The organism is Citrobacter sp. B72 (genome assembly GCF_016894305.1).
In the GTDB taxonomy this organism is placed as follows: Bacteria; Pseudomonadota; Gammaproteobacteria; order Enterobacterales; family Enterobacteriaceae; genus Citrobacter; species Citrobacter portucalensis.
The window spans coordinates 4,943,369-5,001,039 of record NZ_CP069801.1; the positions used below are offsets into that span (position 1 = coordinate 4,943,369).

The following is a 57,671-nucleotide window of genomic DNA, read 5'->3' on the forward strand; positions in this document are numbered from 1 at the left end:
GCCACTGTTGGCAGCGACGGGTAAAACCACCGTCGCCACACAGTTTGCCGCTGTTCATCGCAGACTGCATGTAATCGAGTTCAGTGCCCACCACCGGCGGTGCGTTAAATGGAATCATCGTGTCACCTGTATAACCAATACGCGGTGCTTTCCACATTCGCACCACTGTGTATATAACGTTTAAGCGCGGCGGTATTGCCCATTTGGGTCGCCACGCGCAATGTTGTTTTACCGCGAGCCTGCGCCCAGCAAAGGGCAGCCTGCATCAGTTCTGCTCCCGCCCCACGCCCGGCCAGCAGGCCAATTCGCGCATCGGTCGCATTCAGTTCACGCAGCGAGACATAGCCACGAATATCACCTGCCGGTGTACGAAAAACGAGGCATTGATGATCGAACGTCCCCAGCACCGCGTTTTCAATCCACTGCGCATAAAAACGCGTGCTGGCATCTGCGGCATACCACGGAGCGCGAAAACGACTTTGCGCGAACGCCTGTCCTGCCAGTTGGCGTAATGCAGGGATATCCGTAGTTTGTGCGACCTGCGCACCGGGGTCGCCATGCGCACACATCACCGGCAGCACAAAATCCACTTCACCTTCAACCAGTGAGAAGCCCAACTGTTGCAGGGCATCTAATTCATGGGTATTGGCGGCAGGAATTTTTGCCTGTACCCGCGACCAGGGCTGCAACACATCCGCAGTCAGAACCGGCGCGCGTTGGTCAAAACGCACAATGGCGCTATTCACGCCAAAGAACGTATTTTCCCAGCTAAGCGGCTCAATACTGGCGCGGACGAGCACGGAGCAGCTCCAGCAGGTATTGACCATAACCCGTTTTGGCCAGTGAACTGGCAGCACGCTTCACGCCTTCGTCATCCAGCCAACCGTTACGCCAGGCGATTTCTTCCAGACAGGCTATTTTAAAGCCCTGGCGTTTTTCCACCGTCTGCACAAAAGTACTCGCTTCGATAAGACTGTCGTGCGTACCGGTATCCAGCCAGGCAAAGCCACGCCCGAGCAATTCTACCGTCAGATGTCCGTCATCAAGATACATCTGGTTGATAGACGTAATCTCCAGCTCCCCACGCTCAGAAGGTTTTACGCGTTTTGCGTATTCCACCACCTTGCTGTCATAGAAATAGAGACCGGTCACCGCCCAGTTTGATTTTGGTGCTTTCGGCTTCTCTTCCAGAGAGATAGCGCGAAAATTGTCGTCAAACTCCACGACACCAAAACGTTCAGGATCCATCACCTGGTAACCAAACACCGTCGCGCCTTGTGTTCTGGCGGCTACATGACGCAGTTTTGGACTGAATCCCTGACCAAAGAAGATATTGTCTCCTAACACCAGACATGATGGTTCCCCGTTAAGGAACGTTTCACCAATGATAAACGCCTGTGCTAATCCATCCGGACTGGGTTGCTCAGCATAGTGCAATTCAATGCCGAACTCAGATCCATCGCCCAGTAAGCGCTGGAAATAGCCTTTATCTTCCGGTGTAGTGATAATCAGGATTTCGCGAATTCCCGCCAGCATCAATACTGATAACGGGTAGTAAATCATCGGCTTATCGTAAATAGGCAATAGCTGCTTCGATACGCCACGCGTAATGGGATACAGGCGAGTACCTGAGCCACCCGCCAGAATGATACCTTTCATGCGTTGTCTCCTCCGGGAGCCAAAACCAGGCTGTTAGCCCTTCAGACCTAAACGTTCGCCCTGGTAACTGCCGTCCTGCACGGGTTTCCACCATGCCTGATTAGCCAGATACCACTGCACGGTTTTGCGCATTCCGCTTTCAAACGTTTCTTGCGGCATCCAGCCTAGTTCACGCGCAATTTTCGACGCGTCAATGGCGTAACGCAAATCATGACCCGGGCGATCGTCCACAAAAGCGATCAAGTCGCGGTACTGCGCGATACCCTGCGGCTTTTGCGGTGCCAGCTCTTCCAACAGGCTGCAAACCGTTTCGACAACTTCCAGGTTTTTACGCTCGTTATGACCACCGATATTATAGGTTTCTCCCACCGCGCCCGTTGTCGCCACACAATAGAGCGCCCTGGCGTGATCTTCTACATACAACCAGTCACGGATCTGTTGCCCATTGCCGTAAACCGGCAACGGCTTCCCCGCCAATGCGTTGAGGATCATCAGCGGAATCAGTTTTTCCGGAAAATGGTACGGACCATAGTTGTTAGAACAGTTGGTTATCAGCGTTGGCAGACCGTAGGTACGCAGCCAAGCGCGAACCAGATGATCGCTGCTGGCTTTCGACGCGGAATAAGGGCTGCTCGGTGCATACGGTGTGGTTTCAGTGAAGAAATCATCCGTAGAATGCAGGTCGCCATACACCTCGTCAGTCGAGATATGGTGGAAACGAAACGCTGATTTTTTCTCGCTGGTTAAATCACCCCAGTAAGCGCGCGCCGCTTCCAACAGCGTGTAGGTTCCCACGATGTTAGTTTCGATGAAGGCGGCCGGACCATCAATTGAGCGATCGACGTGGCTTTCTGCCGCCAGATGCATCACGCAGTCCGGCTGATAGTGTTGAAACACCCTGTCGAGCGAAGCTCGATCGCAGATATCGACTTTCTCAAAGGTAAAACGAGGATTCTGTGCAACCGGCTCCAGCGACATCAGGTTTCCGGCATAGGTCAGCTTATCGACCACAATTGCCGCATCCTGAGTCTCCTGAATGATATGCCGTACAACCGCCGAGCCGATGAATCCCGCTCCACCGGTAACCAGAATTCGTTTCATTAGCGCCAGACCCCTTTGGTATCAACGATATATTGCTGGTGAACCGCATCGCCTTTAATGGCTTTAAATTCATTATGGTCGACCAGCAAGACCAGCACATCGGCGCTTGCCAGAGCATCATCCAGCGCTGCCAGTTGGCACAGACCGTCCAGTTTTTTCGGCAGTTGATGGATGTTCGGTTCCACCACCAATGTTTCGCCTTTGTGCCAATGCGCGATGCTTTGCGCAATTCCCATCGCCGGGCTTTCACGTAAGTCATCAATATTCGGTTTAAATGCCAGACCAAAACAGGCAATTTTCACTTCGCTGGCCCGTTTATTGGTATCCGCCAGACAGTCGGCCACGGCAGCTTTTACCTGATCAACCACCCAATGAGGCTTACCGTCGTTAACCTCACGCGCGGTGCGAATCAATTTCGCCTGCTGCGGGTTCTGCGCCACGATAAACCACGGATCAACCGCGATACAGTGCCCGCCAACCCCCGGACCCGGTTGCAAAATATTCACGCGCGGATGGCGATTTGCCAGTCGAATCAGTTCCCAGACGTTGATCCCCTGATCGGCGCAAATCAGCGACAGCTCATTGGCGAAGGCGATATTGACGTCGCGGAAGCTATTTTCAGTCAGTTTGCACATTTCCGCCGTACGGGCGTTGGTCACGACACATTCGCCCTCCAGGAAAATGTTGTACAGTTCGCTAGCACGCGCGGAACAGACGGAGGTCATTCCCCCAATCACGCGGTCGTTTTTAATCAGTTCAACCATCACCTGGCCCGGCAGCACGCGCTCTGGGCAATAAGCAATGTTAACGTCCGCGTGTTCACCGACTTGCTGCGGGAAAGTCAGGTCAGGCCGCATTTCTGCAAGCCATGTGGCCATCTGTTCAGTGGCCCCGACAGGCGACGTCGATTCAAGGATCACCAACGTGCCTTTTTTCAGCACCGGTGCAAGAGATTTAGCCGCGGCTTCCACATAAACCATATCGGGTTCGTGCTCCCCCTTAAACGGAGTAGGCACAGCAATCAGATAGGCATCCGCATCTACAGGGGTTGTGGTCGCACGCAGAAATCCATTTTCGACCGCCGTTTTCACCACGGCGCCCAAATCTGGCTCAACGATATGAATTTCACCGCGATTAATGGTATCCACCGCGTGTTGATTTACATCTACGCCAATCACATGCTTTTGACGGGAAGCAAAGGCAGCCGCCGTCGGCAGTCCGATATAACCCAGCCCAATGACAGAAATGGTCGTAAAACTCATAGCGATATCCGATTATTTTTTAACGCGTGTAAAATGCGGCCACATGCCTGCCCGTCACCATACGGATTATGGGCGCGGCTCATGGTCTGATATTCATTGTCGTCATGCAGCAAACGCGTGACTTCTTCGACAATACGCTGCGGGTCGGTCCCTACCAGACGTACTGTGCCTGCAGTAATCGCTTCCGGACGTTCCGTCGTTTCGCGCATCACCAGAACCGGTTTCCCCAGAGATGGGGCTTCTTCCTGAATCCCGCCAGAGTCGGTAAGGATCAGCCAGGCGTGATTCATCAGCCAGACAAACGGCATATAATCCTGCGGTTCAATCAGGATGACGTTTTCAACGTGCCCCAGAATGCGATTAACCGGTTCGCTGACGTTAGGATTCAGGTGCACCGGATAGACAATCTGTACGTTCTGATTGGCCGCGGCAATTTCCGCCAGCGCATGACAAATGTGTTCAAAACCACGACCGAAGCTTTCCCGACGATGACCGGTCACCAGTATCATCTTTTTATCCGAGCTCAGGAATGGGTAATGCTCTGCCAGTTCAGCTCGTAATGCATCACTCGCCAGTACGCGATCGCGTACCCAGATCAACGCATCAATAACCGTATTACCTGTAACGAAGATACGGCTATCAGAAATGTTTTCCCGTAACAGGTTTTGGCGCGAGTTTTCTGTTGGTGCAAAATGATACATCGCCAGATGCCCGGTCAGCGTACGGTTCGCCTCTTCCGGCCAGGGAGAGTAGAGATCGCCTGTACGTAAGCCTGCCTCCACATGCCCTACCGGGATGCGCTGATAGAACGCGGCCAGGCTAGTAGCAATGGTGGTTGTGGTATCGCCGTGAACTAACACAACGTCAGGTTTAAAATCAGCCAGAATTGGCTTTAATCCTTCCAGTATTCGGCAGGTAATTTCTGTTAGTCCCTGACCTGGCTGCATAATATTGAGATCGTAGTCAGGTACAATGGAAAAGAGGTTCAACACCTGATCGAGCATCTCCCGATGCTGCGCCGTGACGCAAACTTTTGCCTCAAAATCAGGATCTTTTGCCAGCGCATGAACCAGAGGTGCCATTTTTATGGCCTCCGGTCGCGTGCCAAATACAGTCAGTACTTTCACATCGATTCTCTTCGGATTGGCAGTGAGGGCCCAGCCCCTCACTGCAACGATATTGCTAAATCGTGCGGCGACGGGTTAACGCGACACCAGCACCGATCAGAGCCCCAACGATGCCCCACATAATCATCAGGAAGGCACGACGAGGGCTGTCACGTTTTACCGGTTCCTCCGGCGTACGCAAATAACGATAGGTCTGAAAACGCGGATCCAGAGTTGGCCCAACGTTCAGTGTGTTAAGCATGGCTCGGTTTTGGAAGTAGTCCAGATCGAAATCGGGACCAACAGATTGCAGGTTTTCGAGTCGCGCCTGCAGCATAGGACGTCCAAGCAAAAACAGTTCAGAATCGGGTAGCTCTTCAGCCGGAACGTCAGTGGAAGTACGCGAAATATTATGCTGTTCAGCAATTTTGAGAGCCTGCTCAATGTTGTGAACTCTGCGAGAGAAAATCGATTTCGCCACTTCTTCCTGGCGTTTAACCTGCGCCTTCATCTGCACAGTGCGCGCAGCCCAGGCTCCCTTTAACTCGTCGTTCAGATGACGCGCCGCACGCTGACTGGCAAACGCGACGTACTGACGCAACAGATTGTTGGCATCAGGTGCCGTTTCGGCAATCAGCTTCACGCTGTCATTGGTATTACGAACCGCATCGCCAGGCATAAACTGAATGTTATTAATCAGTTCATCCAGCATCGCCGCATCGGCTTTACTGTTCCCCACCATACGTTGCTTGTAGTAATCAGTCTGCTGCCAGAATTCACGGCGCGTATCCCATGAGGCAAGCTGCATGATAAATTCTTTATAGGCCTCATCCATCACTGACGGCTGATCCGCAGATGCAAGACTGGCCTTGATGTCCAGGTTACGTAAGAACTGCTGCTGAGAGTAATAGCCGCCCAACATATTAACCGTTGGCCTGTCTGAAATCGCCGTCGCGCTCCACTCCTGACGAGCAAAAAACGTATAGGCGAGAGCGACTAACGCGAAGGCGAGAGCCATACCGACGATCCACACCTTCCCTGTCCACAAAGTACGAAACAACCCACGGATGTCCAGTTCATTTTCAGCGCTCATGGCATGTTCCCCCGGTAATGGTTGTGTCATCGTACCCTCAATTTATTTGGTTAAGTTTGGTTTACTGTCACGGTTTCTACGCAACTTGCGCTTCCAGCGTTTGATAAATCTCGCTACCTTCCAGGCACGTTTAATACAATAGTCATACAAGACAAATGCCAGTAAAAAGAGCACCAGCATCACCCATTCCGGAACGACCCGAGAATATTCAGCCAACACGCCGATAGAAGCCAGGATCGCAGCAGCCAGCGTAATCAGGACAAAAGCCTGTCGGGAAGTAAACCCGGCGCGCATAATTAAATGGTGAATATGTTGGCGGTCCGGGGAGAAAGGGCTCATACCTTTACGTAAACGACGATACATGATCGCCACCATATCCATTAACGGAATGGCAATAATCCACAGTGCGGTGACCGGGCTAATAGGATGCGTTTTACCTTGAGTGGTCTCCAGCAGGATCCAGATGACCGTAAAGCCAATCAGCGTACTCCCCGCATCGCCCATAAAGACCTTATAGCGACGTCCGAGAATACCCAGGTTCAGCATGATGTAAGGCAGAATGGCGGCGATCATGGCAAAACACCAGATAGCCAGGCTTGTCTGGCCGTCAAACCACAAGATAAGCCCCATTGCGGCGAATGATACGCTGGATAGCCCGCCTAACAGACCATCAATCCCATCCACCATGTTAAAGGCGTTAATTGCAGCCCAAACGGCGAAAAGGGTAAGGAAATAGCCAAAAGGACCGAGCACCATCTCCCAAGGGCCAAAAATGAACCCAAGGCTCAACAGATAGAGCTTACCTACCGACATCATAATGATGCCGATGATAGCCTGGATGGTCGCACGGATTTTTACACTGATATCAAAGCGGTCGTCCAGTGCACCGATAAACACCAGTACACCGGCACAAGCCAGGTAGAGAGTTGCATGCGGGATATAATAATCGGCGATGAGGAACGTAAAGCAAATGCCTGCGTAAACCGAAATCCCCCCAACCAACGGAATCAGTCCCTGATGACGTTTGCGGAAGTTGGGTTTATCCACCAATCCTATCTTTTTCGCAACCTTGCGGGCAAAGAAAAGAAACAGCGTTGTGAATAAAAAAATACTGATGAGATCAGTACTTGCTGTCAGTAAATTCACTATACATACTCTCAAAGAATATCAATATATGAAGTATAACCATCCAGGCGATTATTCAGAAGAGAAACCCGATTCCATATCAGGTGGTTCTGTATGATTATTAACCACAAAATACGAATTACAACCCTTCATCGCCAGGCGGTATGTCATACCGGATTATTATTATTGTGTCGTTAAGATTACATCCACAAAAGCAAAACGCCACGTAAAAACGTGGCGTTTTCAGATGATGCCCGAATCAGGAACGCTTCATCATATCGAAGAAATCGTCGTTGGTCTTGGTCATCGCCAGTTTGTTAATGAGGAATTCCATTGCATCGATTTCACCCATCGGATGGATGATTTTGCGCAGGATCCACATTTTCTGCAGCTCTTCCTGGGTAGTGAGCAGCTCTTCTTTACGGGTACCGGAACGGTTGTAGTCGATAGCCGGGAAGACGCGTTTTTCAGCAATCTTACGAGAGAGATGCAGTTCCATGTTGCCGGTACCTTTAAACTCTTCGTAGATAACTTCATCCATTTTAGAGCCGGTATCAATCAGCGCAGTCGCGATAATGGTCAGGCTACCGCCCTCTTCCACGTTACGTGCAGCACCAAAGAAACGCTTAGGACGATGCAGGGCGTTGGCGTCCACACCACCGGTCAGTACTTTACCGGAAGCCGGAACCACGGTGTTATATGCACGCGCCAGACGGGTGATGGAGTCAAGCAGAATGATAACGTCTTTCTTGTGTTCAACCAGACGTTTCGCCTTCTCGATAACCATTTCCGCAACCTGAACGTGGCGGGAGGCTGGTTCGTCAAAGGTAGAGGCAACCACTTCACCTTTCACCAGACGCTGCATCTCGGTAACTTCTTCCGGACGTTCGTCAATCAGCAGCACCATCAGCACGCAGTCAGGATGATTGTATGCAATGCTCTGCGCGATATTCTGCAGCAGCATGGTTTTACCCGCTTTCGGCGGAGCAACAATCAGACCACGTTGGCCACGACCGATCGGCGATGCCAGATCCAGTACACGCGCCGTTAAGTCTTCAGTAGAACCGTTACCACGTTCCATACGCAGACGAGAGTTTGCGTGCAGCGGCGTTAAGTTCTCAAAGAGGATTTTGTTACGGGCGTTTTCTGGTTTGTCGTAGTTAACTTCGTTAACTTTCAACAGCGCAAAGTAGCGTTCACCTTCTTTCGGCGGGCGAATCTTACCAGAAATGGTATCACCAGTGCGGAGGTTGAAACGGCGGATTTGGCTGGGAGAAACGTAGATGTCATCAGGACCGGCGAGGTAGGAGCTGTCTGCAGAGCGGAGGAAACCAAATCCATCCTGCAATATCTCCAGCACACCGTCACCAAAGATATCTTCGCCACTCTTTGCGTGCTGCTTCAGGATGGCAAAAATAATGTCCTGCTTGCGCATACGAGCCAGGTTTTCAAGGCCCATATTTTCGCCGAGAGTGATCAGCTCAGAAACCGGCGTATTCTTTAATTCGGTAAGATTCATAATGGTGTGAGTTCTTAAACTTGGGGTAAATCTCGAACTTAATGTTGTGAATGGTATGGCAGGGTCATCCATGCCTGTTTACGGCCATCAACTCATGTCTGTTCGCTGTCTGGTCACAGGAAAGTACGCAGAACTGAAACGACAAGACGGATTGAGTGACAAGCCAGGAATCTGTCCACTCCTCGCGCGAGAAACAACGGGAAGTATTGGATATAACTAGATTCAAACTTAATAAGGTATGTTTAATACGAAGTCAACACTAACTTAGCACGACTCAAGTCGGGCGTCCAGTCATCCGAATCATTTCGAAGTAGGGTCGCCCGATCATGAGACTTCCTTACGCTAAATTAGCATCGAGGAATTCTTTCAACTGACCTTTGGACAGCGCGCCGACTTTCGTCGCCGCAACTTCGCCGTTTTTAAACAGCAGCAGGGTCGGGATGCCACGGATACCATACTTCGGCGCGGTGCCTGGGTTTTGGTCAATGTTCAGTTTAGCAACCGTCAGTTTGCCCTGATATTCGTCAGCGATTTCATCCAGAATCGGAGCGATCATTTTGCACGGACCGCACCACTCTGCCCAGAAATCAACGAGGATTGCTCCGTCCGCTTTGAGTACATCCGTGTCAAAACTGTCGTCAGTCAGGTGAATAATTTTATCGCTCATAATAACTCCACAGGAATAAGCCTGGTGCATTGGTGTAGCATTAATCAACGACGTGTTGATGTAGCATTAACCAACTAAAGGTTGACTTTATTTCACCGGATACGCTTTCGTAAAGCAATAGTAAGCTGATATTCTACCACACTATGAGCAAAACACATTTAACAGAACAGAAGTTTTCCGACTTCGCCCTGCACCCAAAGGTGATAGAAGCCCTTGAAAATAAAGGCTTTCATAACTGTACGCCCATTCAAGCCCTCGCGCTGCCGCTAACGCTGGCTGGTCGTGATGTTGCCGGGCAGGCGCAAACCGGTACCGGAAAAACGATGGCGTTCCTGACGTCAACGTTTCATTATCTTCTCTCTCATCCCGCGATTGCCGATCGCAAGGTGAACCAACCGCGTGCGTTAATTATGGCGCCAACGCGTGAATTAGCCGTGCAGATCCACGCCGATGCCGAGCCACTGGCACAGACCACTGGTCTGAAATTAGGCCTGGCGTATGGCGGCGACGGTTACGATAAACAGCTGAAAGTGCTGGAAAGCGGCGTCGATATTCTTATCGGCACGACCGGTCGTCTCATCGACTATGCAAAACAGAACCACATTAATCTGGGCGCGATTCAGGTCGTGGTGCTGGATGAAGCCGATCGTATGTACGATCTGGGCTTTATTAAAGATATCCGTTGGCTGTTCCGTCGTATGCCGCCAACCACCCAACGTCTGAACATGCTGTTTTCTGCAACCCTCTCATACCGCGTTCGCGAACTGGCGTTCGAACAGATGAATAACGCTGAGTACGTTGAAGTCGAACCGGAACAGAAAACTGGCCACCGCATTAAAGAAGAGCTCTTCTACCCTTCCAACGAAGAGAAAATGCGTTTGCTGCAAACGCTGATTGAAGAAGAGTGGCCAGATCGCGCCATTGTTTTTGCTAACACCAAGCATCGTTGTGAAGATATCTGGGGCAGCCTTGCTGCGGACGGTCATCGCGTCGGTCTGCTGACCGGTGACGTAGCACAGAAAAAACGTCTGCGTATTCTTGATGAGTTCACCCGTGGCGATCTCGACATTCTCGTTGCGACGGATGTCGCTGCGCGTGGCCTGCATATCCCAGCAGTAACGCACGTATTTAACTATGACCTGCCGGATGACTGTGAAGATTACGTTCACCGAATCGGTCGTACCGGACGTGCTGGCGCAAGCGGTCACTCTATCAGCCTGGCTTGTGAAGAGTACGCGCTGAATTTACCCGCAATCGAGACCTATATCGGCCACTCGATTCCGGTCAGCAAATATAACCCGGATGCGCTGATGACCGATCTGCCGAAGCCGTTGCGCTTAACGCGCCCGCGTACAGGCAATGGCCCACGCCGTACCGGTGGTGCTCCGCGTAATCGTCGTCGTTCAGGTTAAGAAAAGTTATGCCATACACAAAATCATTCAGCCTGTATCAAGGCGGCAAGAAAACGAATCCCGATGAGCTTATTTTAGTAAATGATTCGGGTGAGAGAACGCAGCCAACACAGATACAGGTTGAAGGATGAAGTGTATGAATTCTACTTCGCTGTATGCAGCAATCGATCTCGGCTCGAATAGTTTTCATATGCTGGTTGTACGCGAGGTGGCAGGAAGCATCCAGACGCTCACGCGTATCAAACGCAAAGTGCGTCTGGCCGCTGGACTCAACGGTGACAACGAGCTCTCTGTTGAAGCGATGGAGCGCGGCTGGCAATGCTTGCGCTTGTTTGCAGAACGTCTGCAGGATATTCCGCATCCTCAAATCCGCGTGGTCGCCACGGCAACATTACGCATCGCCGTAAATGCCGATGTGTTTATTGCTAAAGCGCAAGAGATCCTTGGCTGCCCTGTCCAGGTAATTAGCGGTGAAGAAGAAGCGCGACTGATTTATCAAGGTGTGGCCCACACAACCGGCGGTGCCGATCAGCGTCTGGTTGTGGATATTGGTGGCGCCAGCACTGAATTAGTCACCGGTTCCGGCGCACAAACCACCTCTCTGTTCAGCCTGTCGATGGGCTGCGTCACCTGGCTCGAACGTTATTTTACCGATCGTAATCTGGCACAGGATAACTTTGACGAGGCAGAGAAGGCCGCACGTGAAGTTCTGCGCCCGGTCGCCGACAAACTGCGTTTTCATGGCTGGAAAGTTTGCGTTGGTGCCTCTGGTACCGTCCAGGCGTTGCAGGAAATCATGATGGCGCAGGGTATGGATGAGCGCATTACGCTGGCCAAACTTCAGCAGCTTAAGCAGCGCGCCATTCACTGCGGTCGTCTGGAAGAGCTGGAAATCGAAGGGTTAACGCTGGAACGTGCGCTGGTTTTCCCCAGCGGGCTGGCCATTCTGATTGCTATTTTCACCGAACTGAACATTCAATGCATGACCCTGGCCGGCGGCGCATTACGTGAAGGTCTGGTCTACGGCATGCTGCATCTGGCGGTGGATCAGGATATTCGTAGCCGCACATTACGCAATATCCAGCGTCGCTTTATGGTCGATACAGAGCAAGCACATCGCGTTGCCAATTTAGCGACTAAATTTCTCGATCAGGTAGAAAAAAAGTGGCATCTTGAACCGATTAGCCGCGAACTACTGATTAGTGCCTGTCAGCTGCATGAAATTGGCCTGAGCGTTGATTTTAAACAGGCACCACAGCATGCCGCTTATCTGGTGCGCAATCTCGATCTCCCGGGTTTTACCCCTGCGCAAAAGAAACTGCTAGCAACGCTGTTACTCAACCAGACCAACCCCGTCGATCTCTCTTCGCTCCACCAGCAAAACGCAGTGCCACCGCGCATCGCGGAGCATCTTTGCCGTTTGCTACGTTTGGCGATCATCTTCGCCAGCCGTCGCCGTGACGATCTTGTGCCGGAAATTCAAATGGATGCAAGAAACGAGCACCTGACGGTCACGCTACCAGAAGGCTGGCTGGAACATCATCCGCTGGGTAAAGAGTTAATCGATCAGGAAAGTCAGTGGCAAAGCTATGTCCACTGGCCGCTGGACGTTCATTAGATGTTGGTTGCCGGATAGCGCGCGTTTACACGTATCCGGCCTACAAAATACCTACTTCGCTTTGGCTTTCGCCATCATTGCCCGAATATTAGCGATGCTTGCCTGCCCTTTTTGCATCCGCTCCTCAGCGCTCACCACTTTACGCTCTTGTTCCCAGATAACGTCATCCTGTGGCAGCTCCAGCAGGAAACGACTCGGTTCCGGACGCACCAGCTCACCATACTGACGACGCTCTTTACACAGAGTGAAGATGAGTTCTTTCTGTGCACGCGTAATCCCTACGTAAGCCAGACGACGTTCTTCGTCGATATTGTCTTCATCGATACTGCTCTGGTGCGGCAAAAATCCTTCTTCCATTCCCACCATAAACACGTAAGGGAACTCCAGCCCTTTTGAGGCATGCAGCGTCATCAACTGCACCTGATCCAGCTCTTCTTCGCTCTCTCCACGCTCCATCATGTCGCGCAGGGTAAAGCGGGTAACTACCTGGGTCAGGGTCATCGGCTCTTCCAGCTCACTGCCTTCCAGCATCTCCGTCATCCAGCTGAACAGCGTATTGACGTTTTTCATACGCATTTCAGCCGCTTTCGGGCTCGGCGAGGTTTCATACAGCCAGGATTCGTAATCAATACCGTGGATAAGATCGCGCACAGCGGCAACCGGTTCGCGCTCCGCCAGGCGCTGAATTTCACCCAGCCAGTGCGTAAAGCGGGTCAGAGAGTCATACCCGCGCCCGGTCAGAGTCTGGCTAAGCCCCATATCAAAGCTGGCGGTAAACAGGCTTTTATTACGCGTCATCGCCCATTCACCCAACTTTTGCAGCGTGGCTGGACCGATTTCACGCTTTGGCGTGTTTACGATGCGCAAAAATGCGCTGTCGTCATCCGGGTTGCTCAGCACACGCAGGTAGGCCAGCAGATCTTTAATCTCCGGACGCGAGAAGAACGACGTTCCGCCGGAAATTTTGTACGGGATACGGTTCTGCATCAGAAACTTTTCGAACACGCGCGACTGATGATTACCGCGATAAAGAATGGCGTAGTCTTTATATTGCGTCTTGTTCACAAAGTGGTGGGCAATTAATTCCCCGGTCACTCGTTCGGCTTCGTGCTCTTCATTATTGGCACTTAGTACCTTCAGCTCAGCACCGTAACCCAACTCGGAAAAGAGCCGCTTTTCAAAGACGTGTGGATTGTTCGCAATGAGGATGTTCGCCGCCTTAAGGATGCGACCTGATGAACGGTAGTTTTGCTCCAGCTTCACCACCTGTAAAGCCGGAAAATCTTTGCTCAACAGTACCAGGTTCTGCGGACGGGCGCCGCGCCAGGAGTAGATCGACTGATCGTCATCGCCCACGACGGTAAAGCGCGCACGTTTCCCTACCAGCAACTTCACCAGCTCATACTGGCTGGTGTTGGTATCCTGATATTCATCCACCAGCAGGTAGCGGATTCTGTTTTGCCAGCGCTCACGTACTTCTTCATTGCGCTGTAGCAGCAGCGTGGGAAGCAGGATCAGATCGTCAAAATCGAGGACGTTACACGCCTTCATATGCGCGTCATACAGACCATAGCAGTGGGCAAAAATACGATCGCGCTCGCCCTTTGCGCTGGCTGCCGCCTGCGCCGGAGTCATCAGATCGTTTTTCCAGTTGGAGATCGTCGAGATCAGCTGCTGGAGAATAAGCTTATCGTCTTCGATTAGCCCTTCGGTCAGTTCCTTAAGCAAGGCCACCTGGTCAGTATCGTCAAACAACGAGAAGTTAGACTTCATCCCCAGCGCCGCGTATTCACGCTTAATGATATCCAGTCCCAGGGTGTGGAAGGTGGAGATCATCAACCCACGCGCCTCTTTACGACCCAGCGTTTGCGCCACGCGCTCTTTCATCTCGCGCGCAGCCTTATTGGTAAAGGTCACTGCCGCAATATGTCGTGCCTGATAGCCACATTCACGGATAAGATGGGCTATTTTGTTGGTGATAACACGCGTCTTGCCGGAACCCGCTCCCGCCAGCACCAGGCAAGGTCCGGTGACGAATTCGACGGCTTGTTGTTGTCCGGGGTTCAAACGCATAAGGGATTGCTCAATCTGTAAACACGGGGGAGGTGGATTGTAGCAGAAAGAGGGAGAAAAAGAGTAACTGGCTACCCCTGTGAGTAGCCAGAAAATCGGGTCAATCAGGAAGCTGTCGCGGCTAGTGGTGTATAGCCGTTGCGCTGCGCGCTCTTGATCCAGCTGTAGGATCCCATCACCGCGATTGCCGTCAGCAGGACATACTCAAGCGACATGGCGTAAACGCCCTGCACCGCGTAAATAACCACGCTAATCACGTCGATGAGCACCCACAGCAGCCAGTTTTCGACATATTTACGCGTCATCAGAATCATGGCCGCAATCGACAACACCAGCATGGTGGAATCCCAGAACGGGAAGGCATCGGGCTGAAGGTCAGGCATCGCGACCGGTATACCTATCATTTGTAGCAGTGCAATCATAATGCGGGTAAGCGCTGCAAACACCGGATCGATAAACAGCGTCATCAAAACTATGGCCACCGCGCAAACGCCGCCCAATACCAGGGTTTGCTGACGGGAAAGCCAACGTACTTTGAGCGCTGCTTCCTGCGCCTCATTTTGCCGGCTCCACGCATACCAACCGTAAATGTTAGCGGCGAAGAAAAACACCTGTAGCAACAAGCTGGCATAGAGCTGAATCTGGAAAAAGATTGCTGCAAACAGCGTGACGTTAATCAGGCCAAACAGGTAATTGATGATTTTTTCCCGGCTGGCACACCAGATACATAACAGACCAAATACGGTACCAATGGCTTCAATCCAAGATAGTGCATAGCCGCCTTCGCCGAGAGGAATGTTGACCATTACATTGTTAATGCTAAAAAAGTCCATCACTGACCTCCTTGCTGACTATCGGAATGAATGGCGCGTAGCGCCAGGGTAATTTGCCGTTCTTCGCCCTGTTGGCACAACGTTTCCTGCTGGACATAATCATTGATACTGCTATCCAGACAACCGTTGTGGGCAACCACCACATTGAGTAATGACGCCGTATGTAACCCGCGCAGCGCACCGATGGTCATCAAAGCGGCACTTTCCATATCCGCACCCAGAACGCCGAGTGCCGACCACTGCGCATCCAGTTCCGCTTCCCGGTCGGTATAAAAACTATCGTGGCTGCGCACCAGGCCGCATGTGGCGGGAATATTCATCTGCCGCGCTTGCGCCATCAGTTCCCAGGTTAACTGCGGGTCGGCGCAGGCCGGATAGCCCGCAGGCGCATAGGTACGGCTGGTCCCGTCATCCGTTACCGCGGCATGGGCGATAATCACGTCACCAAGCGCAAGATTATCCTGCAATGCCCCGCAGCTACCGATACGAATCAGGGTCTTTACACCGATTTGACGCAGTTCTTCAATGGCAATAGCCGTAGACGGTCCACCGATTCCGGTAGAGAGCACTAAAATCTCGATCCCCTGATACCAACCTCGCGCGGCGCGAAACTCACGGTTTTGACCAAGCGATTCTGGGTTATCAAGAAAATTGGCGATGCGATCGACCCGCAACGGGTCTCCCGGCAGCAGCGCATAGCGTGCGCCTGTCATCTCCTTGCTTAACTGGATATGGGGTTGCAGCGACATTCTCGCGCCTCCTTCACTCTTGCGGTTATCCGATATCAGCCTCCCGCTTTAATTTTTCAGGGGCTGACAACACAATACTTTCACCATCGGTATCAATAATCTGTAACGCTTTCAGGTCATGTAAAATACGGTTAATACTGCGTGTCGTCGCCGCCAGTTCCTGACTGAGGTTTAGCTTATCCAGCAAAATTTCATTCGTTCCATCTTGTTGATAACGCAGCCATAACGCCTGGCACACTCGCTGATACAGCGAGTAAAGATTGTCGCTGCTTGCCTTTTTCGACAGCTGGTAATATTGCTGACTAAAGAAGCGAAGCATCCGCTGGTTAAAATGGTTATCTAACACCAGCCAGCGGCTGAAGTATTCCTGCGATAAGCTCAGAAGCTGCACATGTCCTACCGCCACTACCGAACAGATGTAATGGCGCGACTCAAAAATCTCGAGTTCGCCCAGCATATCGCCTTTCCGGTAGCGGGCTTGACGATAACGACGTCCATCTTCAGCCTCATAGAAAACATCGACTTCACCGGCAATAATCAGCGAAAAACGCTGACATATTTCCCCCTGCCGACAGATAAAGGCACCGCGTTGGATCTCTTCAAAACGCCAGCGCTGCATGATGTCCAGAGGGCAATATTTCAATAATTCATAGAGCTGTGGATCGCGAACAATATCACCCAGCCCGGTAAGCCATCCGACTGAAAATTCAGTTTTTTTCATTGTATCCATGATATCTCGCTCCATGGCTGTAGGGACAGGACGGAGGTCCCCGGCAAAAGGGAATGCGGCAGAGAAAATGTCGCTCATCTCCCGTTTCCATACATCAGGCGAGACATCTGTCCCGCGATGGCGAAGAGTATATGTCCACGACTAAGACGGGTGATAAAGTAATGGGACATCTTTGAGACATGAGAACAAAATAATGGCTAAGAGCGCGGCAGCCCTACATATCCTGGTAAAAGAAGAGAAATTAGCTCTGGAGATCCTGAGCAAGCTGGATCGCGGTATTAGCTTCGATCATTTGGCAAAACGCTATTCTCGCTGCCCCTCTGGGCGCAACGGAGGCGATCTGGGCGAGTTCAAACAGGGGATGATGGTGGGACCATTTGATGCCGCTGTGTTTAGCTGCCCACTGCTTAAACCTTACGGGCCTGTAAAAACCAAATTTGGCTACCACATCATCAAAGTGCTGTATCGACGGTAAGCCATGCTAAAATCGCGAGCCTTACAGACCCCCTTTTGAAGGCACGATCATGGCAAAAACAGCAGCAGCAGTGCATATCCTTGTTAAAGAAGAGAAACTGGCACTGGATCTTCTGGAACAGATTAAAAACGGCGCCGACTTCGGCAAACTGGCGAAGAAACACTCCATCTGCCCATCAGGCAAACGCGGCGGTGATTTAGGCGAATTCCGTCAGGGCCAGATGGTTCCGGCGTTCGATAAAGTGGTCTTTTCCTGCCCTGTGCTGGAGCCAACCGGCCCGCTGCACACTCAGTTCGGTTACCACATCATTAAAGTGCTGTACCGTAACTAAAAAAGCCGGGTGGCGGCTACGCCTTACCCGGCCTACATTTTACGATTTTGTAGGTCGGGTAAGCGAAGCGCCACCCGACAAGATTTATTATCCTGCGACCGCAATGCGCTTCATATCGGTCATGTAGCCACGCAGTTTCTGGCCCACTTTCTCGATAGCATGACCGCGAATCGCATCGTTCACGTCACGCAGCTGCGCGTTGTCTACCGCGCCTTCAGCAATCGCTTTGCCCAGGTCGCCGGTCTGCAGGGTGGTCATGAACTCTTTCAGCAGCGGTACGCAAGCGTAAGAGAACAGGTAGTTGCCGTATTCTGCGGTATCAGAGATAACCACGTTCATTTCGTACAGACGCTTACGGGCAATAGTGTTGGCGATCAGCGGCAGTTCGTGCAGTGATTCGTAGTAAGCAGATTCTTCGATGATGCCGGAATCCACCATGGTTTCGAACGCCAGCTCAACGCCCGCTTTCACCATCGCAATCATCAGAACGCCTTTATCAAAGTATTCCTGCTCGCCGATTTTACCGTCGAACTGGGCAGCGGTTTCGAACGCGGTTTTGCCGGTCTCTTCACGCCAGGTCAGCAGTTTCTTATCGTCGTTGGCCCAGTCAGCCATCATGCCGGAAGAGAATTCACCGGAGATGATGTCGTCCATGTGTTTCTGGAACAGCGGCGCCATGATCTCTTTCAGCTGTTCGGACAGCGCGTAAGCACGCAGTTTCGCCGGGTTAGACAGACGGTCCATCATCAGAGTGATGCCGCCCTGCTTCAGCGCTTCGGTGATGGTTTCCCAGCCGAACTGAATCAGTTTTTCAGCATATGCCGGGTCAGTACCTTCTTCTACCAGCTTATCGAAGCACAGCAGAGAACCGGCCTGCAGCATACCGCACAGGATAGTCTGCTCACCCATCAGGTCAGATTTCACTTCCGCAACGAAGGAGGACTCCAGCACACCCGCACGGTGACCGCCGGTGGCCGCAGCCCAGGCTTTAGCAATCGCCATGCCTTCGCCTTTCGGATCGTTTTCCGGGTGAACGGCGATCAGCGTAGGTACGCCGAAACCACGTTTGTACTCTTCACGAACTTCAGTACCCGGGCACTTCGGTGCCACCATCACGACGGTGATGTCTTTACGGATCTGCTCGCCCACTTCCACGATGTTGAAGCCGTGGGAGTAGCCCAGCGCTGCGCCGTCTTTCATCAGCGGCTGTACAGAACGCACAACGTCGGAGTGCTGCTTGTCCGGAGTCAGGTTAACCACCAGATCAGCCTGCGGGATAAGCTCTTCGTAGGTACCCACTTTGAAGCCGTTTTCGGTCGCTTTACGCCAGGAAGCACGCTTCTCAGCAATGGCTTCTTTACGCAGTGCGTAGGAGATATCCAGACCGGAGTCACGCATGTTCAGGCCCTGGTTCAGACCCTGGGCGCCACAGCCGACGATGACCACTTTTTTACCCTGAAGGTAGCTCGCACCATCGGCGAATTCGTCGCGACCCATAAAGCGACATTTACCCAGCTGTGCCAGCTGCTGGCGCAGGTTCAGTGTATTAAAGTAGTTAGCCATGATGGTGTACTCCGTGATGTTGTGTTGTGGTGCTTATTATTCGGTTCGCAGATTTGTATTTGCGAGATTGAATCCACATTACAACAGGAAATTTATTGCGGAAATTGATATATTCACAACGTCACATTGCAATTTATGCAACGTAGAAAATCGGAGGCTCGTCTGTGGATTTACGCGATCTGAAAATGTTCCTGCATTTGGCTGAAAGTCGTCACTTTGGCCGCAGCGCGCGGGCAATGCACGTCAGCCCATCCACGCTTTCCCGACAGATTCAGCGCCTCGAAGAAGACCTCGGCCAGCCGCTGTTTGTGCGCGATAACCGTACGGTTACGCTGACCGAAGCCGGTGAAGAGCTGCGCGTGTTTGCCCAACAGACGCTGTTGCAGTACCAGCAGTTACGCCACACTCTCGATCAACAAGGGCCGTCGCTGTCAGGCGAACTGCATATTTTCTGTTCGGTAACTGCCGCCTACAGCCATCTGCCGCCAATCCTTGACCGTTTCCGCGCCGAGCATCCGTCAGTGGAAATTAAGCTCACCACCGGCGACGCCGCCGATGCGATGGATAAAGTGGTCACTGGTGAAGCCGATCTGGCAATTGCCGGTAAGCCCGAAACGCTGCCTGGCGCGGTGGCGTTCTCGATGCTGGAGAATCTGACGGTTGTGTTGATCGCACCGGCGCTGCCCTGCCCGGTGCGAAATCAGGTATCGGTCGATAAGCCGGACTGGTCAACGGTGCCGTTTATCATGGCCGATCAGGGTCCGGTACGCCGCCGCATCGAGTTGTGGTTCCGTCGTCACAAAATCAGCAACCCATCGATTTACGCCACGGTGGGTGGCCACGAAGCGATGGTCTCAATGGTGGCGCTGGGCTGCGGCGTGGCGCTGCTGCCGGAAGTGGTGCTAGAAAACAGCCCGGAGCCGGTGCGTAATCGCGTGATGATTTTAGAGCGAAGTGACGAAAAAACACCGTTCGAGCTTGGCGTCTGCGCGCCGAAAAAGCGGCTGCATGAACCGCTGATCGACGCGTTTTGGAAGATTGTTCTGGAACGTAAATCCGCAGAGTAGCGCCAGCGTCAGGTCTAAAATCAGTGGTAGATTCAGTATTGGCGCTCCTTTTCTGTATAATGTCGTGATCCATTGTAGTGGGGGGCTTGTTAACCATCGCGTTAAGCAGGCCAGAACAGACGGTGTCATTGCGCACTTGACAGCGAAAATACAAACTTAATTAGCCATCATTATGATAATCAAACCAAAAATTCGTGGATTCATCTGTACAACGACCCATCCGACTGGCTGCAAAGTCAACGTGGAAAAGCAGATCGAGTATGTTAAGCAGAACGGGAAAATCGAGAACGGCCCGTCTCGCGTGCTGGTGATCGGTGCTTCCACCGGTTACGGTCTGGCTTCCAGAATTTCCGCCGCCTTTGGCAGCGGTGCCGCCACTATCGGCGTATTTTTCGAAAAACCGGGCACGGATACCAAACCAGGTTCCGCAGGCTGGTATAACTCTGCAGCTTTCGACGAAGCAGCCAAGCGTGAAGGTCTGTACTCCAAGAGCATCAACGGCGATGCGTTCTCTGACGAATGCCGTGATGAAGTGATCAAACTGATCAAAGAAGACCTGGGTCAGATTGACCTGGTGGTTTACTCACTGGCTTCCCCAGTGCGTAAAATGCCGAAAACCGGTGAAATCGTCCGTTCAGCGCTGAAGCCAATCGGTGAGGTTTACACCTCTAAAGCGATCGATACCAACAAAGATCAGATCATCACCGCCAGCATTGAGCCGGCAACCGAAGAAGAAGTTCAGAACACCGTCACCGTCATGGGCGGCGAAGACTGGGAACTGTGGATGGGCGCGCTGAGCGAAGCGGGCGTGCTGGCTGATGGCGTGAAAACCGTAGCCTACTCCTACATCGGTACCGACCTGACCTGGCCAATCTACTGGCACGGCGCGCTGGGCAAAGCGAAAGAAGACCTCGATCGCGCGGCGGGAGAACTGCGTAACCAGCTGGCACCGCTGAACGGTTCCGCTAACGTTGCCGTACTGAAGTCCGTCATCACCCAGGCATCTTCTGCGATTCCGGTAATGCCACTGTACATCTCCATGGTCTTCAAGCTGATGAAAGCGCAGGGGATTCACGAAGGTTGTATTGAGCAGATCAACCGTCTGATGACCACCAGCCTGTACGGCGATAAAGTGGCGCTTGATGACAACCAGCGTATCCGTATGGATGACTGGGAACTGCGTGACGACATTCAGCAGGCATGTCGCGATCTGTGGCCGCTGATCACTACCGAAAACCTGGCGCAAGAAACTGACTATGCAGGATACAAGCAGGAATTCCTGAATCTGTTCGGTTTTGCCCTCGACGGTGTGGATTACGATGCTGACGTGAATACCGAAGTCGAATTCGACGTTATCACGCTGTAATCTGCTGATACAGTAGCAAAAAGGGTTCATGTTTTTACATGAACCCTTTTTTAATGGCTGTCGTTAACCTGCCAGGAAGAACCTGAACGCCGGGTTATGTGTTTCATCATGACAGTCATAACCCAGTTCATTCAGCCGCGTTTCGAAATCAGGCTCGTGTTCACCCAACTCAAACGCCGCCAGCACACGACCATAGTCAGTGCCGTGACTGCGATAGTGGAACAATGAAATATTCCAGTGCGTCCCCAGGGTATGCAGGAATTTGAGCAACGCCCCCGGCGACTCCGGAAATTCGAAGCTATAAAGACGTTCCTGTAAGGGTTTCGACGGACGTCCACCGACCATATAGCGCACGTGTAGCTTCGCCATCTCGTCATCAGACAGATCCACCACGCTATAGCCGCCCTCATTGAGCAGTTGCAGGATTTCCTTACGCTCTTCCAGCCCACGGCTCAGACGTACGCCGACAAAAATGCAGGCGTCTTTCGCATCAGCAAAGCGGTAGTTAAACTCGGTCACCGAGCGCCCGCCCAGCAGTTGGCAAAACTTCAGGAAGCTGCCCTTTTCTTCCGGGATGGTCACGGCCAGCAAGGCTTCGCGCTGTTCCCCCAGCTCGCAACGTTCGGAAACGTAGCGCAGGCCGTGGAAGTTAACGTTAGCGCCGGAAAGAACATGCGCCAGACGCTCGCCGCGAATATTATGCTGGGCGATATATTTTTTCATCCCCGCCAGCGCCAACGCCCCGGAAGGCTCCGCCACCGCGCGTACATCTTCGAACAGGTCTTTCATTGCCGCGCAAATAGCATCGCTATCCACGGTAATAATATCGTCGAGGTATTCCTGGCACAGACGGAAGGTTTCATCGCCAATACGTTTCACCGCCACGCCTTCGGCAAAGAGACCCACTCGAGGCAGATCCACCGGATGACCGGCATCCAGCGCCGCTTTCAGACAGGCCGAATCTTCCGCTTCCACGGCAATCACTTTGATTTGCGGCATCAGCTGTTTAATCAGCACCGCAACACCTGCCGCTAATCCGCCACCACCAACTGGTACGAATACGCGATCGAGATGCGCGTCCTGCTGAAGTAACTCCAGCGCCAGCGTGCCCTGCCCGGCAATCACCATCGGATGATCGAACGGCGGCACCCAGGTAAAACCCTGCTGCTGCGACAATTCAATCGCTTTGGCTTTGGCTTCATCAAAGTTCGCGCCGTGCAGCAGCACTTCTCCGCCGAAGCCGCGAACGGCATCGACTTTGATATCGGCGGTAGCCGTTGGCATGACAATCAGCGCCTTCACGCCTAATCGCGCAGAAGAGAAAGCGACGCCCTGAGCATGATTACCAGCCGATGCGGTAATGACGCCATGCGCTTTTTGCCCTTCGGTCAAGCCCGCCATCATGGCATAGGCACCGCGTAGCTTGAAGCTGTGAACGGGTTGACGGTCTTCGCGCTTCACCAGAATGACGTTGTCGAGGCGCGAAGAGAGTTTTTCCATTTTCTGTAGCGGCGTTACCTGTGCCGCTTCGTATACCGGCGCACGCAGTACCGCTCTGAGATACTCGGCGCCCTCAGGAGCGCCGGATAGAGGTTGTGAATCCGCCATGGTCATTATCCCCCGAGCTTCGACTTATCGCGCACCGCACCTTTGTCGGCACTGGTTGCCAGGCTGGCGTAGGCGCGCAGTGCAAAGGAGACCTGACGCTGACGATCTTTTGGCGTCCAGGCTTTGTCACCGCGAGCTTCCTGCGCTTCACGGCGCGCAGCGATTTCCGCATCACTCAGTTGAAGTTGAATACCACGATTCGGGATATCGATGGCAATCATGTCACCATCTTCGATAATCGCGATATTACCGCCGCTGGCCGCTTCCGGAGAAACGTGACCAATGGAAAGCCCCGAAGTACCGCCGGAGAAACGACCGTCGGTAATCAGCGCGCAAGCCTTACCGAGGCCCATCGATTTCAGGAAGGTGGTGGGGTAGAGCATTTCCTGCATGCCAGGCCCGCCTTTCGGCCCTTCGTAGCGAATGACAACCACGTCGCCAGCCACCACTTTACCGCCGAGGATGGCTTCAACCGCATCGTCCTGGCTTTCATACACTTTTGCCGGGCCGGTGAATTTCAGGATGCTGTCATCCACGCCTGCGGTTTTTACAATACAGCCGTTTTCCGCGAAGTTACCGTACAGAACTGCCAGACCGCCGTCTTTGCTGTAAGCATGCTCCAGCGAGCGAATGCAGCCTTCAGCGCGGTCGTCATCCAGCGTATCCCAACGGCAGTCCTGTGAGAACGCCTGGGTAGTACGAATGCCGGCCGGGCCTGCACGGAACATTTTTTTCACCGCGTCGTCTTTGGTCAACATCACGTCATACCGATCGAGCGTTTGCGGCAGAGTCAGCCCCAGCACGTTTTTCACGTCGCGGTTCAGCAGTCCAGCACGATCCAGTTCGCCTAAAATACCCAGTACGCCGCCTGCGCGATGCACGTCTTCCATATGGTATTTCTGCGTACTCGGCGCCACTTTACACAGCTGCGGGACTTTGCGGGACAGCTTGTCGATATCACTCATGGTGAAGTCGATTTCCGCTTCCTGCGCGGCCGCCAGTAGGTGCAGAACGGTATTGGTGGAGCCGCCCATGGCGATATCCAGCGTCATGGCGTTCTCAAACGCTGCCTTGCTGGCAATGTTGCGCGGAAGCGCGGAAGCATCGTCCTGCTCATAATAACGTTTGGTCAGCTCGACGATGCGCTGGCCTGCGGTGAGGAACAGTTCTTTACGGTCGGCGTGAGTCGCCAACAGCGAACCGTTACCCGGCTGCGACAAGCCCAGCGCTTCGGTCAGGCAGTTCATCGAGTTAGCGGTGAACATACCGGAACAGGAGCCGCAGGTTGGGCAAGCGGAACGTTCAACCTGCTCGCTTTGTGAGTCGGAAACTTTCGGGTCAGCGCCCTGAATCATCGCATCAACCAGGTCGAGCTTGATGATTTGGTCAGAGAGCTTAGTTTTCCCGGCTTCCATCGGGCCGCCGGAAACGAAGATAACCGGGATGTTCAGGCGCAGAGAGGCCATTAACATCCCGGGGGTGATTTTATCGCAGTTGGAGATGCAGACCATCGCATCGGCGCAGTGGGCGTTAACCATGTACTCAACGGAGTCAGCGATCAGCTCACGCGACGGCAGTGAATACAGCATGCCGCCATGGCCCATGGCGATACCATCATCCACAGCAATGGTGTTGAACTCTTTCGCCACGCCGCCTGAGGCTTCGATTTGTTCGGCAACCAGCTTACCGAGATCGCGCAGGTGGACGTGACCCGGCACAAACTGGGTAAAGGAGTTCACCACAGCGATAATCGGTTTACCGAAGTCATCATCGGTCATCCCGGTGGCGCGCCACAATGCGCGGGCACCCGCCATATTGCGGCCGTGGGTGGTGGTAGCAGAACGATACTTAGGCATGCTTGATTAACTCCCGTCTGTCTTTCCCCTGAATACTTCACGCCGCAGGTGCGTTGGCCGTCTCGCTCACCCCAGTCACTTACTACAGTAAGCTCCTGGGACTTGCTGCGTTGCCGTCTTCCTGCAACGTGAATTATTTTGGGGAAATATTAATTTTGTTATTGGTTTACTGAATCCAACCAGCCGTATTTATCTTCCGTTTCACCGGTGAAGAGGCCAAAGAAGGCCTGCTGGATGCGTTTGGTGACCGGACCGCAGCGGCCTTCACCTACCTGGATACCATCGACACTGCGTACTGGGGTGATTTCGGCCGCGGTACCGGACATGAACACTTCATCGGCCAGGTACAGTGATTCACGAGACAGCACCTGCTCACGTACTTCGATATCGAGATCTTTCGCCAGCTTAATGATCGCATCACGAGTGATACCCGGCAGCGCGGAAGAGGTAAACGGCGGGGTAAACAGAATGCCGTCTTTTACTTCAAACAGGTTTTCGCCCGCACCTTCGGAGATGTAGCCATTCACATCCAGCGCAATGCCTTCCTGATAGCCATGACGACGCGCTTCGCTACCCACCAGTAGCGAAGACAGATAGTTACCACCCGCTTTAGCAGCAGTAGGGATGGTGTTCGGCGCCACGCGGTTCCAGGATGAAACCATCGCGTCGATCCCCTGCTCCAGCGCTTCTGCACCAAGGTAAGCACCCCACGGGAACGCGGCGATGATCACGTCGGTGGTGTATCCCGCTGGCGGGTTAACGCCCATCCCCACGTCGCCAACAAACACCAGCGGACGGATATAGGCGCTGGTCAGATTGTTTTTACGAATCACCTCGCGGCAAGCTTCCATCAGCTCATCAACGCTCTGAGAAACCGGAAAACGATAGATCTTGGCTGAATCACGCAGACGCTGCATATGTTCGCGATGACGGAACACCACCGGCCCTTTGTGAGAATCGTAGCAACGGATGCCTTCGAATACTGAAGTACCGTAGTGCAGCGCGTGGGACATCACGTGAACCTTCGCGTCTTCCCAACGAATCATCTCGCCATTAGACCACATGTAATCAGCTTTTTTCGTCGTCATTTTTCTTCCTTTTGCGCTCAGGCGCGGATTTGTTGTGATGTGGTTGTGCTCTGGCAGATAGCAACATGTGCAACGTCTACCAGTTTACTTAACTGACTAAACAGTAAGTCGACCGACCGGGGGCTGGCAACGGTCAATTCGATATTTATATTTTGCGCATCGCTGGCGGCTTCCATATTCATGGAGCACACCTGAAAACCGCGATGGCGTACCACGCGTAAAACACGTTCTAACGTTTCCGGATTGAAACGAGCCTCAACGGCGACCTGATGTTGCATCATGATAATTTCTCCAGCATTTCTGAGTTACTGGCACCTGGCGGTACCAGAGGCCAGACATTCTCAAGTTCGTCGATTGAGACATGAAGCAGGTATGGCCCCTCGCTGTTCAGCATGGTGTCGAGTGCCGCTTCAACCTGGTCTTTACGGGTGATGTGTTGACCTGGTATGCCGAAGGCGCTGGCCAACATGAGGAAATCGGGGTTATCAGTAAGGGTGGTTTCGCTATAACGTTCCTGGAAAAACAGCTGCTGCCATTGTCGCACCATGCCTAACCGCTGATTGTCGAGTAAAACTATTTTCAGCGGCAACTGCTTGCGTTTTACAGTGCCCAGCTCCTGTACATTCATCATGAAGGAGCCGTCACCGGAGATACAGATTACCGTATCGTTCGGGCGAGCAACCTGCGCACCAACCGCTGCTGGCAGGCCAAAGCCCATCGTACCCAGACCGCTCGAGGTGATGAAATTTTCCGGGCGGGTGTAGGTCATATGCTGCGCCGACCACATCTGATGCTGACCAACATCCGTTGTCACTACGCTGTCCGTGGGTTTGCGATCGGACAACTGCTTCAACAACAGTGGCGCGTAGATAGCCTCACCGGGATGATCATAGCGCCAGGTATGCTCTGTGCGCAGTTCAGCGCTATGCTGACGCCATGCGTCAATCTTCAGAGATTGCTGCAATGCCGGCAGCAGAGAATTTAAATCACCCTGCAATGCTACGTGCGCCTGACGCAGCTTGTTCATTTCCGCAGGGTCGATATCCATGTGGATCACGCTGGCGTTCGGTGCGAAGGTATTCAGCTTACCGGTCACCCGGTCATCAAAACGCGCGCCCACTGCAATCAGTAAATCACATTCTTGCACCGCGAAATTTGCCGCTTTAGTGCCATGCATTCCCAACATACCCAAATAGTATGGGTAGTCAGCTTCTACTGCGCCCAGACCTTTCAGCGTGCAGGCGACCGGCATTTGGGTTACCGCGATAAATTCACGCAGGGCCGGGACCGCCTGCGCCATACCAACGCCGCCACCGACGTACAGGATCGGTTTTTGCGCCTGCGCCAGCATTTTACGTGCCTGCTCAACGTCAGCGTGCGGGAAATCCTCTACGTTTTCGACGGTCGTAAAATACGGCTCCAGCGTACCGCTGGCCAGCTGGATATCTTTCGGGATATCAACCAGAACCGGACCCGGACGACCGGAGTTCGCCACAGCGAAAGCCTCTGCCATAATGCGCGGCAGCTCTTCCAGTGACTGCACCAGGAAACTGTGTTTGGTGCAGGACAAAGACATACCCAGAACGTCCACTTCCTGAAACGCATCCGTTCCGATGAAAGGTGAGGCCACCTGACCGGTGATCGCCACCACAGGAACAGAATCTAACAGCGCATCGGCAAGTCCGGTGATCAGGTTGGTAGCGCCAGGACCTGAAGTGGCGATACACACGCCGGTTTTACCGGTCGCACGGGCATAGCCAATTGCCGCCATTGCCGCGCCCTGCTCGTGTCGGCACAACAGGTGTTCTACGCCGCCGTCATACAACGCATCGTAAACCGGCATAATTGCGCCACCAGGATAACCAAAGACGGTTTGAACCCCTTGTGCACGCAACGCATGTACCACCCACTGTGCCCCATTCATAGTTACATCCCCGCCGTAAATCTTGAGAAACAGAATTTTATGCTACCGTTCACTTTCTGCTCCTCGTGTATGTTTTTAAGGTCAAAAAAAACCCCCGGACCTTTCGGTGCGGGGGTCTTAGTTCGTTAAGGCTTGTTTTCTAAGCCTTTCCTCGTCCAAGTGCAGCCCCGCACGGTGGGATAATAATCACCACCACGCTAATCACGACCAGGCTAATCACTCGTAGAAGGGCTGTCATTTTTGTATTTTCTTGCATCTTGTTCGAAGGAATACCTAAAGAGTTACCATAGAATTTGCAAATGACACAAGATATTTTTTTATTCGTTTTTCTGACGCCGTTAACGGTTTAGATAAATATCGTTGTTTTTTATACAAAAAATCAAAAGTGAAAATATTTCACGTTTCAGGTGATTCTCGGCAACCCGTTCCCTACTAAAAACGTTATTCAAAAGCGTTTGCGAGCGCTATTCCAGGCTTTATGCAAGCAGTATTGAGCTACATAAAAACACGGGAATAAGCCTCTAAAAACCGTAATTATGTGAAATCTTGCCGCGATGTATTGCGACATAATGCTTTCATCAGGAGGGCTTATGTCACTATCGATTGTTCACACACGCGCTGCGCTGGGCGTGAATGCGCCAGCCATTACCATCGAGGTACATATCAGCAATGGTTTGCCTGGTTTAACCATGGTGGGATTACCCGAAACAACGGTAAAAGAGGCTCGCGATCGAGTTCGCAGTGCGATTATTAATAGCGGTTATGAATTCCCGGCAAAGAAGATAACCATAAACCTCGCTCCGGCCGATCTCCCGAAAGAAGGGGGACGATATGATTTACCTATCGCAGTTGCGCTTCTGGCAGCGTCTGAGCAGCTTACAACCCATAACCTCGATACATATGAGCTGGTAGGCGAATTAGCGCTTACAGGCGCGTTACGCGGCGTTCCCGGTGCGATATCAAGTGCAACTGAAGCTATTCGCGCAGGCAGGAGAATTATTGTCGCAAAAGAGAATGCAGCTGAAGTGGGACTGATACACGGTGAAGGGTGCCTTATTGCCGATCATCTACAGGCTGTATGCGCATTTCTCGAAGGTAAGCATGATTTAGACAGACCATCATCGGCAGATTTTACCCCCTGCGCATTAGCAGATGATCTGAGCGATGTTATCGGCCAGGAACAGGGTAAACGCGGGCTGGAGCTTACCGCAGCTGGCGGTCATAACCTCTTACTCATCGGGCCGCCGGGAACGGGTAAGACCATGCTGGCCAGTCGCCTGAGAGGATTGCTTCCGCCACTAAGCAATGATGAAGCACTGGAAAGCGCCGCGATTCTAAGTCTGGTTAATTCCGACACGCTACAAAAACAGTGGAAACAACGCCCTTTTCGTTCGCCGCATCACAGTGCTTCATTAACTGCCATGGTCGGTGGCGGCTCTATTCCTGCGCCAGGCGAGATATCTCTGGCGCATAACGGCATACTGTTTCTGGATGAACTTCCCGAGTTTGAGCGGCGCACGCTGGATGCACTGCGAGAGCCCATTGAGTCCGGGCAGATTCATTTATCCCGCACTCGGGCAAAAATAACTTACCCCGCGCGTTTTCAGCTTATTGCTGCCATGAATCCCAGCCCAACAGGACATTATCAGGGGAACCATAACCGCTGTACCCCAGAGCAGACACTACGCTACCTCAATCGATTATCAGGCCCATTTCTTGACCGCTTCGATCTCTCCCTCGAAATCCCCTTACCGCCGCCCGGCATACTCAGCCAGAGCCAGGTAAAAGGGGAAGATAGCGCAACGGTGAAGCAACGCGTTATAGCAGCACGAGAGCGTCAGTATCGGCGGCAGAATAAGTTAAATGCGCAACTGGACAGTCAGGATATCCATAAATACTGTCCACTGCGTAGCGACGATGCGCAGTGGCTTGAAGAAACGCTCGCGCATCTCGGATTATCCATCCGCGCCTGGTTACGCCTGATAAAGGTCGCTCGAACGATCGCGGATATAGAACAATCTGACCATATCTCTCGCCAGCACTTACAGGAGGCTGTTGGGTATCGGGCGATAGACAGATTACTCATTCATTTGCAGAAGCTACTGGCATAAAAAAAGGGCTTTCGCCCTTTTTTATTAATCATCAGATTCGGTGTAGTCTTCCGCACCTTCCACCTGAGGTTTCCCACCAGACAGCGTGTGGAAGCGTTTTGGACGCTTAATGCGCGTCATGTATTTGGACCACACACGTTCAGCTTCGGTAACCGGTTCGCGCTCACCACGGCATACCGCAACAAACAGTTTTTCTTCTTCCGTTACCGGCTCACGCTTGCCCAGATCCAGCTCGTTGAAAGCATAACCGTGACGCTCAAGCAGTTGTGCTTCTTTAATGGTGAAATCACCATGACGGGAGAATCCGCGGGGATAATATTTATTATCGAAATATCGATTAGTCGTCGTAAAGCTTTCCGCCATCCTGCACGCTCCTAATTCTTTGGCCGAGCTATTTATGGCGCGGAGTATTAGTTACGCTTGACAGAGCGTCAAACAAAAGATTTAAATCATAACGACAAATAATTTTATGGAGCGAGTTGTGGATACGGAATTGTTAAAAACTTTCCTGGAAGTTAGCCGGACACGCCACTTTGGCAGGGCTGCTGAAGCGCTCTATCTGACCCAATCAGCGGTTAGTTTTCGGATAAGACAACTGGAAAATCAATTGGGTGTAAACCTGTTCACCCGACACAGAAACAATATCCGTTTAACCGCTGCAGGTGAAAAATTATTACCTTACGCTGAAACGCTGATGAATACGTGGCAAGCAGCACGTAAGGAGGTTGCGAATACCTCGCGGCATAACGAGTTTTCTATTGGTGCCAGCGCATCCCTCTGGGAATGCATGCTTAATGGCTGGCTGGGGCGTTTGTACCAATCCCAGGAGCCACAATCCAGCCTACAATTTGAAGCGAGGATCGCGCAGCGACAGTCGTTAGTAAAACAGCTTCATGAACGACAGCTTGATCTATTGATTACTACCGAAACGCCCAAAATGGACGAATTTAGCAGCCAACTGTTGGGATATTTCACGCTGGCGCTCTATTGCAGTTCTCCTTCACAAACCAAAGATGAACTGAATTATCTGCGTCTGGAATGGGGACCTGACTTTCAGCAACACGAGGCTGGATTGATTGCGGGAGATGAAGTGCCGGTACTTACCACCAGTTCGGCAGAATTAGCCAGGCAGCAACTTTCAGTCCTCAAAGGTTTTAGCTGGCTGCCGGTCAACTGGGCTAAAGGTAAAAGCGATCTCCATACGGTTACCGACAGTACAACGCTTTCACGCCCGTTATATGCAGTTTGGCTGCAAAATAGCGATAAACATGCGCTGATTTGCGATCTGCTGAGAACAAATATTCTGGAAGATTAAGGAAAACGCTGGCAAGGATGCCGGGAGTAAAATAGAAAGAAGGAAAAACTCAAATTACAGGTAAAAAAAAATCCTTAGCAATAATGCTAAGGATTGTTTCTGGCAGGGGCGGAGAGACTCGAACTCGCGACACCCGGTTTTGGAGACCGGTGCTCTACCAACTGAGCTACGCCCCTAAATCTTCTTATCATTAAGCCTGCTTAGTAGCAGGCTTAATTTTCTAATAAGTGGCGGAACGGACGGGACTCGAACCCGCGACCCCCTGCGTGACAGGCAGGTATTCTAACCAACTGAACTACCGCTCCACCGAATTTCTTTGTCACCACCCGGATTCTTCATCCCGGTTTACTGCAATTTGATGCCTGGCAGTTTATGAATCACTTTGTGATTCACCCTTCGGGCCGTTGCTTCGCAACGTTCAAAAGCTTTCGCTTTTGTCCTACTCTCTATCGAGTAGTGAACTGCCTCGAAAGTCAGTGCCATACTTCTAATTTGATGCCTGGCAGTTCCCTACTCTCGCATGGGGAGGCCCCACACTACCATCGGCGCTACGGCGTTTCACTTCTGAGTTCGGCATGGGGTCAGGTGGGACCACCGCGCTACAGCCGCCAGGCAAATTCTGTTTATCAACACACCTCCTGGGCATGTCGATGTTATCTGTATCAGGCTGAAAATATCTCTCTTCGCCAAAACATCTTCGGCGTTGTAAGGTTAAGCCTCACGGTTCATTAGTATCGGTTAGCTCAATGTATCGCTACACTTACACACCCGACCTATCAACGTCGTCGTCTTCAACGTTCCTTCAGGACCCTTAAAGGGTCAGGGAGAACTCATCTCGGGGCAAGTTTCGTGCTTAGATGCTTTCAGCACTTATCTCTTCCGCATTTAGCTACCGGGCAATGCCATTGGCATGACAACCCGAACACCAGTGATGCGTCCACTCCGGTCCTCTCGTACTAGGAGCAGCCCCCCTCAATTCTCCAGCGCCCACGGCAGATAGGGACCGAACTGTCTCACGACGTTCTAAACCCAGCTCGCGTACCACTTTAAATGGCGAACAGCCATACCCTTGGGACCTACTTCAGCCCCAGGATGTGATGAGCCGACATCGAGGTGCCAAACACCGCCGTCGATATGAACTCTTGGGCGGTATCAGCCTGTTATCCCCGGAGTACCTTTTATCCGTTGAGCGATGGCCCTTCCATTCAGAACCACCGGATCACTAAGACCTGCTTTCGCACCTGCTCGAGCCGTCACTCTCGCAGTCAAGCTAGCTTATGCCTTTGCACTAACCTCCTGATGTCCGACCAGGATTAGCTAACCTTCGTGCTCCTCCGTTACTCTTTAGGAGGAGACCGCCCCAGTCAAACTACCCACCAGACACTGTCCGCAACCCGGATTACGGGTCTACGTTAGAACACCAGCCATTAAAGGGTGGTATTTCAAGGATGGCTCCATGCAGACTGGCGTCCACACTTCAAAGCCTCCCACCTATCCTACACATCAAGGACCAGTGTTCAGTGTCAAGCTATAGTAAAGGTTCACGGGGTCTTTCCGTCTTGCCGCGGGTACACTGCATCTTCACAGCGAGTTCAATTTCACTGAGTCTCGGGTGGAGACAGCCTGGCCATCATTACGCCATTCGTGCAGGTCGGAACTTACCCGACAAGGAATTTCGCTACCTTAGGACCGTTATAGTTACGGCCGCCGTTTACCGGGGCTTCGATCAAGAGCTTCTCCTTACGGATAACCCCATCAATTAACCTTCCGGCACCGGGCAGGCGTCACACCGTATACGTCCACTTTCGTGTTTGCACAGTGCTGTGTTTTTAATAAACAGTTGCAGCCAGCTGGTATCTTCGACTGATTTCAGCTCCATGGGTAAACCACTTCACCTACATATCAGCGTGCCTTCTCCCGAAGTTACGGCACCATTTTGCCTAGTTCCTTCACCCGAGTTCTCTCAAGCGCCTTGGTATTCTCTACCTGACCACCTGTGTCGGTTTGGGGTACGATTTCGTGTTACCTGATGCTTAGAGGCTTTTCCTGGAAGCAGGGCATTTGTTACTTCAGCACCGTAGTGCCTCGTCATCACACCTCAGCGTTAATAAGGTACCGGATTTACCTGGAACCTCCGCCTACATGCTTAAACCGGGACAACCGTCGCCCGGCTAACATAGCCTTCTCCGTCCCCCCTTCGCAGTAACACCAAGTACAGGAATATTAACCTGTTTCCCATCGACTACGCCTTTCGGCCTCGCCTTAGGGGTCGACTCACCCTGCCCCGATTAACGTTGGACAGGAACCCTTGGTCTTCCGGCGTGCGGGTTTTTCACCCGCATTATCGTTACTTATGTCAGCATTCGCACTTCTGATACCTCCAGCATGCCTCACGACACACCTTCAACGGCTTACAGAACGCTCCCCTACCCAACAACACATAGTGTCGCTGCCGCAGCTTCGGTGCATGGTTTAGCCCCGTTACATCTTCCGCGCAGGCCGACTCGACCAGTGAGCTATTACGCTTTCTTTAAATGATGGCTGCTTCTAAGCCAACATCCTGGCTGTCTGTGCCTTCCCACATCGTTTCCCACTTAACCATGACTTTGGGACCTTAGCTGGCGGTCTGGGTTGTTTCCCTCTTCACGACGGACGTTAGCACCCGCCGTGTGTCTCCCGTGATAACATTCTTCGGTATTCGCAGTTTGCATCGGGTTGGTAAGTCGGGATGACCCCCTAGCCGAAACAGTGCTCTACCCCCGAAGATGAATTCACGAGGCGCTACCTAAATAGCTTTCGGGGAGAACCAGCTATCTCCCGGTTTGATTGGCCTTTCACCCCCAGCCACAAGTCATCCGCTAATTTTTCAACATTAGTCGGTTCGGTCCTCCAGTTAGTGTTACCCAACCTTCAACCTGCCCATGGCTAGATCACCGGGTTTCGGGTCTATACCCTGCAACTTAACGCCCAGTTAAGACTCGGTTTCCCTTCGGCTCCCCTATTCGGTTAACCTTGCTACAGAATATAAGTCGCTGACCCATTATACAAAAGGTACGCAGTCACACCCCAAAGGGTGCTCCCACTGCTTGTACGTACACGGTTTCAGGTTCTTTTTCACTCCCCTCGCCGGGGTTCTTTTCGCCTTTCCCTCACGGTACTGGTTCACTATCGGTCAGTCAGGAGTATTTAGCCTTGGAGGATGGTCCCCCCATATTCAGACAGGATACCACGTGTCCCGCCCTACTCTTCGAGTTCACAACACATGCACTTTTGTGTACGGGACTTTCACCCTGTATCGTGCGACTTTCCAGACGCTTCCACTAACACACATGCTGATTCAGACTCTGGGCTGCTCCCCGTTCGCTCGCCGCTACTGGGGGAATCTCGGTTGATTTCTTTTCCTCGGGGTACTTAGATGTTTCAGTTCCCCCGGTTCGCTTCATTACGCTATGTATTCACGTAATGATAGTGTGTCGAAACACACTGGGTTTCCCCATTCGGAAATCGCCGGTTATAACGGTTCATATCACCTTACCGACGCTTATCGCAGATTAGCACGTCCTTCATCGCCTCTGACTGCCAGGGCATCCACCGTGTACGCTTAGTCGCTTAACCTCACAACCCGAAGATGTTTCTTTCGATTCATCATCGACTTGCAAAAATTTGAGAGACTCGAACACACCGCTTTTCATTTCTTATTACGGAGAAATGAAACAGTGTGTCGTTTCAATTTTCAGCTTGATCCAGATTTTTAAAGAGCAAATATCTCAAACGTGACTCGAAAGTCAGTTTTGAGATACTTCGGTCGGCGACTTTCACTCACACATACCAGCAAGTGGCGTCCCCTAGGGGATTCGAACCCCTGTTACCGCCGTGAAAGGGCGGTGTCCTGGGCCTCTAGACGAAGGGGACACTGAAGTCTCAATCGCAAGACGCCTTGCTATTTACTTTTCATCAGACAATCTGTGTGAGCACTACAAAGGCAGGTTCTTTAAGGTAAGGAGGTGATCCAACCGCAGGTTCCCCTACGGTTACCTTGTTACGACTTCACCCCAGTCATGAATCACAAAGTGGTAAGCGCCCTCCCGAAGGTTAAGCTACCTACTTCTTTTGCAACCCACTCCCATGGTGTGACGGGCGGTGTGTACAAGGCCCGGGAACGTATTCACCGTGGCATTCTGATCCACGATTACTAGCGATTCCGACTTCATGGAGTCGAGTTGCAGACTCCAATCCGGACTACGACATACTTTATGAGGTCCGCTTGCTCTCGCGAGGTCGCTTCTCTTTGTATATGCCATTGTAGCACGTGTGTAGCCCTACTCGTAAGGGCCATGATGACTTGACGTCATCCCCACCTTCCTCCAGTTTATCACTGGCAGTCTCCTTTGAGTTCCCGGCCTAACCGCTGGCAACAAAGGATAAGGGTTGCGCTCGTTGCGGGACTTAACCCAACATTTCACAACACGAGCTGACGACAGCCATGCAGCACCTGTCTCAGAGTTCCCGAAGGCACCAAAGCATCTCTGCTAAGTTCTCTGGATGTCAAGAGTAGGTAAGGTTCTTCGCGTTGCATCGAATTAAACCACATGCTCCACCGCTTGTGCGGGCCCCCGTCAATTCATTTGAGTTTTAACCTTGCGGCCGTACTCCCCAGGCGGTCGACTTAACGCGTTAGCTCCGGAAGCCACGCCTCAAGGGCACAACCTCCAAGTCGACATCGTTTACGGCGTGGACTACCAGGGTATCTAATCCTGTTTGCTCCCCACGCTTTCGCACCTGAGCGTCAGTCTTTGTCCAGGGGGCCGCCTTCGCCACCGGTATTCCTCCAGATCTCTACGCATTTCACCGCTACACCTGGAATTCTACCCCCCTCTACAAGACTCTAGCCTGCCAGTTTCGGATGCAGTTCCCAGGTTGAGCCCGGGGATTTCACATCCGACTTGACAGACCGCCTGCGTGCGCTTTACGCCCAGTAATTCCGATTAACGCTTGCACCCTCCGTATTACCGCGGCTGCTGGCACGGAGTTAGCCGGTGCTTCTTCTGCGAGTAACGTCAATCGCTGCGGTTATTAACCACAACGCCTTCCTCCTCGCTGAAAGTACTTTACAACCCGAAGGCCTTCTTCATACACGCGGCATGGCTGCATCAGGCTTGCGCCCATTGTGCAATATTCCCCACTGCTGCCTCCCGTAGGAGTCTGGACCGTGTCTCAGTTCCAGTGTGGCTGGTCATCCTCTCAGACCAGCTAGGGATCGTCGCCTAGGTGAGCCGTTACCCCACCTACTAGCTAATCCCATCTGGGCACATCCGATGGCAAGAGGCCCGAAGGTCCCCCTCTTTGGTCTTGCGACGTTATGCGGTATTAGCTACCGTTTCCAGTAGTTATCCCCCTCCATCGGGCAGTTTCCCAGACATTACTCACCCGTCCGCCACTCGTCACCCAAGGAGCAAGCTCCTCTGTGCTACCGTTCGACTTGCATGTGTTAGGCCTGCCGCCAGCGTTCAATCTGAGCCATGATCAAACTCTTCAATTTAAAAGTTTGATGCTCAATGAATTAAACTTCGTAATGAATTACGTGTTCACTCGTTGAGACTTGGTATTCATTTTTCGTCTTGCGACGTTAAGAATCCGTATCTTCGAGTGCCCACACAGATTGTCTGATAAATTGTTAAAGAGCAGTGCCGCTTCGCTTTTTCTCAGCGGCGCGGGGTGTGCATATTACGCCATCCCGCTACGAAGTCAAGCATTTAATTTCGCTTTCTTCGCCGGAGTTCTCAGTGGAACTCCGCTGACCCGGCGGCTTGTAATCCGTTGTTCCGTGTCAGTGGAGGCGCATTATAGGGAGTTATTTCAGGCTGACAAGGGGAAATTTAAAATAACTTTCCGAGTGCGTGTTTTTTCACCAAAACAACCATTAACATGCCATAAAATAAGCAAATTGCCGTTTTTGCAGCCGCAATCACACTTCCAGGTGGCATACTAATGAATAAGAAAAAGAGTAAGGAAGAACATTCATGCCGTTAAATGCCCAACAGCTAGCCGCACAGAAAAACTTGTCCTACGTTCTGGCCGAAAAGCTGGCTCAGCGAATATTAAAAGGTGAATACGCACCGGGTGCGATATTGCCTGGCGAAATAGAGCTAGGCGATCAGTTTGGCGTGAGTCGCACCGCGGTAAGAGAGGCAGTAAAAACATTAACGGCAAAAGGTATGGTATTACCGCGCCCACGTATTGGTACACGCGTCATGCCGCAAGCAAACTGGAACTTCCTTGATCAGGAGCTGCTCACCTGGTGGATGACAGAAGATAATTTCCCGCAGGTCATTAAACATTTTCTGGTGATGCGTATCAGCCTGGAGCCTCAGGCGTGCTTACTGGCAGCGACTATAGGTACGGCTGAACAGAAAGCGCACCTCAACACGCTGATGGAAGAGATGGTCGAGCTGAAAAGAAACTTCAGACGCGAACGCTGGATTGAGGTTGATATCGCCTGGCATGAGCACATCTATGAAATGAGTGCGAATCCGTTCCTTATTTCCTTTGCATCTCTGTTCCATTCGGTTTACCAGACCTACTTTACCTCTATTACCTATAACGATGTGGTGAAACTGGATTTGCACCAGGCCATTGTCGACGCAATAGATGATAACGATGGCGATCGCGCCTTTGCTGCCTGTCAGGCATTGCTGATAGCACCGAACGTGCTACCGGATAAATAATATGTCAGAAAAGAAATCACGCAGTATGGCCGGGCTACCGTGGATAGCAGCCATGGCCTTTTTTATGCAGGCACTAGACGCCACGATCCTCAATACCGCCCTACCCGCAATAGCACATAGTCTTAACCGCTCTCCACTCGCCATGCAGTCGGCCATTATCAGCTATACCCTGACTGTCGCGATGCTGATCCCGGTAAGTGGTTGGCTGGCAGACCGATTTGGTACCCGACGCGTCTTTATGATTGCCGTTAGCCTGTTTACGTTGGGATCGCTGGCCTGCGCGCTGTCCAGTTCCTTAAGCGAGCTGGTGATTTTCCGTGTCATTCAGGGGATCGGTGGCGCCATGATGATGCCCGTTGCCCGTCTGGCGTTATTGCGTGCTTACCCCCGCAGCGAACTGCTTCCCGTGCTTAACTTCGTCACCATGCCAGGACTTGTGGGGCCGATTTTAGGTCCGGTATTGGGCGGTGTACTGGTTACATGGGCCAGTTGGCACTGGATCTTCCTGATTAATATTCCAATTGGCATTGCCGGTATCTTCTATGCCCGCAAATATATGCCGAACTTCACCACGCCACGCCGCGGTTTTGATATGACCGGTTTCTTTCTGTTTGGTTTGAGCCTGGTATTGTTTTCAAGCGGCGTTGAATTGTTCGGTGAGAAGCTTGTCGAGACCTGGGTCGCACTCGGTATTATTCTTGCCAGTGTGTTGTTACTACTCGCCTATATTCGCCATGCGCGTCGCCACCCAACGCCGCTGATATCGCTTCCGATATTTAAGACTCGGACCTTTTCTGTTGGGATCGCCGGAAACCTCGCCACTCGCCTGGGCACAGGCTGCGTGCCCTTCTTAATGCCGCTGATGTTGCAGGTAGGATTTGGATATCCGGCTCTGATAGCCGGCTGCATGATGGCGCCAACAGCGTTGGGTTCAATTCTGGCAAAATCCATGGTGACGCAGGTTCTGCGCAAACTCGGCTACAGGACCACATTGGTGGGTGTTACGGTATTTATCGGCCTGATGATTGCGCAGTTCGCTTTGCAATCTCCTGCCATGCCGATCTGGATGCTAATCCTGCCGTTGTTCATTTTAGGTATGGCGATGTCCACCCAGTTTACTTCAATGAATACCATCACTCTGGCGGATCTGACCGATGAAAATGCCAGCAGCGGCAACAGCGTATTGGCTGTTACTCAGCAGTTATCAATCAGTTTAGGGGTTGCCATCAGCGCCGCCGTTCTGCGTATCTATGAAGGTATGGAAGGAACCAATACGGTCGAACAGTTCCACTACACCTTTATGACGATGGGCGCTATCACTGTAATATCCGCGCTGATGTTCATGCTGCTAAAAGCCAAAGATGGACGTAACCTGATCAAAGATCGGCACAAACCTAAACCGACCCCCGCTCCATCAGAACAGGAGTAAGCTGCAAACGCTGTTGCTGTAATGCGGGCTGCGCCATCCGGTGAATTAATACATCGATGGCCAGTTCGCCCAATTCATCTTTTGGTTGGTGGATGGTCGTCAGGGGCGGCGTCATATAGCGCGCCAGCTCGATATCATCGTAACCCACCACAGCCATATCCTGCGGAATGCGCAATCCTGACTGGTACAGAGCCTGATACGCGCCAACTGCCATTGCATCATTGCCGGTAAAAACAGCCTGCGGTCGCTGTTTATGCGACAGCAACGTTTGCATAGCTTCAAAGCCGCCGCCGAACTCAAAGTCACCGGTAATCTCGTAGCCTTCCGGGACAGGCAACCCCGCCCGCTTCATTGCTGCCCGATATCCTTCCAGACGCAAACGCGCCGGGGTTTTATCCAGCGGCCCGGTGATGCAGGCAATGCGCGTAAAACCTTTTTCGATAAGATGTTGCGTGGCTAAATCCCCGCCCAGCAAGGAGTTATCCTGAATCAGATCGCTTTCACCATCAAAAGGCGACCAGTCCATCATCACGGTCGGTATAGAAGGATAACGCTGCATTATCTCTCTGGAAGGCTGATGTGTTTCGGTGCAGAGCAGCAACAAGCCGTCCACACGTTTTTGCATCAGAGTTTCCAGGTTACGGTTCATGCGCTGTTCATCGCCTTCGGTATTGCACAGCACCAGGCTGTAGCCGCGCTCAAAACAGCTACGTTCAACACCGCGCACTAGTTCAGAATAGAAGGGATTGGTACTGGCAGTGATTAACATGCCAATCGTGCGGGTCTGGTTTAACTTGAGGCTACGCGCCAGCGCGGAGGGCGCGTAGTTAAGCGCTTTAATTGCAGCTTCTACTTTGTCAGTGACGGACTCACTGACAAAGCGATCTTTATTAATGACGTGAGAAACCGTCGACGTGGAAACACCCGCCAGGCGGGCGACGTCCTTCATTGTAGCCAAGCGTTACCTCTGTTGACTTAAAAACGCTTCTATTTCTTCGCGCCACGGAACGGAAGGCTGTGCGCCTTTACGGGTAACCGCAATCGCCGCAGCGGCATGCGCAAAACGGATCGCTTCAGGCAGCGGAGTCTCTTCCAGCAACGCCGTAATTAACGCGCCATTAAAGGTGTCTCCAGCGGCAATAGTATCAACGGCTTCCACTTTAAAACCGGGCACACGCTGTCCTTCGCCATTAACGCTGGCCCACACACCGCGACTACCTAAAGTAATCAGTACAGTATGGATACCTTTAGCGTGCAATGCCTGCGCCGCTTTGGCCGCGTCTTCATCATTTTCGACCCGGATCCCCGTCAGCTTTTCAGCCTCGGTTTCATTCGGGGTAATAATATCCACCAGCGCCAGCAGTTCATCAGAAAGTTCACGTGCCGGTGCCGGGTTCAGGGCGACCATGGTCTTATTTTGATGTGCAATCTTTGCTGCAGTCAGTACGCTTTCGATCGGCGATTCTAACTGCATAAGTAAGGCGGACGCCTGAGCAATACGCTCATGCTGTGCTTCCACCAACGCTGGCGAAAGAGCTGCGTTCGCTCCGGCATGAATGCCGATAACGTTCTCACCTTCACCATTCACAAAAATCAACGCCACACCGGTCGATTCCCCCGAAATTACGCTAATCGGCGCAATATCGATGTTATCTTTGGCTAACTGTTTACGCACACTTTCGCCAATATCATCATCGCCCGTACAGGCAATGAATGCGATATTCGCGCCACTACGACCCGCAGCAACAGCCTGATTCGCGCCTTTACCGCCAAATGCGACCTGATAATGGCTACCTGTTACGGTTTCACCAGGTGTCGGGAAAGAGTTAAGGTTAAGGATGTGATCGGCATTGATACTGCCAAGAACAACGAGGTTGCCTGCGGTTTTCATATTTGGTGTTCCAAGTCAAAGTGCGCCACCGGGTTAGGGTGGCGCGTGCCCTGCTTTTCTTTTTACGCTTTCATCCCCAAAATCAGATACGGGGATGGCGTATTTATGTCTCCATCAGGCCGCGAGCGACCTGAATCGGTATTACTGCTTGATGACCAGCTTCAGGTCAACCGGATATTTAGCCTGAACCTTCTCGCCTTTCAGGACTTTATCCGCAGTCTCAACGCCTTTCGCGCCGATCTGATCCGGCAACTGAGCAATGGTCGCAGCCAGTTTGCCATCATTTACTGCTTTTTCGCCATCTGGAGTGCCGTCAAATCCAACCACCATCACATCAGATTTACCCGCTGTTTGCAGTGCGCGCAGCGCACCCAGCGCCATTTCATCGTTCTGGGCAAATACGGCCTGCACATCAGGATGCGCGGTCAGCAGGTTCTGCATGACGTTCAGACCTTTGGTGCGGTCGAAGTCTGCCGGCTGGCTGGCCAGTACGTTAAATTTGTGTGCCGCAACGGCCTGCTGGAAACCTTCGCCACGCTCACGCGCCGCTGAAGTTCCGGCAATCCCTTGCAGTTCGATAACTTTCGCGCCTTCACCTGCTTTCTTCGCGATGTAATCACCCGCAATTTTGCCACCCAACACGTTATCAGACGCGATGTGGCTTACCACTTCGCCTTTGGAGGCAACACGGTCAAGGGTAATAACCGGAATTTTTGCCTGGTTAGCCATCTTCACAGCATTACCAACGGCATCAGAGTCAGTCGGGTTGATCAGCAGAATTTTAGTTCCACGAACCGTTAAGTCCTGAACGTTAGCCAGCTCTTTCGCCGGGTTGTTCTGCGAGTCCAGAATCACCAGGTTGTAACCCAGCTTATCCGCCTCTTTTTGCGCCCCATCCTTCAGAGAAACAAAGAACGGGTTGTTGAGGGTGGAGACCACCAGCGCAATGGTATCTTTCGCCATCGCATTCGCGCTCACGGTGGCGCTCAGCGCAACAGCAGAAACCAGGGTAGCCAGTTTTTTCATGTTCATATTTAAGATGTCCTGTAATCGTTGTTACTGCTTTTTGTTGTCTACCAGTACCGCCAGCAAAATCACCACCGCTTTGACGATCATCTGGTAATAGGAGGATACACCTAACAAATTCAAACCATTATTGAGGAAACCAAGAATCAATGCGCCGATCAGCGTCCCAACAATACGTCCTTTACCACCCGCCAGGCTGGTACCGCCTAACACCACCGCTGCGATAGCATCCAGCTCATAGCCAGTACCTGCCGTCGGTTGTGCGGAGGAGAGTCGCGCGACTTCAATGATGCCCGCCAGCGATGCCAGCAGACCGCACAGTGAGTAAACGATAATTTTGATTTTACTGACGCTGATACCGGACAAACGCGTTGCCGCTTCGTTACCGCCCAGCGCGTAGATATAACGACCAAGACGAGTGTGGTGCAGCATGTACCACGCCGCGAGGAAGACAATCCCCATGATCCACACTGGCGTAGGGATGCCTAACGGACGACCAATACCAAACCAGCCAAACAGATCGGCATTGTCAGTAAATCCGGTATTAACCGGACTGCCGTTGGTGTACACCATGGTCACGCCGCGCAGCAGCAGCATCATCACCAGCGTTGCAATAAACGCCTGCACCCGGCCTTTCGCAACAATCACCCCGGTGACTGCGCCAATGGCAGCGCCGAGCGCCAGGGCTGCAGCAACAGCCACCAGCGCATTGACCTCAATCCCTACAATTGAAGCCGCAACCGCGCCGGTAAGCGCCAGCAAGGAACCGACGGACAGATCGATACCCGACGTCAGGATAACCAGCGTCATGCCAACGGCCATGATGGCGTTCACCGACGTTTGCTGGAGAATGTTGAACAGGTTATTAACGGTAAAAAAGTTAGGGCTCATGGTGGAAACAATCGCGATCAGCACTAACAGAGCGATGAGCGACTTTTGCTCCAGAAGCCATGCTTTAGTGAAATAACGGCGACCAGAAACAGCCTGGGTAGTCATCTTTTTTACTCCTGATTCACGCGATTAAGCTTGCCCACAGCGGCAGCCATTAATACTTCCTGAGTGGCCTGCTCGCGAGTGAACTCACCGCCGAGATGCCCTTCATGCATAACGATAATTCGATCGCTCATGCCCAATACTTCTGGCATCTCAGAGGAGACCAGAATGATACTCAGCCCGTCAGCCTTAAACTGGTTGATAAGCTGATAGATTTCTTTCTTGGCTCCAACGTCAACGCCGCGCGTTGGTTCATCAAGGATCAGCACCTTTGGCCGGGTCATCAGACCGCGCGCAATCGCCACTTTCTGCTGGTTACCACCGGAAAGCAGGCCGATAGCCTGTTCCATTGATGGTGTTTTAACATTGAACAGACGAATAAAATCACCCACCGCCTGCTGCTCATCTTTATGTTTCAGGCTTCCACCGGCGCGGCTGAAATAACGCAGCGCGGTCAGTGACATGTTCTCTTTCACCGACATACCCAGCACTAAGCCATCGCGTTTACGGTCTTCAGAAATATAGACGATGCCGTTAGCCAACCCATCCTGCGGCGAACGGGTAACCACTTCATGGCCATCAAGCGTGACGTAACCGCTGGTACGCGGCAATGCGCCGTACAACACTTTCATCAGTTCGGTACGTCCGGCCCCCATCAGCCCGGATACGCCAAGGATCTCGCCTTTACGCAGCGTGAACGAAACATCGTTTACGCCAGGACCGCACAGGTTATCGACCTTCAGGCGAATATCACCCGGCGCTTTTTCCAGGCGCGGGTACTGATCTTCCAGCTTACGTCCCACCATCATTTCAATCAGCGAGTCTTCAGTCAGCGAGGCAACTTCACGTTCGGCAATAAACTGCCCGTCACGGAAGACGGTTACGTCGTCGCAAATCTCGAAGATCTCTTTCATACGGTGAGAAATATAGACAATGCCGCGCCCCTGGGATTTCAGTTCGCGGATGACGCGGAACAGGGATTCGGTTTCGGTATCGGTGAGGGCATCCGTCGGTTCATCCATAATGATGACCTTCGATTCAAAGCTCAGCACTTTGGCAATTTCGACCATCTGCTGATCGCCAATCGACAGCTCACCAACCAGTCTGTCGCTTTTAAAGCGCAGATTGAGTTTGGCGAGCAGCAGATCGGCTTCGGCGTACATCTTCTTCCAGTCAATTTTGCCAAAGCGATTCACAAACTCACGGCCAAGAAAAATGTTCTCGGCGATAGTGAGTTGCGGGATCAGGTTCAGCTCCTGGTGGATGATACCGATTCCGGCTTCCTGGGAGGATTTAGGGCCGTTAAAGGTGGTCTCTTTCCCCAGCCACAATAAAGAACCGGCATCACGGGTATAGATCCCGGTCAGCACTTTCATCATGGTGGATTTGCCCGCGCCGTTTTCGCCCACCAGCGCCATCACGCGGCCAGGGTAGACATTCAGCGCGGCGCCGGATAGCGCTTTTACGCCCGGGAACGCTTTATCGATCCCTTTGAGTTGCAGTAATGCGTTCATGATGGCCTCAGAACGTGACGCCAGCACAGAGAATGATATTCGCATACGGAGAACATTCTCCGCTGCGAATTACCGCCTGACTGTCTGCGGTTTGTTTTTTGAATTGTTCATGCGTGGTGTAACGAATTTCTATGGTGTTTCCCTGGTGTTGTTGCAGTTGCTCAATGTGGCTGAGCAACGTTTCGTGGAGTTGCGGATTATGTTGTTTAATTTCCGACGCGAGAATGGCCGCCTCGACCTGCATTTCACGTGTGACCACATCCAGTACCTGCATAAAAGAAGGTACGCCCTGGGTTAATGCCATATCAATACGCGTTGTGCTGTTCGGGATGGGTAAACCTGCATCACACACCACCAGCGTATCGGTATGCCCCAGACGGGAGATCACCGTTGAAATTTCAGAGTTGAGTACCGTGCCTTTCTTCATTTTCTTTCCCCACTAGCGAAACGTTTCGCTGGAGATAAGTGTAGTGCGAAGAGTGGACAGAAAACCACCGCGACGTTACGAAAATGTGATCGCCATCGAAACGTTTCGCAAGGATTATCATTTGATGAAATGAAAACTGAGAGGGGCAAAACAAAACGCCCCCTTTCGCGATGAAAGAGGGCGTCGAGGAGATTAAATCTCTACCTGAGTACCAAGCTCAATAACCCGGTTCGGTGGGATTTCAAACTGGTCCGGCGCGCGCAGCGCGTTGCGCTGTAGCAGCAGATACAGCTTGCCGCGCAGACGCAGGTACCATGGCCGCTTGCCAACAATCAACGACTCATGCGACATGAAGAAGGACGTTTCCATCATCCGACAGCTTAAACCTTCCAGACCGCAGCGATGGAACACTTCCTCCACGTTCGGCGTTTCGCGCCAGCCGTAGCTGGCCACCACACGCCAGAAGGTGGGCGATAACTGCTCAATCTGCACCCTACGCACGTTGTGCACGTATGGCGCATCTTCCGTGCGCAGCGTCAGCAGAATAACGCGCTCATGCAGCACCTTGTTATGCTTGAGGTTATGCAGAAGTGCAAACGGGATGACGTTCAGTGCGCGGGACATATACACCGCCGTTCCCGGCACGCGTACCGGTGGCGATTTCTCCAGAGAAGCAATCATCGCCTCCAGAGAGTTACCGTGCTCATGCATGCGACGCAGCAGACGGAAGCGTTCGCTTTTCCAGGTGGTCATGATGGTGAACATCACCAGACCCAGCGTCAGTGGCAGCCAACCGCCGGAAATAAGCTTATCGAGGTTCGCGGAGAACAGCGGAACATCGACGCACAAGAACGCCACCAGGATCAGGAAGACGAAGTATTTATTCCAGTGCCAGTTTTTGCGCGCCACGGTGGTCGACAGAATTGAAGTCAGTACCATCGTCCCCGTTACCGCAATCCCATACGCCGCGGCAAGGTTACTGGAGTGTTCAAAGCTCACTATCACGATAACTACCGCAAAATAGAGCATCCAGTTAACGAAAGGAATGTAAATCTGGCCCGATTCCATTTCCGAGGTATGGATGATACGCATCGGCGATAAATACCCCAGACGTACGGCCTGACGCGTCAGCGAGAAGACACCGGAGATAACCGCCTGAGAGGCGATGACCGTTGCCAGCGCGGCGAGGATCAACAATGGAATTAATGCCCAGTCCGGCGCCAGCAGGAAAAACGGGTTTTTGATCGCTTCAGGATGCTTTAACAGCAACGCGCCCTGCCCAAAATAGTTCAGCACCAGTGAAGGCAATACAACTGAGAACCATGCCAGACGAATCGGCAATTTACCGAAGTGGCCCATATCCGCATACAGCGCTTCAACACCGGTAATCGACAGCACCACCGCACCCAGCGCGATAAAGGACAGCGTTTTGAATTCGAGGAAGAAATGCACCGCCCAATACGGATTGAGCGCCTGCAGCACTTCCGGATTGCCAATAATACTGCGCACGCCTAATACCGCGAGCGTCAGGAACCATAGCAGCATAATCGGCGCAAACAGCTTACCGACCATACCGGTACCGTGTTTTTGAATCAAAAACAGCAGGGTCAGCACAATTATCGAGAGCGGAACAATCCAGGTATCCAGTTGCGGGGCAACTATCTCCAGACCTTCAATTGCAGACATCACCGAAATGGCTGGCGTAATCACCACTTCACCATAGAAGAAGCTGCCGCCTATCAATCCCATAATGACCAACATGGAGGTTGTTCGCGCCGAGGTATTGCGCCCGGCCAATGACATCAGCGTCAGGATCCCGCCTTCTCCGGCGTTATCTGCGCGCATGACAAACGTCAGGTATTTAATGGAGACAACAAAGATCAGCAGCCAGAAAATCAGCGAGAGAAAACCAAATACAGCATCACGTTCAACGCCAAAACCAAACTGTCCGGACAAACATTCACGAAGCGTATAAAGTGGGCTGGTACCAATATCACCGTAGACAACCCCAATGGCTGCAAGGGTAATCGCAGACAATGATTGTTTATTATCAGTGCTCATAGACTCGTCTTTCGTTTATACACATCATCTTTCAAGCCACTCCGTATGGGCTGCATTCGTTATTCCCCCCATCCCAGAAGAAAACTCCATTGCCGCCTTGGTGCAGCTTGATTGATTTGGTGTATATATAAGAAATGTGTGCGTCGTCCCTTGGCCCACAAAAAGGCGCACAGTATGCACGATTAATCACAAAATCGTACCCCTAAATGAGACCAGATTAATCTGGCTCAAAGAAAAATAAGCGCACCTTCAGTCTATTACTGCAATGGTGTGAAGCATCTATACTCGCAGTTTATGCAGTACATTTGGCGAAAGGACGCCACTTCATTATGGCTCACCCACATTTATTAGCGGAAAGAATTTCCCGTCTGAGCAATGCGCTGGAAAAGGGACTTTATGAACGTAGCCACGCCATTCGTCTGTGTCTGCTGGCAGCACTCAGCGGCGAGAGCGTTTTCTTATTAGGCCCCCCGGGGATCGCAAAAAGCTTAATTGCCCGCCGACTGAAGTTTGCCTTCCAAAACGCACGCGCCTTTGAATACCTGATGACGCGCTTCTCTACGCCCGAAGAGGTGTTTGGTCCGCTGTCCATTCAGGCATTAAAAGATGAAGGTCGCTATGAACGCTTAACGGCGGGCTATCTTCCTGAAGCTGAAATCGTTTTTCTCGATGAAATCTGGAAAGCAGGCCCGGCAATCCTTAACACCCTGCTGACCGCCATTAACGAACGTCACTTCCGTAACGGCGCGTATGAAGAAAAAATTCCGATGCGTCTGCTGGTGGCGGCTTCCAACGAACTGCCTGAAGCAGACAGCAGCCTGGAAGCGCTGTACGACCGTATGCTGATTCGTCTGTGGCTGGATAAAGTTCAGGACAAGGCCAATTTCCGCTCCATGCTGTTAAGTCAGCAGGATGAAAGCGACAATCCGGTCCCGGCATCATTGCAGGTGACGGATGAAGAGTATCACCAGTGGCAAAAAGACATTGGTGCGATCAAGCTTCCCGATCGCGTGTTTGAGCTCATTTTTACGCTGCGCCAGCAGTTGGACGTGTTACCGAATGCACCTTATGTGTCCGATCGTCGCTGGAAAAAAGCGATCCGCTTACTCCAGGCCAGCGCTTTCTTTAGCGGACGCGATGCGGTAGTACCTATCGACCTGATCCTGCTGAAAGATTGCCTGTGGTACGACGCACAAAGCTTGAATCTGATGCAACAGCAGCTTGAAATATTGATGACCGGACACGCCTGGCAACAGCAAGCCATGCTGACGCGCCTGGGCAGCATTGTGCAGCGCCGCATTCAGCTCCAGCAGCAGCAAAGCGATAAAACGGCGTTCACGGTGATCCGCCAGGGCGGAATGTTCAGCCGTCGTCCTCATTATGATTTACCGCCAGAAGCCTCGTCTTCTGTCGTGACATTACTGCTGCAAAAGCCTTTAAAACTGCATGATATGGAGGTTATCCATATAGCTTTCGAACGTGGCGCGCTGGAACTGTGGTTAACAAAAGGCGGTGAGATCCGCGGAAAACTAAACGGGATCGGCTTTGCCCAAACGCTGAATATGGAAGTCGATAGCGCACAGCATCTGGTTGTACGCGATGTCAGTTTACAAGGTTCTCGCCTGGCGCTGCCGGGTGCTTCGCAAGAGAGTATGCCCGCAGAGATAAAACAGGAGCTTGAAGCGCTCGATAATGAGTGGCATCAGCAGCACAGCGCATTCAGCGAACAGCAAAAATGCCTGTTTATTCATAGCGACTGGTTAGGCCGCATTGAGGCCAGCCTGCAGGATGTCGGGGCGCAAATCCGCCAGGCGCAACAATGCTGACCCTTGATACGCTCAACATCATGCTGGCAGTCAGCGAAGAGGCAATGATCGAAGAGATGATCGTCGCCCTGCTGGCTTCCCCAAAGATGGTGGTATTTTTTAAAAAATTTCCTCGCCTTAAAAAAGCGATCACTGACGACATTCCCCGCTGGCGTGAATCATTGCGTAGCCGCCTCAAAGATACCCATGTACCGCCGGAGCTGATGGAGGAGGTTATGTGCTATCAACAAAGCCAGCTCCTCTCTCATGCGCAGTTTATCGTTCAGCTACCGCAAATATTATCCCTATTGCACCGCCTCCATTCGCCCTGGGCCGGACAAGCGCAGCAACTGGTCAATGACAACAGCACCTTTACGCCCGCCCTACATACGCTTTTTCTCCAGCGCTGGCGCCTGAGCCTGGTGGTGCAAACCACAACGCTGAATCAGCAACTGCTGGAAGAAGAGCGCGAGCATTTGCTCAGTGAAGTACAAGAACGGATGACCCTCAGCGGGCAACTGGAACCTGTACTGGCAGAAAATGACAACGCAGCAGGCCGGTTGTGGGATATGAGCGCGGGCCAAATCAAGCGCGGTGATTATCAGTTGATGGTGAAATACGGCGAATTTCTGACGCAACAACCCGAACTCCAGCGCCTGGCCGAGCAGTTAGGTCGTTCCAGAGAGGCGAAATCCGTGCCGCGTAAAGATGCGCCAATGGAAACCTTCCGTACCCTGGTGCGCGAACCTGCAACCGTCCCGGAGCAGGTGGATGGCATCCAGCAAAGTGACGATATCCTGCGCCTGCTACCGCCAGAGCTGGCCACGCTGGGCATTACCGAACTGGAATACGAGTTCTACCGACGGCTGGTGGAAAAACAACTGCTCACCTACCGCCTGCACGGCGAAGCATGGCGTGAAAAAGTAACGGAACGTCCGGTGGTGCATCAGGATTTTGACGAGCAGCCGCGCGGGCCTTTTATCGTCTGCGTTGATACCTCGGGATCGATGGGCGGATTTAATGAGCAGTGTGCGAAAGCCTTTTGTCTGGCGCTAATGCGCGTTGCCCTTGCCGATAACCGGCGCTGTTTCATTATGCTGTTTTCAACAGAAGTGGTGCGCTATGAGCTTTCCGGTCCGGAGGGCATCGAACAGGCGATCCGCTTTTTAAGTCAGCGCTTTCGTGGCGGCACTGATATTGCCAGCTGTTTTCGCGCCATAATTGAGCGCATGCAGGGTCGGGAATGGTTTGATGCAGATGCGGTGGTGATCTCAGATTTTATCGCTCAGCGATTGCCCGATGAGGTCGTCAATAAAGTGGGTGAATTACAGCGGGTGCACCAGCACCGTTTTCACGCGGTGGCGATGTCAGCACATGGCAAACCCGGCATCATGCGCATTTTCGATCATATCTGGCGCTTTGATACCGGGATGCGAAGCCGTCTGCTCAGACGCTGGCGGCGTTAATTGTTACAGCAGAGAAGCGACGCTTTCACGTACCTGGGCCGGCCATACGCCACACTGAACCTGACCAATGTGCGGTAATTGCAGTAACAGCATGGTCAGACGCGACTGCCCAATGCCGCCACCAATTGTCTGCGGCATTTCACCGCGCAGCAGCGCCTGGTGCCACTCCAGACTCAGGCGATCTTCATCACCGGTCAGAGACAGCTGGTGTTTCAGGGCGTCAGCATCCACACGGATCCCCATAGAAGACAGCTCAAACGCATCTTCCAGAACCGGGTTCCAGACCAGAATATCACCGTTCAGACCGGCATGACCCAGCTCGGACGCTGAACTCCAGTCATCATAATCCGGCGCACGTACGTCATGACGGTGACCGTCACTGAGCTTACCGCCAATCCCCACCAGGAATACCGCACCCAGCTCTTTAGCGATCGCACGTTCACGACCTTTTGCATCAAGATCCGGATAACGAGATAACAGCTCCTGGCTATGAACAAAGTGGATCTGCTCTGGCAGGAACGGTGCCAGACCAAACTCTTTGCTAACCGCAGCTTCGGTGGCCTTAATTCCCGCCCAGATAGCCTCTACCGTGCTTTTCAGAGTGGAGAATTGACGCTCACCGTCGCCCATCACGCGCTCCCAGTCCCACTGGTCAACGTACACTGAGTGCAATGGGGAGAGGCGATCTTCATCGGGACGCAGGGCTTTCATGTGCGTGTACAGCCCCTCGCCTGCGCTAAAGTCGTGTTGTCCTAACGTTTGACGCTTCCACTTCGCCAGTGAATGAACCACTTCGAATTGAGCGTCTGGCAATGCTTTAACCTTCACCTGCACCGCTTTTTCGCAGCCCGACAAGTTATCCTGCGTGCCATCTCCAACGCGGCTGAGGATCGGCGCCTGAACTTCGATCAGGCCTAAACGCTCTTCCAACTGGCGAGAAAAATGAGATTTTACGAAGCTAATTTGACGTTGTTTGGCAATGTAAGCGGTTTTCATTATGTGTACTCCTGTGTCCTGTTGCCTATGATTAAGCAACAGAATGGAGGTAATATTCAATAATCAACAAATAAAAAGCCGACTTCGATTTTGATTCGTTAAAAATTACGTCTAAAATAGAGGGAATCATTAATCTACATAAGAAAAACCTATGGAAAATTATCAGATCGACAATCTGGACCGCGGCATTCTTGACGCCTTAATGGAAAATGCTCGTACCGCCTACGCAGAATTAGCCAAACAGTTCGGCGTCAGCCCAGGAACAATTCACGTTCGCGTAGAAAAGATGAAGCAGGCTGGGATTATTACCGGCGCGCGGATTGATGTTAGTCCCAAACAATTGGGTTATGACGTCGGCTGCTTTATCGGCATCATCCTGAAAAGTGCGAAAGACTATCCGTCAGCGCTAGCCAGACTGGAAAGCCTCGATGAAGTGACCGAAGCATATTACACCACCGGGCACTACAGCATCTTTATTAAGGTGATGTGCAAGTCGATCGACGCATTGCAGCAGGTACTTATCAACAAGATCCAAACAATTGACGAAATTCAGTCCACGGAAACGCTGATCGTCCTGCAAAACCCGATCATGCGTACCATCAAGCCATGATCGTTTTTTTTAATCCCCTATTTTTCCACAGGTAGATCCCAGCTCGCTCACAGCGTACAATACGCCCTCTTTATAAAGGTGGGCGATCATGGCAGACATCACTCTTATCAGCGGTAGTACGCTTGGCAGTGCGGAATATGTAGCAGAGCATCTGGCTGAAAAGCTGGACGACGCCGGTTTTTCCAGCGAAATACTGCATGGGCCAATGCTTGAAGAGGTTCCGACTGACGGGATCTGGCTGATTATCAGCTCCACGCACGGTGCGGGAGATATTCCTGACAACCTGCAGCCTTTATATGATGCGTTACGCGAGCAAAAGCCGGACCTGTCACAAGTGCGCTTTGGTGCAATCGGGATCGGCAGTCGTGAATATGACACCTTTTGCGGCGCAATCGACAAGCTGGAAGCCGAATTGAAGGCCTGTGGGGCAAAACAGATCGGCGAAACTCTCAGGATCAACGTGCTGGAACATGAAATTCCGGAAGATCCGGCTGAAATTTGGCTGGGATCGTGGCATCCGTTGCTCAGAGATTTGTAAAGATCGTACTTTTTTATGTGGATAACTCTGGTTAAAAGCTTGGATCAACCGGTAGTTATCCCAAGAACAACCGTTGTTCAGTTTTTGAGTTGTGTATAACCCTTCATTCTGATCCCAGCTTATACGGACCAGGATCACCGATCATTCACAGCTAATGATCCTCAGCAACCTGTTGATCTTACTTAAAGGATCGTCCTTATCCACAGAAAGGTGCGATCCTAATAAGAGATCACAATAAAACAGATCTCTAAATAAAAAGATCTTCTTTTTAATACCCAGGATCCCAGGTCTTTCTCCATCGACTAAAGTTGAGTAGAATCCACGGCCCGGGCTTCAATCCATTTTCACACCGCGTTATGCGAGGCAATTACCATGTTTTATCAGGATCCTTTTGACGTCATCATCATTGGCGGGGGTCATGCAGGCACCGAGGCCGCAATGGCCGCGGCGCGAATGGGTCAACAGACTCTGCTTTTGACACACAATATCGACACTCTGGGGCAGATGAGCTGCAACCCGGCGATCGGCGGTATTGGGAAGGGACACCTGGTAAAAGAAGTGGATGCGCTTGGTGGGTTGATGGCAAAAGCGATCGACCACGCGGGTATCCAGTTTAGGATACTAAACGCAAGCAAAGGGCCAGCCGTTCGCGCTACCCGAGCTCAGGCCGATCGTGTGCTCTATCGCCAGGCGGTACGCACTGCGCTGGAGAATCAACCCAACCTGATGATTTTCCAGCAGGCGGTTGAAGATCTGATTGTCGAAAACGATCGCGTTGTGGGTGCAGTAACCCAAATGGGACTGAAGTTCCGTGCCAAAGCGGTCGTATTAACTGTGGGGACTTTCCTCGACGGCAAAATTCATATTGGTCTGGATAACTACAGCGGTGGCCGCGCTGGCGATCCGCCGTCCATCCCGCTGTCACGCCGTCTGCGTGAACTGCCGCTGCGCGTCAGCCGCCTGAAAACCGGTACACCGCCGCGTATCGATGCGCGCACGATTGATTTCAGCGTGCTCGGCCAGCAAAACAGCGATAACCCGATGCCGGTCTTCTCATTCCTGGGCGATGCTTCTCAACATCCGCGCCAGATGCCGTGTTACATCACGCATACCAATGAGAAAACCCATGACGTGATCCGCAATAACCTCGATCGTAGCCCAATGTACGCTGGCGTGATCGAAGGTATCGGACCACGCTACTGCCCGTCGATCGAAGACAAAGTAATGCGCTTTGCCGATCGTAACCAGCATCAGATCTTCCTCGAACCGGAAGGACTGACCTCTAACGAAATTTACCCGAATGGCATCTCCACCAGCCTGCCGTTCGATGTGCAGATGCAAATTGTCCGCTCCATGCAGGGGATGGAAAATGCCAGAATCGTCCGCCCAGGCTACGCGATTGAGTATGATTTCTTCGATCCGCGTGACCTGAAACCTACTCTGGAAAGCAAATTCATCCAGGGTCTGTTCTTTGCGGGCCAGATTAACGGTACAACCGGTTATGAAGAAGCCGCCGCACAAGGCATGCTGGCAGGTCTGAACGCCGCACGCTTGTCTGCCGAAAAAGAGGGTTGGGCACCGCGTCGCGATCAGGCTTATCTTGGCGTGCTGGTGGACGACCTGTGTACGCTGGGTACCAAAGAACCGTACCGTATGTTCACATCTCGCGCTGAATACCGTTTGATGCTGCGTGAAGATAACGCCGACCTGCGTCTGACCGAAATTGGTCGTGAACTGGGTCTGGTGGACGATGAGCGCTGGGCTCGCTTCAACGAGAAACTGGAGCGTATCGAACAGGAACGCCAACGTCTTAAATCAACTTGGGTGAATCCGTTAGCGGAGTCCGCAGCAGAAGTGAATGCTCACCTGGCTACACCTCTGTCCCGTGAAGCGAGCGGTGAAGATCTGCTGCGTCGCCCGGATATGACCTATGCTCAGTTGACCTCTTTATCTGCGTTCGCACCCGCGCTTGATGATGCTCAGGCCGCAGAACAGGTTGAGATTCAGGTGAAATACGAAGGGTATATTGCCCGTCAGCTGGAAGAAATTGAAAGACAACAGCGCAATGAAAACACCCTGTTGCCTGCAACGCTGGATTATCGTCAGGTCTCTGGCTTGTCGAATGAAGTTATCGCTAAGCTGAACGATCACAAACCCGTTTCGATCGGTCAGGCATCGCGTATTTCCGGCATAACGCCTGCCGCCATCTCCATTCTGCTGGTATGGCTGAAAAAACAAGGTATGCTGCGCCGCAGCGCTTGATAACACTATTTTGGCGGGAGCGCTTCGCTTGCCCGCCGTACAAATTTGTTGGCCCGATAAGCGAAAGCGCATCGGGCATTTGATTATTAACAGGTAACGACCGTGCTCAACAAACTCTCTCGTCTGCTGGCTGATGCCGGTATTTCTCTTACCGATCACCAGAAAAATCAGCTGATTGCGTATGTCGATATGCTGCACAAATGGAACAAAGCGTACAACCTGACGTCGGTGCGGGATCCCAACGAAATGCTGGTACGCCATATTCTGGACAGCATTGTCGTTGCACCGTATCTGAAGGGTGAGCGTTTTATCGATGTAGGTACGGGACCGGGCCTGCCGGGAATTCCGCTCTCTATCGTGCGCCCTGAAGCGCATTTCACACTGCTCGATAGCCTGGGAAAACGTGTTCGTTTCTTGCGTCAGGTGCAGCATGAGCTTGCGCTTACTAACATCACTCCAGTGCAAAGCCGTGTTGAAGAATTTCCTTCAGAACCGCCGTTTGATGGGGTGATTAGCCGTGCTTTCGCTTCACTCAATGATATGGTGAGCTGGTGTCACCATTTGCCGGGCCAGAATGGGCGTTTTTATGCGCTAAAAGGGCAGTTGCCTGCAGATGAAATTGATTCGCTGCCAGCAGAATTCAGCGTTGAGTCCGTCGAAAAATTACGCGTTCCGCAGTTGGATGGTGAACGTCATTTGGTGGTTATTAAGCCAAACAAAATTTAATTTTTATCAAAAAAAATAGAGAAAAAACGGCTTTTCAGGTGTTAAAAGTCATAGGTAATAGTGTGGTTAAATGTCGTTACATTTCACTAGTGCCTTACGGTTTTGCATCATAACTATAACGTACCGTTTTTTGTTAAAAGCGAAACAAGTCAGCTGTGAAAATATCAGTCTGCTAAAAATAGAACGTAAGAATCACCGTTCGTGTTAATTTTTTATTATAAATGTCAATGAGCGGTTTTTTTGTTGTTAGGCGTTGTTTTTGAAATAGTGGCTATTTTTACGCTTAAATATCAAAAAGATGAAAAGGCATCAATTGCCACGTAAATAAATTATGCGAAGGTGAATATGTTCAATATGTGATCTGGTGCACGCTTTGGCGCCAGTGTTTTCGCGGCATTTGCAGTTTTGCATGATCGTTCACAGTTTGCCTAAAAGTAATAAATGTGGGGCAGCGAAAAATATTTAAACATTTATTCACTTTTTAGCTACTTATTGTTTGAAATCACGAAGGCGCACCGTATAATTTGTCCGCTTTTTGATGCTTGACTCTAAGCCATAAAGAACGTTTTATACGACACGCGGCATACCTCAAAGGGAGCAGGAGTAAAAACGTGATGTCTATGTCGCTCTTGAGTCGAAACGTTGCTCGTAAGCTTTTGCTCACACAGCTTCTGGTTGTAATAGCAAGTGGATTGCTGTTTAGCCTCAAAGACCCTTTCTGGGGCATCTCCGCGTTGTGTGGAGGATTGGCAGTGTTACTGCCTAATGTGTTGTTTATGATATTTGCCTGGCGTCACCAGGTACATACACCAGCGAAGGGCCGAGTAGCCTGGTCGTTCGCTTTCGGCGAAGCCTTCAAGGTATTAGCTATGCTGGTGTTGTTGGTGGTGGCGTTGGCTGTTTTGAAAGCGGTATTCATGCCGCTGATCGTTACGTGGGTTTTGGTGCTGGTGGTTCAGATACTGGCGCCGGCTGTAATTAACAACAAAGGGTAAAGGCATCATGGCTTCAGAAAATATGACGCCGCAGGATTACATAGGACACCATCTGAATAACCTTCAGTTGGACCTACGTACATTCTCGCTGGTGGATCCGCACAACCCCCCAGCCACCTTCTGGACGCTCAATATTGACTCCATTTTCTTCTCGGTGGTTCTGGGTCTGTTGTTCCTGCTTATGTTCCGTAGCGTAGCCAAAAAGGCGACCAGCGGCGTACCAGGTAAATTTCAGACCGCGATTGAGCTGGTAATCGGCTTTGTGCATGGTAGCGTGAAAGACATGTACCATGGCAAAAGCAAGCTGATTGCTCCGCTGGCCCTGACGATTTTCGTCTGGGTATTCCTGATGAACTTGATGGATTTGCTGCCTATCGACCTGCTGCCGTACATCGGTGAGCATATCTTTGGCCTACCGGCTCTGCGTGTGGTTCCGTCTGCTGACGTGAACATCACCCTGTCGATGGCGCTGGGCGTATTTATCCTCATTCTGTTCTACAGCATCAAAATGAAAGGCATCGGTGGCTTCGCGAAAGAGTTGACGCTGCAGCCGTTC

At 52.0% G+C, this 57,671-nt stretch carries 49 protein-coding genes, 3 tRNA genes and 3 rRNA genes (2 of these 55 running past the window's edge); 18 read left to right on the forward strand and 37 right to left on the reverse strand.

Annotated features, from left to right (window positions below):
- The 11 genes from rffA to trxA form a co-directional block, all read right to left on the reverse strand.
- Nucleotides 1–118: the 5' portion of a dTDP-4-amino-4,6-dideoxygalactose transaminase gene (gene rffA / locus JQN59_RS23650; protein WP_032945690.1), read on the reverse strand. It extends 1,013 nt beyond the left edge of the window; the window shows 118 of its 1,131 coding nt (coding positions 1–118); it begins with the start codon at nt 116–118; its stop codon lies beyond the left edge, outside the window.
- 4 nt (nt 119–122) lie between these two features.
- On the reverse strand, nt 123–800 hold the full coding sequence (rffC, locus tag JQN59_RS23655) for a dTDP-4-amino-4,6-dideoxy-D-galactose acyltransferase (protein WP_149608254.1): 678 nt from the start codon (nt 798–800) through the stop codon (nt 123–125).
- Nucleotides 778–1,659: a glucose-1-phosphate thymidylyltransferase RfbA gene (gene rfbA / locus JQN59_RS23660; protein WP_032945685.1), complete on the reverse strand. Its 882-nt coding sequence runs from the start codon at nt 1,657–1,659 to the stop codon at nt 778–780. Before rfbA ends, rffC begins: the two co-directional genes overlap by 23 nt.
- A gap of 33 nt (nt 1,660–1,692) precedes the next feature.
- Entirely contained in the window at nt 1,693–2,760 is a 1,068-nt protein-coding gene (rffG, locus tag JQN59_RS23665; RefSeq protein ID WP_048215226.1) for a dTDP-glucose 4,6-dehydratase, read from the reverse strand.
- Nucleotides 2,760–4,022, reverse strand: a complete 1,263-nt coding sequence (gene wecC, locus JQN59_RS23670) for a UDP-N-acetyl-D-mannosamine dehydrogenase (RefSeq protein WP_048215227.1) — start codon at nt 4,020–4,022, stop codon at nt 2,760–2,762. Before wecC ends, rffG begins: the two co-directional genes overlap by 1 nt.
- Nucleotides 4,019–5,149: a non-hydrolyzing UDP-N-acetylglucosamine 2-epimerase gene (gene wecB, locus JQN59_RS23675; protein ID WP_032934208.1), complete on the reverse strand. Its 1,131-nt coding sequence runs from the start codon at nt 5,147–5,149 to the stop codon at nt 4,019–4,021. The genes wecC and wecB overlap by 4 nt, the downstream gene beginning before the upstream one ends.
- 55 nt (nt 5,150–5,204) lie before the next feature.
- Nucleotides 5,205–6,251, reverse strand: coding sequence for an ECA polysaccharide chain length modulation protein (gene wzzE, locus JQN59_RS23680; protein ID WP_003829003.1), 1,047 nt, complete (start codon nt 6,249–6,251; stop codon nt 5,205–5,207).
- A gap of 12 nt (nt 6,252–6,263) precedes the next feature.
- Entirely contained in the window at nt 6,264–7,367 is a 1,104-nt protein-coding gene (wecA, locus tag JQN59_RS23685; RefSeq protein ID WP_149608256.1) for a UDP-N-acetylglucosamine--undecaprenyl-phosphate N-acetylglucosaminephosphotransferase, read from the reverse strand.
- A gap of 238 nt (nt 7,368–7,605) precedes the next feature.
- Nucleotides 7,606–8,865, reverse strand: coding sequence for a transcription termination factor Rho (rho, locus tag JQN59_RS23690; RefSeq protein ID WP_002437993.1), 1,260 nt, complete (start codon nt 8,863–8,865; stop codon nt 7,606–7,608).
- A gap of 87 nt (nt 8,866–8,952) precedes the next feature.
- Entirely contained in the window at nt 8,953–9,072 is a 120-nt protein-coding gene (locus tag JQN59_RS23695) for a rho operon leader peptide (RefSeq protein WP_049259789.1), read from the reverse strand.
- Nucleotides 9,073–9,202: 130 nt separating this feature from the next.
- On the reverse strand, nt 9,203–9,532 hold the full coding sequence (gene trxA, locus JQN59_RS23700; protein WP_001280776.1) for a thioredoxin TrxA: 330 nt from the start codon (nt 9,530–9,532) through the stop codon (nt 9,203–9,205).
- 143 nt (nt 9,533–9,675) lie between these two features.
- Here trxA and rhlB point away from each other — a divergent pair, with 143 nt between their 5' ends.
- Both rhlB and gppA read left to right on the forward strand, forming a co-directional pair.
- Nucleotides 9,676–10,944, forward strand: coding sequence for an ATP-dependent RNA helicase RhlB (gene rhlB, locus JQN59_RS23705; RefSeq protein WP_003829013.1), 1,269 nt, complete (start codon nt 9,676–9,678; stop codon nt 10,942–10,944).
- A 136-nt stretch (nt 10,945–11,080) separates the two neighbouring features.
- On the forward strand, nt 11,081–12,562 hold the full coding sequence (gene gppA / locus JQN59_RS23710; RefSeq protein ID WP_048215229.1) for a guanosine-5'-triphosphate,3'-diphosphate diphosphatase: 1,482 nt from the start codon (nt 11,081–11,083) through the stop codon (nt 12,560–12,562).
- Between the two features lie 51 nt (nt 12,563–12,613).
- Here the strand turns inward: gppA and rep are convergent, their stop codons facing one another.
- The 4 genes from rep to JQN59_RS23730 all read right to left on the reverse strand — a co-directional run bounded on the left by rep (nt 12,614) and on the right by JQN59_RS23730 (nt 16,947).
- Nucleotides 12,614–14,635, reverse strand: a complete 2,022-nt coding sequence (gene rep / locus JQN59_RS23715) for a DNA helicase Rep (protein WP_003829018.1) — start codon at nt 14,633–14,635, stop codon at nt 12,614–12,616.
- Between the two features lie 104 nt (nt 14,636–14,739).
- The gene (gene pnuC, locus JQN59_RS23720; protein ID WP_060683009.1) at nt 14,740–15,468 is read right to left on the reverse strand and encodes a nicotinamide riboside transporter PnuC; all 729 of its coding nucleotides are present in this window, start codon (nt 15,466–15,468) and stop codon (nt 14,740–14,742) included.
- Nucleotides 15,468–16,217 (reverse strand): nucleoside phosphorylase, encoded by a 750-nt coding sequence (locus tag JQN59_RS23725; protein WP_188110119.1) that lies wholly within the window; start codon nt 16,215–16,217, stop codon nt 15,468–15,470. Before JQN59_RS23725 ends, pnuC begins: the two co-directional genes overlap by 1 nt.
- Before the next feature lie 25 nt (nt 16,218–16,242).
- A complete protein-coding gene (locus JQN59_RS23730; RefSeq protein WP_149608257.1) occupies nt 16,243–16,947 on the reverse strand; it encodes a Crp/Fnr family transcriptional regulator in 705 nt (234 codons plus the stop codon).
- 193 nt (nt 16,948–17,140) lie between these two features.
- Between JQN59_RS23730 and ppiC (JQN59_RS23735) the strand changes: the two genes are divergently transcribed.
- Together ppiC (JQN59_RS23735) and ppiC (JQN59_RS23740) are read left to right on the forward strand one after the other, a co-directional pair.
- Nucleotides 17,141–17,422: a peptidylprolyl isomerase PpiC gene (gene ppiC, locus JQN59_RS23735; protein WP_038634595.1), complete on the forward strand. Its 282-nt coding sequence runs from the start codon at nt 17,141–17,143 to the stop codon at nt 17,420–17,422.
- A gap of 49 nt (nt 17,423–17,471) precedes the next feature.
- Nucleotides 17,472–17,753 (forward strand): peptidylprolyl isomerase PpiC, encoded by a 282-nt coding sequence (ppiC, locus tag JQN59_RS23740; protein ID WP_003017999.1) that lies wholly within the window; start codon nt 17,472–17,474, stop codon nt 17,751–17,753.
- 87 nt (nt 17,754–17,840) lie between these two features.
- Here ppiC (JQN59_RS23740) and ilvC read toward each other — a convergent pair whose 3' ends face one another.
- On the reverse strand, nt 17,841–19,316 hold the full coding sequence (gene ilvC, locus JQN59_RS23745) for a ketol-acid reductoisomerase (protein WP_003829020.1): 1,476 nt from the start codon (nt 19,314–19,316) through the stop codon (nt 17,841–17,843).
- A gap of 164 nt (nt 19,317–19,480) precedes the next feature.
- On the opposite strand from ilvC, the gene ilvY reads away from it, so the two are divergent.
- Nucleotides 19,481–20,383, forward strand: coding sequence for an HTH-type transcriptional activator IlvY (gene ilvY / locus JQN59_RS23750; protein ID WP_003829023.1), 903 nt, complete (start codon nt 19,481–19,483; stop codon nt 20,381–20,383).
- A gap of 172 nt (nt 20,384–20,555) precedes the next feature.
- Nucleotides 20,556–21,749, forward strand: coding sequence for an enoyl-ACP reductase FabV (fabV, locus tag JQN59_RS23755; RefSeq protein ID WP_008787067.1), 1,194 nt, complete (start codon nt 20,556–20,558; stop codon nt 21,747–21,749).
- A 63-nt stretch (nt 21,750–21,812) separates the two neighbouring features.
- Here fabV and ilvA read toward each other — a convergent pair whose 3' ends face one another.
- The 6 genes from ilvA to ilvL form a co-directional block, all read right to left on the reverse strand.
- The gene (gene ilvA, locus JQN59_RS23760; RefSeq protein WP_079935207.1) at nt 21,813–23,357 is read right to left on the reverse strand and encodes a threonine ammonia-lyase, biosynthetic; all 1,545 of its coding nucleotides are present in this window, start codon (nt 23,355–23,357) and stop codon (nt 21,813–21,815) included.
- Between the two features lie 5 nt (nt 23,358–23,362).
- On the reverse strand, nt 23,363–25,213 hold the full coding sequence (gene ilvD / locus JQN59_RS23765; protein ID WP_008787065.1) for a dihydroxy-acid dehydratase: 1,851 nt from the start codon (nt 25,211–25,213) through the stop codon (nt 23,363–23,365).
- Between the two features lie 158 nt (nt 25,214–25,371).
- Entirely contained in the window at nt 25,372–26,301 is a 930-nt protein-coding gene (gene ilvE, locus JQN59_RS23770; protein ID WP_149608258.1) for a branched-chain-amino-acid transaminase, read from the reverse strand.
- A gap of 17 nt (nt 26,302–26,318) precedes the next feature.
- Nucleotides 26,319–26,582, reverse strand: a complete 264-nt coding sequence (gene ilvM, locus JQN59_RS23775; RefSeq protein ID WP_003018017.1) for an acetolactate synthase 2 small subunit — start codon at nt 26,580–26,582, stop codon at nt 26,319–26,321.
- The gene (gene ilvG / locus JQN59_RS23780; protein WP_079935205.1) at nt 26,579–28,225 is read right to left on the reverse strand and encodes an acetolactate synthase 2 catalytic subunit; all 1,647 of its coding nucleotides are present in this window, start codon (nt 28,223–28,225) and stop codon (nt 26,579–26,581) included. The genes ilvM and ilvG overlap by 4 nt, the downstream gene beginning before the upstream one ends.
- 139 nt (nt 28,226–28,364) lie before the next feature.
- Nucleotides 28,365–28,463, reverse strand: a complete 99-nt coding sequence (gene ilvL, locus JQN59_RS23785) for an ilv operon leader peptide (protein WP_001311244.1) — start codon at nt 28,461–28,463, stop codon at nt 28,365–28,367.
- A gap of 352 nt (nt 28,464–28,815) precedes the next feature.
- On the opposite strand from ilvL, the gene JQN59_RS23790 reads away from it, so the two are divergent.
- The gene (locus tag JQN59_RS23790; protein ID WP_020996103.1) at nt 28,816–30,336 is read left to right on the forward strand and encodes a YifB family Mg chelatase-like AAA ATPase; all 1,521 of its coding nucleotides are present in this window, start codon (nt 28,816–28,818) and stop codon (nt 30,334–30,336) included.
- 24 nt (nt 30,337–30,360) lie between these two features.
- On the opposite strand, the gene maoP is transcribed toward JQN59_RS23790, so the two are convergent.
- Nucleotides 30,361–30,699, reverse strand: coding sequence for a macrodomain Ori organization protein MaoP (maoP, locus tag JQN59_RS23795; RefSeq protein WP_003018025.1), 339 nt, complete (start codon nt 30,697–30,699; stop codon nt 30,361–30,363).
- A 106-nt stretch (nt 30,700–30,805) separates the two neighbouring features.
- Here maoP and hdfR point away from each other — a divergent pair, with 106 nt between their 5' ends.
- A complete protein-coding gene (gene hdfR, locus JQN59_RS23800) occupies nt 30,806–31,651 on the forward strand; it encodes an HTH-type transcriptional regulator HdfR (RefSeq protein ID WP_095533172.1) in 846 nt (281 codons plus the stop codon).
- 100 nt (nt 31,652–31,751) lie between these two features.
- On the opposite strand, the gene JQN59_RS23805 is transcribed toward hdfR, so the two are convergent.
- The 6 genes from JQN59_RS23805 to JQN59_RS23830 all read right to left on the reverse strand — a co-directional run bounded on the left by JQN59_RS23805 (nt 31,752) and on the right by JQN59_RS23830 (nt 37,190).
- Nucleotides 31,752–31,827 (reverse strand) — tRNA-Trp (locus JQN59_RS23805).
- A 52-nt stretch (nt 31,828–31,879) separates the two neighbouring features.
- A tRNA-Asp gene (locus JQN59_RS23810) sits at nt 31,880–31,956 on the reverse strand.
- Between the two features lie 192 nt (nt 31,957–32,148).
- Nucleotides 32,149–32,264 (reverse strand): 5S ribosomal RNA (gene rrf, locus JQN59_RS23815).
- 94 nt (nt 32,265–32,358) lie between these two features.
- Nucleotides 32,359–35,266, reverse strand: a 23S ribosomal RNA gene (locus tag JQN59_RS23820).
- Nucleotides 35,267–35,487: 221 nt separating this feature from the next.
- Nucleotides 35,488–35,563 (reverse strand) — tRNA-Glu (locus tag JQN59_RS23825).
- Between the two features lie 85 nt (nt 35,564–35,648).
- Nucleotides 35,649–37,190: ribosomal RNA gene (locus JQN59_RS23830) — 16S ribosomal RNA — on the reverse strand.
- The 16S, 23S and 5S rRNA genes sit together here with 3 tRNA genes alongside, the layout of an rRNA operon.
- A 481-nt stretch (nt 37,191–37,671) precedes the next feature.
- Here JQN59_RS23830 and JQN59_RS23835 point away from each other — a divergent pair.
- Complete coding sequence (locus tag JQN59_RS23835; RefSeq protein ID WP_003023753.1) at nt 37,672–38,376, forward strand: FadR/GntR family transcriptional regulator; 705 nt, start codon at nt 37,672–37,674, stop codon at nt 38,374–38,376.
- A gap of 1 nt (nt 38,377) precedes the next feature.
- On the forward strand, nt 38,378–39,805 hold the full coding sequence (gene mdtD / locus JQN59_RS23840) for a multidrug transporter subunit MdtD (protein ID WP_008786557.1): 1,428 nt from the start codon (nt 38,378–38,380) through the stop codon (nt 39,803–39,805).
- Here the strand turns inward: mdtD and rbsR are convergent.
- The 7 genes from rbsR to kup form a co-directional block, all read right to left on the reverse strand.
- The gene (gene rbsR / locus JQN59_RS23845; RefSeq protein WP_003023757.1) at nt 39,771–40,763 is read right to left on the reverse strand and encodes a ribose operon transcriptional repressor RbsR; all 993 of its coding nucleotides are present in this window, start codon (nt 40,761–40,763) and stop codon (nt 39,771–39,773) included. The two genes, mdtD and rbsR, sit on opposite strands and share 35 nt — an antisense overlap.
- Before the next feature lie 3 nt (nt 40,764–40,766).
- Nucleotides 40,767–41,696 (reverse strand): ribokinase, encoded by a 930-nt coding sequence (rbsK, locus tag JQN59_RS23850; RefSeq protein WP_003826997.1) that lies wholly within the window; start codon nt 41,694–41,696, stop codon nt 40,767–40,769.
- Between the two features lie 141 nt (nt 41,697–41,837).
- Complete coding sequence (gene rbsB / locus JQN59_RS23855) at nt 41,838–42,728, reverse strand: ribose ABC transporter substrate-binding protein RbsB (RefSeq protein ID WP_003023760.1); 891 nt, start codon at nt 42,726–42,728, stop codon at nt 41,838–41,840.
- Between the two features lie 24 nt (nt 42,729–42,752).
- Nucleotides 42,753–43,718, reverse strand: a complete 966-nt coding sequence (gene rbsC, locus JQN59_RS23860) for a ribose ABC transporter permease (RefSeq protein WP_003826999.1) — start codon at nt 43,716–43,718, stop codon at nt 42,753–42,755.
- A 5-nt stretch (nt 43,719–43,723) separates the two neighbouring features.
- A complete protein-coding gene (rbsA, locus tag JQN59_RS23865; protein WP_003023764.1) occupies nt 43,724–45,229 on the reverse strand; it encodes a ribose ABC transporter ATP-binding protein RbsA in 1,506 nt (501 codons plus the stop codon).
- A 7-nt stretch (nt 45,230–45,236) separates the two neighbouring features.
- Nucleotides 45,237–45,656 carry a D-ribose pyranase gene (rbsD, locus tag JQN59_RS23870; protein WP_003827001.1) on the reverse strand — a complete coding sequence of 140 codons (420 nt, stop codon included), beginning with the start codon at nt 45,654–45,656 and terminating at the stop codon, nt 45,237–45,239.
- 192 nt (nt 45,657–45,848) lie between these two features.
- Nucleotides 45,849–47,717: a low affinity potassium transporter Kup gene (gene kup / locus JQN59_RS23875; RefSeq protein ID WP_003827003.1), complete on the reverse strand. Its 1,869-nt coding sequence runs from the start codon at nt 47,715–47,717 to the stop codon at nt 45,849–45,851.
- Between the two features lie 329 nt (nt 47,718–48,046).
- Between kup and ravA the strand changes: the two genes are divergently transcribed.
- Nucleotides 48,047–49,543, forward strand: coding sequence for an ATPase RavA (ravA, locus tag JQN59_RS23880; RefSeq protein ID WP_020996042.1), 1,497 nt, complete (start codon nt 48,047–48,049; stop codon nt 49,541–49,543).
- Nucleotides 49,537–50,988 carry an ATPase RavA stimulator ViaA gene (gene viaA, locus JQN59_RS23885; RefSeq protein ID WP_008786554.1) on the forward strand — a complete coding sequence of 484 codons (1,452 nt, stop codon included), beginning with the start codon at nt 49,537–49,539 and terminating at the stop codon, nt 50,986–50,988. The genes ravA and viaA overlap by 7 nt, the downstream gene beginning before the upstream one ends.
- Nucleotides 50,989–50,991: 3 nt before the next feature.
- On the opposite strand, the gene asnA is transcribed toward viaA, so the two are convergent.
- Complete coding sequence (asnA, locus tag JQN59_RS23890) at nt 50,992–51,984, reverse strand: aspartate--ammonia ligase (RefSeq protein WP_003827009.1); 993 nt, start codon at nt 51,982–51,984, stop codon at nt 50,992–50,994.
- 151 nt (nt 51,985–52,135) lie between these two features.
- Here asnA and asnC point away from each other — a divergent pair, with 151 nt between their 5' ends.
- The 6 genes from asnC to atpB all read left to right on the forward strand — a co-directional run.
- Nucleotides 52,136–52,594 (forward strand): transcriptional regulator AsnC, encoded by a 459-nt coding sequence (asnC, locus tag JQN59_RS23895; RefSeq protein ID WP_003023780.1) that lies wholly within the window; start codon nt 52,136–52,138, stop codon nt 52,592–52,594.
- An 88-nt stretch (nt 52,595–52,682) separates the two neighbouring features.
- On the forward strand, nt 52,683–53,132 hold the full coding sequence (mioC, locus tag JQN59_RS23900; protein ID WP_003827013.1) for an FMN-binding protein MioC: 450 nt from the start codon (nt 52,683–52,685) through the stop codon (nt 53,130–53,132).
- Nucleotides 53,133–53,504: 372 nt separating this feature from the next.
- Nucleotides 53,505–55,394: a tRNA uridine-5-carboxymethylaminomethyl(34) synthesis enzyme MnmG gene (mnmG, locus tag JQN59_RS23905; protein WP_003827014.1), complete on the forward strand. Its 1,890-nt coding sequence runs from the start codon at nt 53,505–53,507 to the stop codon at nt 55,392–55,394.
- 102 nt (nt 55,395–55,496) lie between these two features.
- Nucleotides 55,497–56,120, forward strand: a complete 624-nt coding sequence (gene rsmG / locus JQN59_RS23910; protein WP_003827017.1) for a 16S rRNA (guanine(527)-N(7))-methyltransferase RsmG — start codon at nt 55,497–55,499, stop codon at nt 56,118–56,120.
- Between the two features lie 614 nt (nt 56,121–56,734).
- A complete protein-coding gene (gene atpI, locus JQN59_RS23915) occupies nt 56,735–57,115 on the forward strand; it encodes a F0F1 ATP synthase subunit I (RefSeq protein WP_003827019.1) in 381 nt (126 codons plus the stop codon).
- 7 nt (nt 57,116–57,122) lie between these two features.
- A protein-coding gene (gene atpB, locus JQN59_RS23920; protein WP_003023792.1) for a F0F1 ATP synthase subunit A crosses the window boundary here: on the forward strand, nt 57,123–57,671 show its 5' portion. The gene runs 267 nt beyond the window's last position; 549 of the gene's 816 nt are visible here — the first part of the coding sequence; it begins with the start codon at nt 57,123–57,125; the stop codon falls past the right edge of the window.

Excerpts from the sequence above, each read along its gene's own strand:
- rbsD (WP_003827001.1), bottom strand. The coding sequence starts at position 45,656 with ATGAAGAAAGGCACGGTACTCAACTCTGAAATTTCAACGGTGATCTCC.
- wecC (WP_048215227.1), bottom strand. The coding sequence starts at position 4,022 with ATGAGTTTTACGACCATTTCTGTCATTGGGCTGGGTTATATCGGACTG.
- rho (WP_002437993.1), bottom strand. The coding sequence starts at position 8,865 with ATGAATCTTACCGAATTAAAGAATACGCCGGTTTCTGAGCTGATCACT.
- wzzE (WP_003829003.1), bottom strand. The coding sequence starts at position 6,251 with ATGACACAACCATTACCGGGGGAACATGCCATGAGCGCTGAAAATGAA.
- maoP (WP_003018025.1), bottom strand. The coding sequence starts at position 30,699 with ATGGCGGAAAGCTTTACGACGACTAATCGATATTTCGATAATAAATAT.
- gppA (WP_048215229.1), top strand. The coding sequence starts at position 11,081 with ATGAATTCTACTTCGCTGTATGCAGCAATCGATCTCGGCTCGAATAGT.
- ilvC (WP_003829020.1), bottom strand. The coding sequence starts at position 19,316 with ATGGCTAACTACTTTAATACACTGAACCTGCGCCAGCAGCTGGCACAG.
- hdfR (WP_095533172.1), top strand. The coding sequence starts at position 30,806 with ATGGAGCGAGTTGTGGATACGGAATTGTTAAAAACTTTCCTGGAAGTT.
- ilvL (WP_001311244.1), bottom strand. The coding sequence starts at position 28,463 with ATGACAGCCCTTCTACGAGTGATTAGCCTGGTCGTGATTAGCGTGGTG.
- pnuC (WP_060683009.1), bottom strand. The coding sequence starts at position 15,468 with ATGGACTTTTTTAGCATTAACAATGTAATGGTCAACATTCCTCTCGGC.
- rbsC (WP_003826999.1), bottom strand. The coding sequence starts at position 43,718 with ATGACTACCCAGGCTGTTTCTGGTCGCCGTTATTTCACTAAAGCATGG.
- ilvE (WP_149608258.1), bottom strand. The coding sequence starts at position 26,301 with ATGACGACGAAAAAAGCTGATTACATGTGGTCTAATGGCGAGATGATT.
- rhlB (WP_003829013.1), top strand. The coding sequence starts at position 9,676 with ATGAGCAAAACACATTTAACAGAACAGAAGTTTTCCGACTTCGCCCTG.
- rbsK (WP_003826997.1), bottom strand. The coding sequence starts at position 41,696 with ATGAAAACCGCAGGCAACCTCGTTGTTCTTGGCAGTATCAATGCCGAT.
- ppiC (WP_038634595.1), top strand. The coding sequence starts at position 17,141 with ATGGCTAAGAGCGCGGCAGCCCTACATATCCTGGTAAAAGAAGAGAAA.
- ilvA (WP_079935207.1), bottom strand. The coding sequence starts at position 23,357 with ATGGCGGATTCACAACCTCTATCCGGCGCTCCTGAGGGCGCCGAGTAT.
- trxA (WP_001280776.1), bottom strand. The coding sequence starts at position 9,532 with ATGAGCGATAAAATTATTCACCTGACTGACGACAGTTTTGACACGGAT.
- ilvG (WP_079935205.1), bottom strand. The coding sequence starts at position 28,225 with ATGAATGGGGCACAGTGGGTGGTACATGCGTTGCGTGCACAAGGGGTT.
- mnmG (WP_003827014.1), top strand. The coding sequence starts at position 53,505 with ATGTTTTATCAGGATCCTTTTGACGTCATCATCATTGGCGGGGGTCAT.
- ilvM (WP_003018017.1), bottom strand. The coding sequence starts at position 26,582 with ATGATGCAACATCAGGTCGCCGTTGAGGCTCGTTTCAATCCGGAAACG.
- JQN59_RS23790 (WP_020996103.1), top strand. The coding sequence starts at position 28,816 with ATGTCACTATCGATTGTTCACACACGCGCTGCGCTGGGCGTGAATGCG.
- mdtD (WP_008786557.1), top strand. The coding sequence starts at position 38,378 with ATGTCAGAAAAGAAATCACGCAGTATGGCCGGGCTACCGTGGATAGCA.
- atpI (WP_003827019.1), top strand. The coding sequence starts at position 56,735 with ATGTCTATGTCGCTCTTGAGTCGAAACGTTGCTCGTAAGCTTTTGCTC.
- JQN59_RS23835 (WP_003023753.1), top strand. The coding sequence starts at position 37,672 with ATGCCGTTAAATGCCCAACAGCTAGCCGCACAGAAAAACTTGTCCTAC.
- asnC (WP_003023780.1), top strand. The coding sequence starts at position 52,136 with ATGGAAAATTATCAGATCGACAATCTGGACCGCGGCATTCTTGACGCC.
- viaA (WP_008786554.1), top strand. The coding sequence starts at position 49,537 with ATGCTGACCCTTGATACGCTCAACATCATGCTGGCAGTCAGCGAAGAG.
- ppiC (WP_003017999.1), top strand. The coding sequence starts at position 17,472 with ATGGCAAAAACAGCAGCAGCAGTGCATATCCTTGTTAAAGAAGAGAAA.
- JQN59_RS23730 (WP_149608257.1), bottom strand. The coding sequence starts at position 16,947 with ATGGATACAATGAAAAAAACTGAATTTTCAGTCGGATGGCTTACCGGG.
- kup (WP_003827003.1), bottom strand. The coding sequence starts at position 47,717 with ATGAGCACTGATAATAAACAATCATTGTCTGCGATTACCCTTGCAGCC.
- rep (WP_003829018.1), bottom strand. The coding sequence starts at position 14,635 with ATGCGTTTGAACCCCGGACAACAACAAGCCGTCGAATTCGTCACCGGA.
- rffG (WP_048215226.1), bottom strand. The coding sequence starts at position 2,760 with ATGAAACGAATTCTGGTTACCGGTGGAGCGGGATTCATCGGCTCGGCG.
- rbsB (WP_003023760.1), bottom strand. The coding sequence starts at position 42,728 with ATGAACATGAAAAAACTGGCTACCCTGGTTTCTGCTGTTGCGCTGAGC.
- rfbA (WP_032945685.1), bottom strand. The coding sequence starts at position 1,659 with ATGAAAGGTATCATTCTGGCGGGTGGCTCAGGTACTCGCCTGTATCCC.
- asnA (WP_003827009.1), bottom strand. The coding sequence starts at position 51,984 with ATGAAAACCGCTTACATTGCCAAACAACGTCAAATTAGCTTCGTAAAA.
- mioC (WP_003827013.1), top strand. The coding sequence starts at position 52,683 with ATGGCAGACATCACTCTTATCAGCGGTAGTACGCTTGGCAGTGCGGAA.
- rbsA (WP_003023764.1), bottom strand. The coding sequence starts at position 45,229 with ATGAACGCATTACTGCAACTCAAAGGGATCGATAAAGCGTTCCCGGGC.
- ravA (WP_020996042.1), top strand. The coding sequence starts at position 48,047 with ATGGCTCACCCACATTTATTAGCGGAAAGAATTTCCCGTCTGAGCAAT.
- JQN59_RS23725 (WP_188110119.1), bottom strand. The coding sequence starts at position 16,217 with ATGTCGCTGCAACCCCATATCCAGTTAAGCAAGGAGATGACAGGCGCA.
- fabV (WP_008787067.1), top strand. The coding sequence starts at position 20,556 with ATGATAATCAAACCAAAAATTCGTGGATTCATCTGTACAACGACCCAT.
- ilvD (WP_008787065.1), bottom strand. The coding sequence starts at position 25,213 with ATGCCTAAGTATCGTTCTGCTACCACCACCCACGGCCGCAATATGGCG.